The following is a 41,691-nucleotide window of genomic DNA, read 5'->3' on the forward strand; positions in this document are numbered from 1 at the left end:
GGGATCGTAGACGGGGACCGCGTGGATCTGTCCAATCTGCACCGGCAGATCCTGCACCCGACGCACGCCGTGGGTCAGGACAAGACCGCGTCCGCCCAGCAGACGCTCGCCGGCGTGAACCCTGAGGTCACGGTGGTGCCGTACCAGACCGTGCTGACCAGCGCGAACGCGCTCGACATCATCAAGGACTACGATGTCGTCGTGAACGGCAGCGACAACTTTCCCACGCGCTACCTCGTCAACGACGCCTGCGTCCTCTTGAAGAAGCCGCTTGTGGATGCGAGTATCCTCAAGTGGGAGGGGCAGGCGACGACGTTCCTGCCCGGGCGCGGGTGCTACCGCTGCCTGTTCCCGACGCCGCCGCCGCCCGGCGCCGTGCCGAGCTGCGCGGAAGGGGGCATTCTGGGCGCGTTGTGCGGCTTCGCCGGGGCACGACAGGCGCTCGAGGTGCTGAAGATCCTGCTCGGCGTCGGCGAGACGCTCGCCAATAGGCTATTGATTTTCGACGCGCTCGAAGGGGAGACCCGGGTCGTGCGGTGGAGCCGCAATCCCGACTGCCCGGTGTGCGGCGACCATCCGACGATTCATGAGTTGATCGACTACGAGCAGTTCTGCGGCATGCCGGCACACGACCGCGCCGCGGCGGCCGCAGGACCGATCCCGGAGATCTCCCCGGTGGAGGCGCGGGACCTGCTGGCGCGGGGCGGCGTGCAACTGATTGACGTGCGCGAACCGTGGGAGCACGACGAGGCGCACATCGCGGGCGGCCAGCTGATCCCCATGGGGGACGTGCCTGCGCGCGTACGCGAGATCGACCCAAACGTGCCGGCGATCGTCTACTGCCGGTCGGGCGCGCGAAGCGGCAAGATCGTAGCGATGCTGCGGAGCACCGGATACGGCAAGGCGATGAACCTCAAGGGCGGCATCCTAGCCTGGGCGAACGCGCAGTTGCCGACGGAGTAGGGCGCGCGCGGCGCGCCGCGGACTGAGACGGCTGAACGGGGTGGAGCCAGGCTCCGCCCCGTTCGACGTTCCACGGGACCCCGGGCCCCACGCTCCGCGGTGAACCCTCCGCGTAGTGCGCGGGGTGCCCCGGCCACCCGGGGCACCTCGCCACGACGGAAGGAGGGCGCGTCGTCCTACTGCAGCTGGGCGAACTTGTCCGGGAACTGCGCCACGATGGCGGCCGCGAGCGTGTCGCCGATCATCTGCATGTGCGCGGCCGCGGCCCGGAGCGCCTGGCTGGCGGCCATCGGATGGCCGGCGGCCTGCTCGTCGATGACGACCTTCAGGGTGAGGACGTGTTCCTTCACGAGATCGGCCACCGCGTCCGCCGACAGGCTGGGATTCGCGGAGTGCAGGAACGCGCCGAAGTCCTTAGTGTAGCCGATCAGATCCGAGACCGCTTTGTCCTGCTGCATCTTGTTCTTGGCCGCGAGTCCAGCCGTGTAGTCGACGATGAAGCCGATGTGCTTGCGCCACAGGGGCAGGAACGCCTGCTCGGCGCCCGCGCCGTAGACCGAGCCGATCGTCGTGGACAGCGCAATCGAGTTCTGGTCAAGCGCGCCTGCCGCGGCCTTGAAGTCGGCCTGTCGTCCGCCGAGCGCCGCCCCGGTCGCCATCGCCGCGAGATACGCATGTTCTTGCAGCAAGGTATCGAGCGTAACGCGCAGCCCCGCCGCCTTGGCATCCGTCATGCCACTCATGGGCGCAGCCGTGACCGCTGCGCCGCCGAAGCCCATGGTCACCGCCGCGCAGAGGGTTGCGATGCTGAGAACGCGTTGCCACCGTGTGCTCATCTCGGCCTCCCATATCCCGATGTTGGCGGGCGCCGTGGTGCGTTGGCGTCCCGCTTACTTGACGGTGATCTGTCCCTGCATGAAGTGGTGCCGATCGCAGAAGTACACGTACGTGCCCGGTTTGGAAAACGTCACGCTGAACGCCGCGCCCGGCCCTTTCAGCGATGCGTTGAACATCGGTGTCCGATGCTCCGGCGTCCCCGACGTGACGGTGTGCTCGATCTCGTCGGTGTTGGTCCACGTGACCGGCGTCCCCGCGGCGATCTCGATCTGCGCCGGTTGAAACTGAAACGTCTGAATCGTCACCGGCCGCGGTGCCATGTCCGCCATCGCGAATTCCGGTAGCGCCGCCACCAGCACGACGCCCGCTCCGACCAGGCATCGCATCGTCAAACGAGGACGTCCTGTGCCACGTCCTGTGCGGTGTGTGCGTCGCGGAGCATGCCGTAGGCAAGCGAGTAGACCGCGCCGGCGTACCGATCGTAGAGCATCCGGAACGCGTCCACGTCACCCGCGGCGACGCGTGCGAGCAGCTCCGCGTCGCCGGGCTCGGTCGTCACGCGGCCGATCCGCCCCGTCTGCATTTGAAGATGGAACAGGGGTTCAGCCGGCCCACCGATCACTCCCGTGCGCGCAATGGCCATCCATAGTCTCCACTCACCATTCGTGCGCGGAGGTCGGATGGATGCCATGCTCTGGGAGACCGCCTCGTCTCTCGGTCCCTGCGCGTGCGTCGGTCGCGCCCGGTCTCAGCGCCGGGCCTACAGGTCGAGCGCCGGGCCCGGTACGTCTCGGACGGGCGAGACATACGGCGTAGACGCGCTCGCTTCCCGGTGCTCCTCCCTCGCACGCTCGATCAGCGCCGGCGTACTCATCAGATCGCAGGCCGCCGCAGCAAGGATCTGCGCGGCGAACAGCATTCCCCGCCGCCCGATCGGGCTGCCCACGCTCGCCGCCATCTGCCAGGAGTGACCTGGGGTTCCGAGCGGCGCGGTGACCGTGCGCATTTCCGCGGTCGGCACGACGTACGATACATCCCCGACGTCCGTCGAGCCCGCGAGCGTCTCGCCGTAGGGCGGGATAGGCAGGATCTGCTCGATCAGATCCGTACCCGGGTCGCCGGGAGTGCCGAGGTCCACGCCGCGGCGCCGCAGATCGTCGAGCGCCTTGCGCAGCGCGCCGTCGGGGAACGTCGCCTGGAGCTTGCGCGCGAACGCGTGTTCTTCGGCGGTGTAGGTGGGCGCGCCGATCGCGTCCATCGTGCGCTGCAGGAGGCCGTCGAGCGTCTTGTTCGCCAGCGTGTCATAACATCCGGCGACCAGGCGGACGACATGGGTCGTGCCGGTCATCAGGCACGCGCCGCGCGCGATGTCGAGCAGGCGCGCGTACACGTCCTCCACCTGGGACCGGCGCGGCGCGCGGACGAAGTACCAGGCCTCGGCACGGTTCGGCACGACGTTCGGCGCCAGCCCGCCGTCCGTGATCACGTAGTGGATGCGGGTCGTGTAGTGGACGTGCTCGCGCAGAAAGTTCGCCCCGACGTTCATGAGCTCGACCGCGTCGAGCGCGCTGCGGCCGTTCTCCGGCATCCCCGCCGCATGCGACGCCACCCCGTGAAACGTGAATCGGACGGAGTTCACCGCGGTGTGCAGTTCGTTCATGATCTGGTTCTGCTGGCCGGGGTGCCACGTGAGCGCGCAGTCCACGTCCGCAAACCGTCCCTCCTTGACCATGAACGCCTTCCCGACCAGGGTCTCCTCGGCGGGGCATCCGAGGAACCGTACCGTGCCCTTGACCTCCCCCCGGCGGATCGCGTGGCGCACGGCCATCGCGGCCGCGGCGGCCGCCGTCCCGAGAAGATTGTGGCCGCACCCGTGGCCCGGGCCGTTTGGCACGATCGGCTTGTGCTCCGTCGTGCCGCGGCGCTGGCTCAAGCCCGGGAGGGCGTCGAACTCGCCGAGCAGCGCGATGACGGGGGTGCCTTCTCCATACGTCGCGACGAACGCGGTCGGCATGCCGGCCACGCCGCGCTCGACCGCGAACCCGGACGCCTCCAGCGCGTCGGCGAGCGCGGCGCTGCTCTTGGTCTCGTGCAACCCGAGCTCCGGCGTCTCCCAGATTCGATCGCTCAATTCGGCAAACTGCGGGGCCTGTGCGGTGACGAAGTCGAGCACAGACGCTAACGGCATGCATGCACCTCCGAGGGTCGCACGGTCCGCGGGGACGCCGCGCGGTTGGCGGACGGGCCTTGTGGAGCGGCTACTTCCACGTCGCGTAGATCGCCGCCCACTTTTCCGTGGGCACGATGCTCACGCCCTCGAGATGGCTGCTCGTCACGACGTAGAAGTTTTGGGCCCAGAGGAAGATCCACGGCGCGTCCTTCCAGATCGCCTCCTGCGCTTCTTTGTAGATCGCCTGCCGCTCCTTCGGATTCATGGTCGTCTGGCCGTCCAGCAGCAACTGGTCGACCTTGGGATCCTTGTAGAAGGTGGCGATATATCCGTGTGGCGGCCACAGCCCCGAGTAGAACACTCCGAACAGCTGCGCGGCGGCATCCAAGTACGGCCCGGCCTGCCCCAGCATGTACATCTGAATCGGGGTCCGGTCCGCCGGCACTGCGAGCGCGCCGATGTAGCTCGGCCAGTCGGCCGTCTCCACGGTGGCCTTGACCCCGACGTTTGCGAGTTGCGCGGCGATCGCCTGAGCCGCCTGGTAGTCCTGGATGTAGCGGCCCGTGGGCGCCCGGAACGCAATGCTGAAGCCGTTCGGGTAGCCGGCCTCCGTGAGCAGTTGCTTCGCGCGGGCGGGATCAAACGGCCAGCCCCCCGGCTGGATCCGCGTGTATCCGAAGAGATTGGGGGTGGTCGGCGATTCGAGCACGGTCGCCAGCCCGAAGATCACGCTGTGGATCAGTGCCTGCTTGTTGACCGCGTAGTTGAGCGCTTGGCGCACGCGCGCGTCCTTGAGCGGGCCGTACAGGTTGTTCATCCCGATGAAGATGTCCCGGTCGGTCGGCCCTTCCACGACCCGCAGCGACGGGTCCTTGCGCATCGCCGGCACGTCGGGCGCCGGCGGCTCGAACGCCATCTGGGCGTCGCCCGCCCGCAGCATCGTCTCGCGAGTCCCCGCGTTGGGGACGACGCGGAAGATCACCTGGTCGAAGAACGGCTTGCGCCCCCAGTAGTCTGGGTTGCGCGCGAGCGTGATGTGGTCGCCGTGCACCCACTCCTTGAACAGGTACGGGCCGGAACCCGCGTTGACCGGGGCCAGGGCCACCTTGGCGTTCCCCAGGGCCTTGGCCGCGGCCGGCGACACGATCTCAGCGGCCGTGGTCGCCAGCTCCTCCGGCAGCGTGGCGTTGGGCTGTTTGAAGTGCAGCACGATCGTGTAGGGGTCGGGCGTCTCGATCTTGCTCGTATCGAGGGCGCTCCAGTAGTAGCGGGCGGAGTTGCGTACCGACGGGTCGAGCGCCCGCTCGATGTTGAATTTCACGGCTTGAGCGTCGAAGGCGGTGCCGTCCTGGAACTTGACCCCCTGGCGCAGCTTGACGGTGTACGTGCGCCCGTCGGGACTGATCGTCCACGAAGTCGCAAGCTGCCCGACGAGCTTGGTGTATTGCGGTTGGCCCGGGCCGGCCCCCGACCGCTCGTCGTTGTACCAGATCAGCGGGTCGAACATGTAGTCCACGATGTTCGACACGGTGGCGGTGGTCTGGCCGAGCGGGTCCAGCGTGTCGGCGTCGATGCCGAGCGCAATCGTGAGCGTCGTCGGGGTCGTCGCGTACCCGCTCCCCGAGATGCCGAAGAGAACGACCGCGCAGGCGACCACGACGGCCCATGCCGCCCCGCGGCGCGCAAGCGACCCACCCATCTCACGCCTCCTCCCAGGCCGGAACGCTTCGCCCGTGCGTCCTTCGATGCGATGACCGAGACGCGGAACGTCCCCTTGAGGCTTCGCGTCCATTCACAAGGTCGCCTCCATCGCGTCTGTGCTCACGGGCGGCGGTGTTCGGGCGTGCGATGCCAAGCGGCGAGAACGGGGCCGGTGTTCGTCGATGCGTCAGACGCCCATGACCTGGGCGTAGAGGCGCCGCGTCTGCGGACCGTCGAGCTCGCAGAACAGGACGCGCTGCCACGTGCCCAGCACCAGGTGGCCCTGTTCGATCGGGACCTGCACCGTCTGGCCGAGCAGCACGGCGCCGAGGTGACTCCACGCGTTCCCGCGATTGCAGTCGGAGTAGGCGGGATCGTTGTGGCGGTACGCGTTGTCCTCGGGGATGAGCGTGCGGAGCAGGGTCAGGATGTCGTCGTGCAGCGCGTCCTGGTGCTCATTGATCACCAGGCCGGTCGTCGTGTGCAGGCTGTGGATCAGCACCGACCCGTGCGCGATCTCGTTCACGCCGGGGAGCCCGGCGACGCGCTCCGTGAGATCTTGAATCTCCGTGCGCGCGCGCGTGGAAACGGTCAGGGTCGTCGTAACGACTTTCGCCGGTGCGAGCGTCCGTGCCACGCCGCGAACCTCCCCGGGAGGCGCCTTGCTCGAAGCCGTGAACAGATGTTCACGCGGCCCGTGGGGCATTGTAGCATGGGCCCGTCTTGTTTGACAAACCGTTGGGCCACGCGTACAATTTACGTGTCTCGCGTGCGGCCGGGGGAGTCTGGGCGCCGGCCGAGGGATCGAGACACAAGGAGGCTTCACGCCGATGATTACGGTGACCGATCAGGCCGTGTCGAAGCTGAAGGAGCTGCTCGCCGAACAAGAAGAGTCGAACCTCTGTCTCCGGGTGTTCATCACCAAGGGCGGCTGCGACGGCTTCTCCTACGGTATGACGTTTGACTCCGCGCCAGAGGCGGACGACCAGGTGATCGACCGGGGCGGCGTGCGCGTGCTCGTAGACAAGGTCAGCTCCCGCCTGCTCGATGGGGCCGAGATCGACTACGTCACGTCGGTGACGGCCACCGGGTTCGCGATCCGGAACCCCAACGCTGTGTCCACGTGCGGGTGCGGGCATTCGTTCAAGACCCAGAGCGACGCCGGCCAGGCGCAGCCGTGCGGGGACGAGGCGGAGGCGCGCGCGTAGGCGCGTCGGTGCAGGGGGATGGCGATGGAACAGATCATGGGACAGGTCGCAACGGACGGCTCCGAGTTGCAGGCACGGGTGCAGCAGGTGCTGGACACGATCCGGCCGCACGTGCAGGCGGACGGCGGAGACATCGAACTGGTTGACATCGTGGACGGCGTCGTGCAGATCCGGCTCGCCGGGTCGTGTGTCGGCTGCATGTACTCGATGATGACGCTGCAGGCCGGCGTGGAGCGCATGCTGAAGGAGCAGGTGCCTGAGGTCAAGGCGGTCGAAGCGGCACCGTTCTAGCCCGGCCCGATCGGTCCCTGCGAGAGGAACCCTGAGCCTCTCATGGAAGCCCATGAGGGGCTCTTTGTTTGAGCCGCGCGGCGCGTGAGCCGCACGGGCACGGCGTCCGGGGGTCGCCGGGGCGGAGGCAGGCGGTGCGCATCGACTACACTGAGGACCAGCGGCTCGTCCATCGCACGGTGCGGGAGTTTGCGGTCGCGGAGATTCGCCCGCACGCACGCCGGTGGGATGCGGAGGCCACGTTTCCCCAGACGCTGGTGCCGAAGTTAGCCCAGCTGGGCTTGTGGGGGATGACGGTGCCGCCGGAGTACGGCGGGTCCGGCGTGGACACGGTCAGCATGGCGCTTGCGATCGAGGCCCTCGCCTGGGGGGATGGCGGTATCGCGCTCAGCGTCGCCGCGCACAACTCGCTGTGCGTCGGGCACATCGTACGCGCGGGCAGCGACGCGCAGAAGCGGACGTACCTGCCGCGGCTGGCGTCGGGCGAGGCGCTCGGCGCCTGGTGTTTGACCGAACCGGGGTCCGGCAGCGACTCGGGCGCGCTCGCGACCCGGGCGGAGCGGCGCGGCGACCGGTGGGTGCTCTCCGGCACGAAGGTGTTCGTCACGCAGGGGAGCATCGCCGGGGTGTATGTCGTGCTGGCGCGGACCGACCCCGACGCGGGGCATCGCGGGATCTCGGCGTTCGTCGTCGAGGCCGGGACGCCCGGTCTTCGCGTGGGGAAGCACGAGGACAAGCTCGGGATGCGATCCAGCGACACGAGCGAGGTGCTGCTGGACCAGTGCGAGGTCCCGGCGTCGCACCTGTTGGGCGCCCCGGGCGCGGGGTTCCAGGACGCCATGCAGGTCCTCGAGGGAGGTCGCATCGGGATCGGGGCGCTCGCCCTCGGCCTTGGGCGCGCCGCCCTGGACGCATCGGTGGCGTACGCGCGCGAGCGCCGCGCGTTCGGGCGGCCGATCGGCGAGTTCCAAGCGATCCAGTGGATGCTGGCCGATATGGCCGTCGAGTTGGAGGCGGCCGAACTGCTGGTGATGCAGGCGGCGAGCGCGGCGTGGCGCGGGCTGCCGTATCGGCGCGAGAGTTCGATGGCCAAGCTGTTCGCGTCCGAGGCGGCGGCGCGGGCGGCCTCCCGCGCGGTGCAGATTCACGGCGGGTACGGCTTCACGAAGGACTATCCCGTGGAGCGGATCTACCGGGACGTGAAGTTGTGCGAGATCGGCGAGGGGACCTCAGAGGTCCAGCGCCTGATCATCGCGCGCGAGCTGGTTCGATAAGATCGCGGAGGTGCCGAGCGTGCAGACGACGGTCGTTGGGAGTTACCCGAAGATTCCCGATCCCCCTGCGCCGGGCCGGTGGCGGACCAGCGTCGAGAAGCTCCAGCGTGGGGAGATCTCCGCGGCCGATCTGAAGCGCGTCGAGGACGATGTGACGGCGGATGTGTTGCGCGAGCAGGCCGAGGCCGGGATCGACATGCTGACGGACGGACAGATCCGCTGGGAGGACGGGTTCACGTACTTCGCGCGGGGGCTCACCGGGTTCACGATCAACGGCCTGCAGCGCTACTTTGATACCAACGTCTACTACCGTCAACCGGTGGCGACCGGCGAGGTGACGTGGCGCGCGCCCATCTCCGTGGTGGACTACACGTTCGCGGCTTCGAAGAGCGCCCGTCCGGTGAAACCGGTGGTGACCGGCCCGCTCACGCTTGCGGTCATGAGCCGCGACGAGCACTACGGCAGTTTGGAGCGGTTCGTCATGGCCCTGGCCACCGCGCTGAACCAGGAAGTGCGGGCGCTCGCGAACGCGGGGGCGCCGCTGATCCAAGTCGACGAGCCCGGGTTGCTCGTTCGCCGCGACCAGCTGCCGCTGTTCCGCCGGGCGATGGACGCGTTGTGGGACGGCGTCGGCGCGCGGCGCGCGCTGTACACGTACTTCGGCCACGTGGACGGTCTCTACCCGCAAATCCTCGACCTGCCGGTCGACGTGATCGGGCTCGACTTCATCGCCGGCCGCCAGCGAAACTGGGACGTGCTGCGCCGGGCCACGTTCACCAAGGAGCTGGGGTTGGGCGTGCTCGACGCCCGCAACACGCGGATGGAGACGCCCGAGGAGGTGGCCGCGGCGTGCCGTCGGGCGGCGGAGTTCGTGTCCCCGGCTGCGCTGCACGTCGGTCCAAGTGCCGGGTTGGAGTTCCTGCCCCGCCGGGTCGCCCGGAAGAAACTCGACGCGCTCGCCGCCGGCGTGCGGCGCGCCACGGAGGGTGCCGCATGACCGCGGTGATGCTCCCTACGACGACGGTCGGCAGCTTTCCGAAGCCGCCGTATCTTCTGGAGGCGCGCCGCAAGGTCGCGCGCAAGCAGATGGATCCCGCCGAACTGCGCCGGCTCGAGCGCCAGGCGACCGAGGAATGGGTCCGGCTCCAGGAAGAGATCGACCTGGACATCCTGGTCGACGGCGAGATGTACCGCGGCGACATGGTCGCGTTCTTCGCCGACCAGATGGACGGGTTCCAGATCGCCGGCCTGGTGCGGTCCTACGGGAACCGGTACTATCCCAAGCCCGCGGTCGTGGGGCCGGTGGGGCGGCGTGGCCCGCTGACGGTCGACTGGTTCCGGTTCGCGCAAGGGCTCACGAAGCGGCCGGTGAAGGGGATGCTGACGGGCCCCTACACCATCGCCGAGTGGTCGTTCAACGAGTACTACCCCACGCGGCGGGAGCTCGTGCTCGAACTCGCGCGGGCGGTCCATGACGAGGCGGTCGACCTCGAGAAAGCCGGCGCGCGGCACATTCAAATCGACGAACCGGCGATCCACACCCGTCCGGACGAGGACTTCGATCTGGCCGTGGAGGCGATGGATGTCGTGACCCGCGGCCTCAACGCCTACACGGTCACCCACGTCTGCTACGGCGACGTGCCACGGATCTATCCCGCGATGCTGCGGCTGGCCGTGAACCAGATCGACCTGGCGCTCAAGAACGACGACTACGTTCTCCTCGACACGTTCCGGTCGCCGCGGTTCACGAAGGACATCGGCCTCGGCGTCCTGGACGCGCACAGCCACCGGGCGGAGACGCCCGAGGAGGTCGCCGACGGCATCCGGCGGACGCTCGAGGTGATCCCGCTGGAACAGATCTACGTCTCGCCCGACTGCGGCCTCAAGACCCGAACGACCGACGAGACCGTGGCGAAGCTGCGGGCAATGGTGGAAGGGACCCGGCAGGTCCGCAAGGAGCTCGCCTCATAGCCGCGCCCGCGCCGCCTGTTCTCGTCGTCGAAGCGCGCCGGGTGGTCCGCGCCTCGACGGAGCACGTCTTCAACCACCTCGTCCCGCCGGATCAGATGGCCCGGTACGGCGCCCCTCTCTGGATGGTCGCGGACCCGGTGGAGAAGCGGGGGGCGTCCCAGGTCGTCGGGCTGCGCGGCTACTTCATCGGCCTCCCGGCCGAGTCCATCCTGCGCGTCGCGCTGCGGCCGCCGTCCTCGCTCGAGTTCACCCAGATCCTCGGCACGCTGCGGGCGTTCTCCGGCCGCTGCACCTTGCGCGCCGTCGAGGACGGGACCGAGGTGCTGTACCGCCTCGAAGTCGATCCCGGAATCCCCATGGTCAGCGAGGACGCCGCCCGGCAGTTTCTGGTGCAGTTCATCGAGCGTATGTTGGACCGTGTGAAGCTCGCTTCGGAACGCAAGTCGCCCAACCGACGTGCGCTTCGAGGGACCGCCACCTCTACGACGCTACCGGGTCAGGTCGGGCCCGAGGATGAAGAACCCGCGGCTGGCGAGTCGGGCGGAACGATCCAGGAGGCCGTACCGCCCCGCGAGGAAGCGCGGGCGGCCGTGCGTCCCTCCCGCCCACGGCCCGCCGCGCGCCCCCCGCGCGCCCGCGCGGACCGGGCGACGGGCGGCAAAGACCAGCCCGAGCAAGCGCCGGACCGGGCGACCCCGGCGGCAGACGCGCCCGCAGGCGGCCCGCAGCCCGGCCGGAAACGCCGCAGGCGTCGCCGCCGCAGGCGACCCGATGGGGGCGGCGCCGCACCGACGACCCCGTCGAACGGATAGGCCTCCGCCGTTGGGGACGATTCGCGCCGCAGGGCTGGGCGCCCTGGTGTTGCGGTTCCGGCCGGTCGCTTAGGTCACCGGCCGCAAGAACGCCCGCTCCTCAGCAAGGATCAGGCGCTGTTCTTCCGCGAAGCGGAAGTTCGCGGTGCCCGCGGCGTCTGCTCGAAGACGCGCCCGGTACGCTTCGTAGGCCGCCAGACTCTCGAACGAGATCAACCCGTACGCGATGTTGTTGGTGCCTTCGTGCGGCATCCAATACCCGATCAGATCGCCGCCGCACTTCGGGATGATCGTGAGCCAGCGTCGCGCGTACTCCTCGAACGCGCTCTTCTGGAACGGGTCGAGCTGGTACCGGATGAACACGGTGATCGCCATGACGCCCTCCTCGTGATCGGCATACCCTGTCGCGGGATGCCCGTAAGGTGCCTCGCGCGACGGCCCCGCAGCCCGCTCGCGCGGATCGCGCCCGCGGATGCGCCGCATCGACAGCCCCTCGCCGCGCGTTCGCTCGGTGACATCATAGGGCCAGAATCGTTCACGCGGGAGTTGACTGTGTCGGCACCGCGCCCAGGCCGAACAGCCGCGCCACCGCGCGCCGTCCCCGCTCGGTGAGGGTGAGCGAGCGGTCGCGCGCATGCCGGGTGACCCAGTCGTTCGCGACAAAGCAGTCGCGCAGTTGCATGCCGAGGCTGCCGGCCAGGTGGGCCCGACGCTCCGTCCAGTCCATGCATGGCCGCGCGAGCGGGCGGCGCCGCCCGCGCAAGGCGGGCACGTCGATCCCGAGCCCCTCGAAGAACCGTTCGCCCCGGCGCGTCACGGAAAACTCTGCGCCGCCCGCGCGGAGCAGCCTGCGCGCCAGCAGCGCGTCGGTGATGGCGACGCCGAGCCGACCGGCGAGATGGTCGTAGCACACGCGGGCCGCCCGCAGCCGCTGCGTCGCGCTGTGCTGCGTCAGCGCGACGATGCGGGGCGGCGGGGCGATCAGCAGCAGGGCCTCGATCGCCCGCGCCACGTCGCGCGAGGTGAGGCGGTACAATCGTTGGCGGCCCACCGGGGCGACGGCAAGAAGCCTCCCGTCCACGAGTTTTCGCAGATGCGCGCTCGCAGCCTGGGGAGACGCCGCGCCGCGGTAGGCGAGCTCCGAGGCCGGCAGCGCGCCCCCGTCGAGAAGCGCGAACAGCATCGCCGCGCGGGTGCGATCGCCGATCAGGGCCGCGACGTTGGCCACGTTGGGATCGGGGGAATGGCGGGCACGCACGCGAACCGTCATGCGCCTATTCTACACCGGAGACTATTCATGCTGGCGTGAACTGTGCCGGACGGAGCCGTGTCCGCTGGCTCGCACGTGCCAGGGGCCAACCATGCCAGTGTCGCGCCCACCACAGCGCGCCAAGCGGTGCGCTCCGGGAACTATCCTACGGTGTCGTCGTGGCAGATCAGCTCGAGCCGATTTCCTTCCGGGTCGTTGAAGAACAGCGCTCGCGCGTGCAACCAGCCAAATGTTTCGATGTCGATGTCGAGTCCCAGCCGCGTGAGCCGCTCCTGTTCCCGCTCGAAATTCGCGCGGTTAATCTCGAAGGCCAGGTGATCAAACGTGGAGCGCATCGCGTCCAGCGGCCTGTGCCGGTCCACCAGCCCAAGCAGTTGCGGGTGTCCACCGCGCCCGAGCGGCGTGTCCAAGTCCGCGATCTTCAAGAAGACGATGTGGGCGGCCCTGTGAACCACCTCAAGGCCGACGACGTCGCGGTAGAACGCGACCATGGTCTCGAGGTCGTTGACGCGAAGGACAACCTCCGCGATGCGGCCCGTCGGGGTCGCCGTGCGGTCAGGTGCCCGGTGTTGTTGCCCATCTGCCACGCGGTTTCACCGTCCTTCGCGCGAGCCGGTGCGCTCCGTGCGCCTGTTCATCGTCGTGGCGTTCTTGGCCCCCGGTTCCTTCGTACCGATCGTCTTGTGGGGACGATGCCGTGGCTCGCTTGAGTCCCTTCCCCCTCGTTCGTGGCCATCGCCACGTGTGCCGAGTGCGGGCCAGATTTCGCTGCCCCTCGTCGAGCTCGTGGGAGGACGATCTTCTCGCGCATGGACCAGGCAAGGGCCGGTGCTCGACGGCGCGGACGAGGCTGTCGTGGGCTGCCTCGCGCTCAAGATCACGCCGGTGCAGCGTGTTCATCTCGACAAGTATGGCTGCATCCGCGATCATCAGCGCTCCGCCGGTGCCGTTTGCCCGTAGTGTAGCGCTTCCGCCGCGCGGCGGCACCGGCGCAACAGGCAGGGCAGACCCTGTCAAAGGGGACAGGATCCGGCCCTCAGCAACCCGCGAGCGACTGGGTAGCGCCCGCGTACGCCTTCCACCCGCATACCTCTTCCCCATCGATCCCAGGCGACGTCGGTGCCCACGCGTCTCGTCCAGGCCCGGAACACGTTCCGCGCCTCGAGCGTCCACAGGAGAGCGGCCGGCAATTGCCGAGGGTGTCGGTGGCGAGGGTCGACGTACCTCAGTCGAACGCTACGCCGCCCAGCCGAGGCGGGCGAGAATCGCGCGCCCCATGATCCAGTCCTTGTCTTGCTCGGACAGAAACTCCAGCGCTTCCGTAAAGTACCGGACGTGGTCACGGTACGATATGGTGCCGACCGCTTTGGTCAGATCGGTTCCCCAGTAACAGCGCCTCGGACCGTACGCGTCGACCACGCGGCGTATGTGGGACGCCATGTCGCGAAAGGGATATGCCTCGAACGAGTACGCTGGCGCCGACGAGAGTTTGACCGATACGTTCGGGTACCGCGAGAGCGAGACCGTCTGGGCGATCGCGCCGGCGCGCAGGCGGGCCCTGGACGCCTCGTCCGACACTCCTAGGTGCATTTCGCCCGCAAGCCCCATGTGATCGAGAATGAGCGTGAGCTGAGGGTGCTGCTCGGCGATGCGCGCCAGGTCCGCCGGCCCGTGACGGATGAGACACATGACCGGAATCCGGGCCTTCTCGGCGGCTGGCCAGAACCACTCGGCGGTTCCATCATTGACCCAGGAGGCCTGGGAGCCGAGGAACGTCAGGCGAATTCCAAGCATCCCCGGCCGGTCTCTCCATTTCGACAGCAGAGCGGCCGATGCGGGATCGTCCACGCGAATCCGGCCCATCACGGCAAACCGATCGGGAAATGTCGCGGCGGCCTCGAGCGCATAATCGTTCCGATCGCCTTCCCACGAAGGAGGCACAAGGATGGTGCGGTCGACGCCGGCTTCGTTCATCAGCGACACCAGCGGATCGTAGCCGAACGGTTCGGGGAGGTGAGCGCGCGCCGCCCCGCCGGCGGGCCACGGCCGGTCGGGTGTCTCGGCCTTCCAGATGTGGACCTGCGAATCGATGATCAACCGGCGCGGGCCGGACGACGCAGCCATGCGAGGTGCTTTCTCGACGAGCCCCGCGTTGCCTGCTCGGCGCGACCGCGTCAGCTCAGTCGCGGTGCACTGATGCGGCGCCCGCGACGTCGCGCACGACGTCCATCACGGCGTCGACATGCGACTCCCACGAGAAGCGCTGCGCGATGAGGCGCCCGCCGTCGGCCATGCGCTGGCGCCGGTCCGCGTCATCGCGCAGCCGCGTCACCTCCGCGGCAAGCGCCACGGGATCCTCGGGCGGGTAGAATGCGGCGGCGTCGCCGCACATCTCGTGGTTGAGTGGGCGGTCCGCGGCGATCACCGGAACGCCGCTCGCCATCGCCTCGACGAGCGGGAACGCGAACGACTCGCACAGGGAGGGATGGACGAACAGGTCGGCCGCGGCGTAGACGTGGTGCACCGCGGCGTGCGGGACGCGCCCGAGGAGCCGCACCCGGTCTGCGAGCGCGTGGCGCTTGATGAACGCTTCGTATCGCGGGAAGCCGTTCGGCCAGTCCTCGGGGGCGATCGTGAGCCACGTCGTCGAGGGGACCTGCGCGTCCCGAAGCAGCCGGGTCGCCTCGAGCAGGATCTCGACTCCCTTGTACGACGCCGCGTGCGACACGTACAAGAGCCGTGTGCCCTCCGATCGCGCGAGGACGGCGGCGAGCTCGGCAGGCAGCGGCGTGGCGGTGCGGAACGCCTCGAGGCCGAACCCGTGCGGCACGACGCGGAACCGCTCCGCCGGCAGGCCCGGATAGACGGCGCGGATCATGTCTCGCATCGCGGCCGACGGCGTGACCACGCGGCGGGCACCGCGCATCACCGCGTGGGCCAGCGCGCGGGTCGCGGTGACCATGACCGTCTGGCGGAGCGTGAGACTCCGTAGGTAGTAGTCGCAGAAGTACACCGGGTTACGCTGGAAGACGATGTGCGGGACGCCGCTGCGAATGGGGCCGAAGTTGAGGAGGGAGACGAGGACGTCGGGCCGTTCCCGCGCCTGGACCCGCCTGATCCCCCATTGGTCCCACATCGCGTGGGCGAGCCTGCCCCGCAGTTCTCCGGTGCGGATCAGCCGTACGTTGCCGGGCAGCTCCGGCGCCGGCCACCGGGCGTTCACGCACGCCACGAACGCATCCGACGGATAGCGGACGCCGGCGGTCCGGAGGAAGTTGGGGAGGTGGGTGGCAGAGCCACCCATGCGGGCCGACACGGCGTTGATGAGGATGCGCACGATGAAGCGATTGGCGGTGGGCGAGCCGGGTTCCTCGCCGACCCGCACCGGAAACGCCTCGCCCTGCGTCCGCGCTGCGCTGGAGACTCGGGGGGACGCCTGTCGATGCCTCCGACGGGCTGATCGCGGGCCAGGCGCGGCGCCGTCGCGCGACGCGGGTCGCGGCGAACGTGTTGGGGTTCGCCCGAGTCAACCGGCCTGATCTGGGAGGATTGGGCGACCCCGGACGCTCGCCACAGGCCCACGAGACGATGCCTCCCGGGCGCCTTGACGCTCCCCAGCCTCGATGTTACGCTGAGTGGGTACTGAGAATGACTCTCACCGGCCCTTCGTCCAACCCGGCGACCCGTCGCAGGAACGGGACTCCGAGCCGGAACCCGCGCCCTGGGAGCATATCGAGGAGGCAAGAATGTCTGCCCGCGAGCTCGCTGTGACCCGAGAGCAGGTGCTTGAAGCGTTGCGCGGCGTGATGGACCCGGAGCTTCACCGCAGCATCGTGGAGCTCAACATGGTCAAGGAGATCGCGATCCGAGGCGGCGACGTCCGGGTCGACGCGCTCCTGACCATCAGCGGGTGCCCGCTCCGGGAGACAATCATCGACTCCATTAAGGCGAAGGTCGCGGAGCTCCCCGGGGTCGAGCACGTGGATGTCCAGCTCGGCGTGATGAGCCAGGAGCAGCGCCAGGCGCTCATCGGCCAGCTCCGCCCCGGCCCGCAGCGGCAGTCCCCGCTGCTCGCGCCAACGTCGAAAACGCGCGTGCTGGCGGTTGCGAGCGGCAAGGGCGGGGTCGGCAAGTCCACCGTGACCGCGAACATCGCCGTGGCGATGGCCCGGCGCGGGCGCACGGTCGGCATCGTGGACGCCGATGTGTACGGGTTCAGCATCCCAAAGATGATGGGCGTGTCGGGGCGCCCCACGATCATCGACCAGATGATCATCCCGATGGAGCGATGGGGTGTGCGGCTCATGTCGATCGGGTTCATGGTCGACGAGGGCGAGGCGGTGGTGTGGCGGGGGCCGATGCTCCACAAGGCGCTGACGACGTTCCTCACCGAGGTCCATTGGGGCGAGGTCGACGAACTCCTAATCGATCTCCCGCCCGGGACCGGGGATGTCTCGCTCACGATCGCCCAGACCCTGCCCCGGTCGGAGATGCTGATCGTCACGACGCCACAGTCTACCGCAACCGGTGTCGCCTACCGCTCCGGCAAGATGGCGGAGAAGGTCAACATGCCGGTCATCGGTGTCGTCGAGAACATGTCGTACTTTCTGCCGGCCCCGGGCGCCGATCCCGTGTACATCTTCGGGCAGGGCGGCGGTGAGCAGCTCGCGCGGATGGTCGACGCCCCGCTGCTCGGACGGATCCCGCTCGACCCGGCGATCCGCGAGGGGAGCGACCGCGGGACTCCCGTCGCGGTGGGCGCTCCGGACAGTGCGTCCGCGCGCGTGTTCTACGAGATCGCGGACGCCCTGCTCAAGCGATGAGGCGGAGGCGACGCGCGTAGCATGGACCCGGTCACGCTGAACGCAGAGATCGAAAAACACGTCCGGCCACAGACGTTTCCGGTCGGGATCCGGATGGTGCGCGCCGGCGAGGCGTTGCCCGACAACGTCCGGATCCCCAGCCGGGACATGGGCATCCGGGTGGCCATCTGCCAGACGTTCTCGATCGCGCGTCGCTACGGGTGGGCGGTCGCGGTCGGGCGCGACGATCTCAGCTGCCCGCTTGCGAAAACGGCGTTCGGGTTCGAGCCGGTGCTTCCGTACTACGCGGAGGGCAATTTGGCGTGCGGGATGTACGTCGGGACGCCCGAGGCCGCGGCCCTCACCGAGGCGGAAGTTCCGAAGTTCGTGTTCGGGGAGTACGAGCGCATCCTCATCGCGCCGCTCGGGCGCGCGAAGTTCGAGCCCCACGTCGTGCTAGTCTACGGGAACTCAGCCCAGGTGATGCGTCTCGTGGCCGCGGCCCTCTACCGCCGGGGCGGGCGGTTGCACAGCAGCTTTTCCGCGCGGCTCGACTGCGCCGATGCCGTGATCGAGACGATGCACGCGGGCCAGCCCCAGGTCATTCTGCCGTGCTACGGAGACCGGATCTACGGGCAGACCGAGGACCACGAAATGGCGTTCACGATCCCGTGGGCGATGGTCGGGGACTTGGTGGAGGGGCTCGCGGGAACGCATCGGGGCGGCGTCCGCTATCCGATTCCCGCGTGGCTCCGATACACCGGCGAGTTTCCGGAGAAGTACCGCAAACTCGACGCGTTGTGGGAAGAGCAGCACGGGGAGCCCGCGGAGGGTCCGCGCGAGGACCCCGCCGGAACCGGTCGCGATCGCCGCGGCGGCTAGCGGCGCACGGCGGCCACCGGCCCCAGGGAGCGTTCCGACGGAGGGGAAGCGGGCACCCGGCAGTCCTGCTGCGACATTTGACCGGCGAGCGGGGCGGAGCCTTCCGACGCGTCCCACGAGGACGCCGAGGGCGGAACGTGACGCCCAACCTTCAACGGGGGTGAGAACGCAGTGGCCAAGCGGCTCAACGATGTGACGATTCGATTTGCGGGCGAGGCCGGGCAGGGCGTGGAATCGGGCGGCCACGGATTCGCGACCGCACTCAGCCACGGAGGGCTGTGGCTGCACGCGTTTCCCGAGTACATGTCCCGCATCCGCGGCGGCCTGAACTTCTTTCAGATCCGCGTGTCGGATCGTCCGCTGTGGACGCACACGGAAGGCACGCACCTCCTGCTCGCGTTCAGCGCCGAGGCCGTGACCGAGTACGGTCCGCACATTCTCCCGGGTGGGGCGCTGGTCTTCGACGAAGGCTTGAAATTCGACGCTGGCGCGGTGAGCGCACGGGGCACCCAGAGCTACTCCATGCCGCTTCACAAGATCGCGCAGGAGATCGGCGGGAACAAGATCATGACGAACACGGCCGGGCTCGGCGCGGTCGCGGGAATTATCGAGTACCCGTTCGAGTTCATCGCCGGCGAGATTCGGGAGAACTTCGCCCGGAAAGGCGACGCGGTCGTGCAGAGCAACCTCAAGGTCGCCGAGGAGGGCTATCGCGTCGGCCGCGAGCGGTACGCAGGATCGTTCGACTGGAAGGTTTCCCCGCTCGACAGCCGCCCGGCGCGCGTGCTGGTCCACGGTAACCAAGCGTTCGCCATGGGCGCAATCGCGGCCGGCTGCCGATTCATGTCCGGGTACCCGATGACGCCGGCGAGCTCGATCCTCGAGTTCATGGCCGCCCACCAAAACGCGTACGACATCGTCGTGAAGCAGACCGAGGACGAGATCGCGGCGGTGTGTTTCGCGATCGGTGCGGGCAACGTCGGTGCGCGGGCGCTCACCGCGACGAGCGGCGGCGGGTTTTCGCTGATGGTCGAAGCCCTCGGCCTCGCGGGGATGGCGGAGGTGCCGGTCGTGATCGTCGAGGCGCAGCGGCCCGGACCGTCCACCGGAATGCCGACGAAGACCGAGCAGGCGGACCTGCTGTTCGCGCTGTTCGCGAGTCAGGGAGAATTTCCGCGGATCGTGCTGACGCCCGGGACGCAGGAGGAGTGTTTCCACACCGCGGTGCGGGCGTTCAACCTCGCGGAGAAGTGGCAGTGTCCGGTGATCGTCATGACCGAGTTCTACCTGACGACCGCCCTGCGGCCGCTGCTGTCGTCCGACCTACCGATCGAGCACGTCACGATCGATCGCGGGGAGATGTTGACGGCGGGGGAGCTTGACGGGCTCGCGGGGCCGTATCTGCGCTACAAGGACACGCCGAGCGGCGTCTCGCCGCGCGCGCTGCCGGGACACCCGAAGGCGGTGCACCAGGCGTGCAGCGACGAGCACGATGAGTACGGGCACTTTGAGGACGAGGACGCGGCCAACCGCCTGCGCATGGCCGGGAAACGCATGCGGAAGTTTCGGCACATCGTGGAGGATCTCGGCGGGCCCACGATCTACGGGCCCGAGGGCGCGGACCTGACGCTGATGGGGTGGGGCAGTTCGTACGGGGCGATGCGCGAGGCGGTCGACCGGCTCAATGCCGCCGGCACCCGGGCGAACCTGCTGCACTTCGTGGATGTGTGGCCGTTCCCTGAGGCGAAGGCGACGCCGCTGATCGAGGCGGCGCGAGTGCTGGTCGCCGTCGAGGGCAACCAGACCGGACAGTTCGCCCATCTCGTGCGGGCGATGACCGGACGCCGGGCCGACCATTTCGTGTTGCGGTGGGACGGCCGGCCTCTCAGCGCCGATTACATCCTCGCGAACCTCAAGGAGGCCAAGGTTCATGCTTGATCTGAAGTTGTATCAGAGCCCGATCAAGCCGACGTGGTGCCCCGGGTGCGGGGACTACGGCATTCTGAACGCCGTGAAGAGCGCGCTCGCCCAGTTGGAGATCCATCCGCACGAGGTGCTGTTCGTCTCCGGCATCGGGTGCGGAAGCAAGCTTCCCGACTACATGAACGCGAACGGGTTCACGACGATCCACGGGCGATCGCTTCCGATCGCGATGGGAGCGAAGCTCGCCAACCCCGATCTCAACGTGGTCTGCGTCACGGGCGACGGCGACGGGTACGGCATCGGCGGCAACCACTTCCTCAGCATCATGCGGCGCAACCCCGACCTCGTCCACATCGTCGAAGACAACATGGTGTATGGACTGACGAAAGGCCAGTATTCGCCGACCAGCCCGCGAGGGTTTGTCACCAGCACGACGCCGGACGGCAGCATCGAGGTCTCGTTCAACCCGATCGCCACCGCGATTAACGGCGGGGCCACGTTCGTCGCCCGAGGGTTCTCCGGCGACCCCAAACATCTGGCGACGCTGATTGCCGCCGCGATCCAGCACCGCGGGTATGCGCTCGTCGATGTGCTGCAGGCGTGCGTGATCTACAACAAGATCAACACGTACGACTTCTACCGGCAGCGCGTCTACAAACTCGAAGAGGCCGGGCACGACCCGGCGGACCGGGACGGCGCCTGGCGGCGGGCGCACGAGTGGGGGGAGCGGATCCCGATCGGGATTGTCTATCAGGCGTCGGGGCAGCCGACGTACGAGGAGCAGGTCAAGGCGCTCAAGGCTGGGCCGGTGGCGAAGCGCCGGCTGGCGCCGCTCACGTCGGCGCAGGCGGACGCGCTGCGCCGGGAGTTCATCTAGGAGGGCCGGGTACGTGGCGGTCACCACGGGGAGAATCAGGCGGCGGCCCGGGACGGGGCGCGGCGCCGACACGGTCGCCGACCGCGTGCGGGCGCTCGAGCGACAGGGCTACCGTGCCACCCCGCAGCGCCGGGCGATTCTCTCAGCCGTGCTGGGGGCCGGGCGCGTGAACGTCTCCGCCGAGGAGATCTGCGGACGGGCGCGAACCCTCTGCCCCACGGTGAACCTCGCGACGACGTACCGCACGCTGGATCTGCTCGGGCGACTGGGGATCGTTCGCCGGCTCACGTACGGAGACGTGCGGGGTGTGTTCTGCGCGAACCTCGAGCCGCACTACCACGGGACGTGCCTGCGGTGCGGGGCCGTCGTGGATCTTCCGCGGGGGCGGGTCGCGGAGTTGCTCCGGCGCGAGCAACGCGGGCTCACCGACGGGAGCTTTTCCATCGTCGACCACCGGGTCGAGTTCTACGGGTACTGTGACGCGTGCCGGGCGTCCGCCCCGGCCGCGGTGATCCCGTGAGTGGCTGGCGCGGTCGGCTGCGCGCGGCGTCAGCCGGCCTGTTGGGCGCCGCCCTGGTGACGGGGTGGAGCCTCGGGTCGTGGGCGGCCACACCGGGCGCCGCACCGCTGCCACTCGCCTTTCCCCTCCATCTCACGTCTGATCAGGTCACCGTGGATAACACCGGGACCACACTCATCGCGTCCGGCCACGTGCAGGTCGACTATGGCGCCGACCATGCCACGGCGAACACGCTGCGGCTCACCAAGGCGGCCCGGACCGCGGAGTTGTCCGGCCATGTCACCGTGACCGGGCCGCAGGGGCAGGCGACGGCGGAGACGGTGACGCTCACGCTGACCCCCACCAACGAGGTGACGCGGGCTGTCATGACTGGGAGCGCCTCGGTGGAGACGCCCCAGTACGCGCTGTCGGCCGACACGATCGACGCCGATCGATCGACACAGCGCCTGGTGGGCGAGGGCCACGTGACGGCGTTCAACGCGCCCGACTTGATCATCAACGGGGACCGGGTCGTGTACGATCAGCGCACGGAGCACGGGCTGGTGACGGGACATCCGACCGTGGCGAACAAAGCCGGCCGGATGCAGGGCAGCGCGATCGACTTGTTCCGCGCGGAGGACCGGGCCGTGATTCACGGGCCGGTCCAGGCGGACGTGTACGGGGCGGCGATCACCAGCGCCGACGCGACCGTGAACTTCAAGACGTCCGTGGCCACGCTCACCGGACACGTCGTGATGGTGCGGCGCCAGGGGACGCTGTGGGCGGATCGGGTGACGATCTTCTACGAGACACGGCGGATGATCGCCGAAGGGACCACGCGTGCGCACTTCACAGAGCTCGGCGACACCGAGAATCCCTGACCGGGGAGGCCGCGCGGCGCCCGCCGCGCGTGTTCCCGGAGGGCACGTCCAGGAGGTGGAGAGTATGGTGGTCCAGCGGGTCAGACGCCCGACGCTCGACGAAATGGATCTGCCGATCGGTAAGAAGACGCGCCTGCACCGGATCCTCTACGGACACGGGCCCGGTCATGGGGTTGCGCTGATCCTGCCGATCGACCAAGGCCTCGAGCACGGCCCCGTGGACTTCTTCTCCAACCCCGACAGCGCCGATCCGGAGTTCCAGTTGAAGCTGTGCGTCGAAGGCGGGTACTCGGCGGTGGCGTTCCACTACGGGCTCGCCGCCAAGCACCTGCGCCCGTACGCCGGCCGCGTGCCGCTGATCCTGAAGATCAACGGCAAGACGAACATCCCGTCCGACGCGCAACCGTTCAGCGGTCTCACCGGCTTCGTCGAGGACGCCGTCCGCCTGGGGGCCGACGCGGTCGGGTACACGCTCTACGTCGGGTCGCCGCGCCAGGACGAGGACATGCGGCAGCTTGCCGAGGTGCGGCGCACGTGCGACGCCGCGGGAATGCCGCTGATCGTGTGGTCGTACCCGCGCGGCGAGGCCATCGACAAGAAGGGCGGCCGCGACGGCCTGTACGCCATCGACTACGCGGCCCGACTGGCGTGCGAGATGGGCGCGGACATCGTCAAGCTCAACGTGCCGGAGTTCGACGACAAGGCGGCCGCGTCGCCGAAGCCCTACAACACGTTGCACCTGGGCTACCGGGAGGCGGTCGAGAAGGTTGTTCGGAGCGCCGGGCGCACGCTCGTGTTGTTCAGCGGCGGCAGCAAGATGGGCGACGAGGACCTGCTGGGCAAGGCCCGCCACTGCATGGAGGCGGGCGCGGTCGGGCTGATCTTCGGGCGGAACATGTGGCAGCGGTCGATGCCCGACGCCCTGCGGATCACCGCGGAGATCAAGCGGATCATGCTGGAAACGGCCTAGGACCGTTTGGAGCGATCCCGGGTGGGCGCGGTCGGGCGCTGGCTTGCCGCGGTCGCGGCGGGCGTGATCGTCTTCGAGGGGCTGGACCTGCTCGGGTCCAGCCCCGCCGTCACGTCGTGGCTCCCCATCGCGGCGTCGCTCCCGACCCTGTCCCCGTTCGCCTGCGGCGCGGCGGCCGCGTGGACCGGCCGCCTGCACGCCGTGCCGGCGCTCCTCGCCGCCGCGGTCGCGGTGTGGACGCGGATCGGCGTGGACCGCGCGATCGGCATCGTGCAGGGCGCGCACCTGTCGGAGGAGTACGGGCTGGTCCTCATCCTCGCGTTTGGGATCCCGTGGATGTTGAGCGCGCTCGCCGGGGGAGTGATCGCGGTGGCCGTGCGGGGCGCCGCGCGGCGCTGGACCCGCGGGGCCGTCCGCCCGGCGCTGCGGTCGTAGATGCATCTTTCCGACGGGGTCTCTCGAACGACCCGCGGCGCCCGACCGTTCACGCGCGCGTCAGAGCCGCGCGGGTCGGGGTAACGGTCCACGCGCGATGCCGGGCAGCCAGTTCGCGCTTCCGATCGGGTTCGACCTCGCCGGGGTGCTCCTGTTCGCGGTGACCGGGGCGTGGAGCGCGATGGCGCGGGGGTACGACATCATGGGTGTGTTCGTGCTGGCGTTCGTAACCGGCACGGGCGGCGGCTTGATCCGTGACGGCCTGTTCCTGACACGGGTGCCGCGTGTCCTCACCGACTGGCGCTACGTCGCGGTGGTGCTCGTGGGCGGCCTCATCGGCGTGGCCGGAGGGTCGTACGCGAAACGATTCGCGACCGCGTTCGCGATGGTGGACGCGCTCGGCCTCGGCGCGTACGCTGTCGTCGGCGCGCAGGCCTCGCTCGCCGCGGGCCTTCCGGCGCTCGCGGCCCTGATCGTCGGGTTGACGAACGCGGTCGGGGGCGGGCTGCTTCGGGATGTACTGGTGCGCGAGGAACCGCTGTTGTTCAAGCCGAGCCAGCTGTACGGTGTGACGGCGTTGGCCGGCTGCGTCGTCTTCCTGTTGCTCGAACAGCAACTGCGCGTGCCGGCGTCGGACGCCGCGCTCGTGGCGATCGGCGTGACCTTCGCGCTGCGCATGCTCTCCAGGCGCTTCAACTGGCAGACCGCGCCGCTCGGCCGCCGGTAGCGGGGGCATCGCCGCGTCCGATCGGATCGACCCCAGGCCTAAGCAGGCCCCGCGATATCGGTCGTTGGCGCTACGCGCCGGTGCGCGCCAGGCGGCGTGCGACGTCCTCGGTGGCCTCGTCGGCCGGGAAGAAGCACTCCACACGCAGTTCCTGCAGGGTGATGTCCTGCGGCGTCCCCAGGGTGGCGATCGTCGTAAAGAACCGCACCCTGAGGTCGCCCTTGCAAAGCAAAAGCGACAGGAACGGCGCCGACTGCGCGTGCGCGTCGGGGGTGCGCCACCGCGCGGGGCCGCCGGGGTACGCCAGGACTTCGTCGAGCAGACGGTGGGTGCCCTCGTCGGGGATGCCGCCCACGGCTTCCCGGTGGATCTGCTGGATCAGCGGGCCGGCAAGGGCCTCCCAATTCTCGATGTACGGGCGCAGGCCGCGCGGGTGGAAGGTCAGTCGCACCGCGTTCGGCGGCCCTGGCACCTGCGCCACCGCCTCGGGATCGAGGAAGAGCCTGAACAACCGGTCGGCCGCGCGGTTCTGCATGAGCAGGTTCCAGTGTCGGTCCACGACCATTGCGGGGTACGGCTCCTGCTGGGCCAGCATGAAATCGAGCGCCCGCCGCACCTGGTCCATCTCCGGCGCGGCCAGGGCGGTCTCTCGGTACACTCCCGCGAACCCCGCGGCGGTCAGCAGCAGGTTTTGCTCCCGCAACGGTACGTCGAGCACGCCGGCCAGGAGCAGTACCATCTGGCGGCTCGGCTGGGTGCGTCCGGTTTCGAGAAAGCTCAGGTGGCGCGCCGAGATCTCGGCCTCGGTGGCGAGCGCGAGTTGGCTCATGCGTCGGGCGAGCCTCCAGCGCCGCAGCAACTCACCGAAGGGGCGCGGTCCCGTGGCGACGCTCGGGCCCGCCGTCGGTCTCCCGGTCGTGCTCTTCGCACTCATGTCGCGCACCTCCATGAGAGAGTGTACGCGATGGGGGGGGATGCCGGCGATTACTTCGCTGGTAATTGAACGTGGCGCGTGACCGGACCGAACACGCGCGGGCGGTGCCGGACCACGACCACCGGGGCGGTTCGCGCTAGGGTTCCTCGCCCCGGGTGATGTAGTTGTAGAGCGTCCGATCGCGATAGGCCATGTTGAACTGGAGCGCCGCGTCTCGAGTCCGCGCCGTCCGGTAGTACGCTGAGCCGAGCATGTAATGCAGCACGCTGTTGCTCGGATCCAGCCGGACCGCTTCCTCCCACTGGGCGATCGTGTTCTTCGCGTCGTTGTGCGTCGAGTAGATGTAGCCGAGGTACCCGTGATTCATCGCGTTCGACGGATCCTGGCGCGTGATTTCGAGAAACTGCTCGAACGGCGTGTTGTGGTTGCCGCCCACCCACGAGGCGAACGCGAGCTCGTACCGGGCCAGAAGGTCGTGCGGGTTCTGGTGGATGGCCGCGGTGGCGTCCGTGATGATCTTCCGCTCCAGCTCGGGGCGGCGGGACTCGCCGCCGATCATCTGGTCGACCTGCTTGAGGATGTGCCACCCGTCGATCAGCATGCCCTCGTGCGCATACACCATCGACAGCCGGAATGCGAGTTCGGGATCTGGGTGCGAGGCCAGTTGCGCCTTGAGCCCCGGCACGAGTCCCTTCCAGCTCTGTCCGCCCTGCTGCGCGCCGGCCGGAACCAGGGGGGGGCTCAACAAGACCGTGGCGATCAAGACGATCATGGGCATAGCAACGCGGCGTATCGAGCGGCTCGGCTTTGTCATCTCAGCGACACTCCGTGGAGTTGAAACTCTGACAGTGTAGCATACGCGTTGGGTGTGGCGCCAGTTCGATGTGTCGCCCCGCCTATTCACACCGCGCCGATCTGTCGCATCAGGCTCAGCGCGTCGCCAAGTACCCACACGTGCCGGATCTTCCCGTTCGCGATCTCGAAGAACGCGGCGCCGGAGTACGTGACTTTCCGCCCCGTCGCGGCGTGTTCGAGGAGCGGCCCCAGGTGTGTGCCCGTGTAGGTCAGCCGTGCGACCACCTTGTCATCCTCGGCCACGAGGTCGTCGATCCGATTGTGGAAATCGGGGAATGCGTCGCGGATCAGGCGCATATACTCGACCACCCCGGCGTGACCGCGCGCGCGCACGCCGATGGAGCCCCGGAAATCGACGTCGGACGCGAGCGCCTCAGGCACGGCGGACTCATCCCACGTATTCCACATGACGTCGTAGAACCGCAGCCCCAGCGTCCTGTTGCCCCCGACGCTCAGGTCCGTTCCGCGCCGATCCACTCCGCGCCGCCGTCCCAGACTTCCTTCTTCCAGATGGGCACGGTGAGTTTGAGCGTGTCGATGCAGTATCGCGCCGCCTCGAACGCCGCCGCCCGGTGCGGCGCCGAGACCGCGACCGCCACGCTGGTTTCGCCGACGCCCAGGCGACCCGTGCGATGCGCGATCGCGATGCGGGTGACCGGCCACCGCTCCCCGGCCGCCGCGGCGATCCGTTCGAGCTCGCGGCGCGCGACCACGTCGTATGCTTCGTACGTCAGGTGCTGCACGCGACGCCCCCGGGTGTTGTCGCGGACAACGCCCAGGAACAAGACGATCCCGCCGGCGGTGGCGTCGGCGACCTCGGCGAGCACGCGGTCCGCTGAGATCGGACCGTCGGTGAGGATCACGAGCGGTGCGCGATCCGACCGGGCCTGCGTCACTCCTGCGCGTTCGTCCGCATCGGGCGTGTCCGGGTCGGTCCGGCGCCCGTCCCCGCCGCTCACCGGCGGAATCAGCGCGACTTCGTCCGACTCCCGGAACGGACGGGGGTCGCGGACGTACTCATCGTTGACGGCGTAGCCGCTCGGGGCGGGAAGCGACGCCAGCGCCGGGTACCGTGCGACGAGCGACGCCCACAGCCCCGGGCCGTCGGCGTCCGGATCGATCGGGAGCTCCACGACCGGCTGTCCGACCGCCTCCCGGTATGACGCGAACAAGCGGACCCTGACCTTCACGCCCCGATTGTACCACACACGCGCGCGCCCCCCGCGCCGGGTGCGCGGTCGCGCGGGCGCTCCATTTTGCCGCATGTCTGCACCGAATGTCGGGGCGCCGGCGAAACGGGTGTGGCGCCGCCCAGGGTGTCGGTGGCACGCGGTCGAATCACTGGCACGGCGCAATGACGAACGCGGACCGGGCGAGTTGGCAGGAAGCGTGACGGACGACACGGCCCCGGCGGCCGATCGGGAGTCCCCCGATGTTTCCGGCGAGCGGTGGACCGGCCGACCCGGCGCACGATCCTCGTCGGGGGCTCCGCAGATCCGATCGCTCGCCGAAGCGGCGGCGGTCTGCGTCATCGTCGCGGGCGCCCTCGCGATACGCCTCTGGGGGGTCGGGCGCGGGCTTCCCTACGTGCACGAGTGGGACGAGCCGCTCGTCCTCACCTGGGTCATCGGCATGCTCCAGCGCGGCGACATCAATCCGTCCACGTTCGCGTATCCCAGCGTGTACTACTACTTGCTCCTGCCCGTGGTGCACCTGTGGTACCTCTGGCTCCATCTGCGCGGACGGATCACGTCCCCGTGGGACATCCAGCTGTTTCACCCCCAGGGGGCGTACGCGCACTATTGGTGGTACATCAGCTACCCGTCGTTCTACCTGTGGGGCCGTGTCCTCACGGCGTGCCTGGGCGCGGGCACGGTGGTCGTCGTCTACCGCATCGGTGCGGTCTTGTTCGAGCCGGCCGTCGGGCTCCTCGCCGCCGCGATCCTCGCGGTCGCGCCGGGCACGATCTACTATGCGGATACGGTGCGCGTGGACGTGCCCATGATCTTTTTCCTGATGTTGGCGATTCTGGCCGGCATCGACGTGTGGCGCCGGGGCGTCCGGCGGGACTACTCGCGGGCCGGGTTGCTCGCCGGCCTCGCGGTGTCCACCAAGCCGAGCGCCTTTCTGGTCGCGCTGCCGCTCTTGATCGCGCACCTCCTGAACCCGACCCGGGACGCCGTGATCGACCGCCGCGCGGTGCGCCTGGCGTTGTTCACCGTGCTGGGATTCGCGATCGGCACGCCGTATGCGCTCGCGCAGGTGGGGTACTTCTTGGACCGCATGAGCCAGAACGCTGCCGCGTACGGTGGATTTCCGACCGCGGCGATGATGCGCATCGGCATGCCCCTGTACCTGGGCTATCTGGTGTCCCCGCAGCAGGGCCAGGAGTGGTACGTGATCCCCCACGTCGCCTTCGGGATCGTCCCCGCCCTGGCCGCGCTCGTCGGCGCGATCGTGGGGTTCTTCTGGAAGCCGAAAGTGCAGGTCTACCTGCTGAGCTTCCCCGTCGTCTACTTCCTCTACACGGCCGGTCAGCGGTTCCTGCCGCTGCGCTACATCCTGCCCGTGCTGCCCTTCATGGCGCTGTTCGCGGCGGTCGCCGCTGTCTGGGTCTGGCGGTGGCTGCGGTTGCGGTGGACTGTGGCGCCGGCGGTGTGTCTCCCCGCGCTCGCGGCCGCGGGCGTGGTGCTGCTGCTCCTCGGGCCGGTGTGGGACTCCGTCGCGCTCGCGCGGGCGTTGGCGGGCGATCGGGACACGCGGGCGGTTGCCGTCGATTGGCTCAGGCACCATGTGACGGCGGGTTCGAGGGTGGCGGTCGAGGCGGAACTCCGGTGGTTCATCCCCGATCTGAACCGGCTGCCGTGCACCGTGCTCTACGCGACGCGCGGAGCCGACGCCGCTTGGTATCGCGAGCACGGGATCGACTTCGCCGTCGTCGACACACACAGCTGGCTGCGCGCAGAGGACGTCGTCTTCCGCGTGTCGTCCCCCTCGTACCTGCCGGCGTTCACCGAGGTCGCCACGTGGCCTCCCGACACGTTTCCGCTGGTCGATCCGCCCGTGCTGGTGGTTCGGGACCCCCGCTGACGCCGACGCCCGATCACCGCCCGCCGCGGTAGAATAGTGAGGTCCCGACGCCGCGGCTGATCCCGCGTCCACCTCGCGCGGGACACGGCCCGCGCCGTGCGTGGGGCCGGGCAGACCGCGCGGGGGCGGACGGCTAGGAGGAACGGGTCGTGAGGATCCAACGGATTCATCGCGCCTGGAGGATGGCGCTGGCGGCCCTGCTGGCGGTCGCCGTCGCGCTGCTGGCTGCGCCGGCGCGCCCCGTGACCGCGCAGTTGTTCGGCATCAGCGAGCAGCAGGAGATTCAGATCGGTCGCGAGGTCGAGCGCCAGATGGCGCAGCAATACGGCTTCGTGAGCGACCCGCAGCAGACCCAATACGTGACGACGCTCGGTCTCAAGCTCGCCCACGTGTCCGAGCGCCCGAATCTGCCGTGGACGTACCATATCATCAGGGGCAGCGTCGTCAACTCGTTCGCTGCGCCAGGCGGGTTCATCTTCGTGACGCAGGGGATGATGCGCTTCGTCAAGTCCGAAGACGAGCTGGCGTTTGTGCTCGGGCACGAGACGACCCACGTGGCGCACCGGCATGCGGTGGACCTCGCGCAGCGCGACATGGAGCTGCAGCTCGGGGCGGTCATCGTGACGCAGATCCTCTTCGGTGGCAGCCTGGGCGCCTACGAACTGACGCAGCTCGGTCGTGCCCTGGTGGACGCGAAGTACTCGCGCGAGAAGGAGGCCGAGGCGGACCACTACGGCGTGATCTACATGCGCAAGGTAGGGTACAATCCCATGGCCGCGCTCTCGTTCTTCCAGCGACTCGCGGCCAGCGAGAAGGCCCAGCCGAGTGCGTTCCAGCACGCGTTCGAGGATCACCCGGACACCCCGGCCCGGATCGCCGCGATCCAGACCGAGCTGCACCAAATGGGGTACGACGTTCCGCTTCCGGGGCCGCCGCCCCCGACGTCGTCCGCCCCCGGGAGATCCACTCCGTCCGCGCCCCAGACGCCCGGTCCGGACACGTCCAGATCCACGCCGTCTGCGCCCGCGCCGCGGCCGCGCGACGCCGGCCCCTGAGCGACGTGCGGGAACAGGTAGGGGGGACCGGTCCGCGAATGTACCCCGGGTGGCGCTGACACGACTACTGATCGATCCGTATGCGGTTCCCGGCGAGTTCCGCAAGACGCAGCTGCACTGCCACACCACCAACTCCGACGGGTATCTCGCGCCGCGCGCGCTTCTGGAACGCTACCGCGCCCGAGGATACGCCGTCGTGGTCTTTACCGATCACGAGCGCGTGACCACGTGCGACGATCTGAACGACGGCGTGTTTGCGGCCCTGCCCGGGGTCGAGACGACCGTGCCGCGACCGTTCAAACCCTTGGGGCCCCACATGGGGCGCCTGGGCGCCCCCGGCCTGCTGCGCGCAGGCGGCGCCCAGGCGTGCATCGACGCGACGGCGGCGGCCGGCGGCGTGGTGTCGCTGCACCACCCCTCCTGGACCGGCAACGGGTTCACCGGTCGGTGGTCCGTCGCCGAAATGGTGCGCCTCTCTGGATACCACCTGATCGAAATCAGCAACCATCACAGCCGGAGCGCGGAGGACGTCCGGCGGTGGACGGCGGTGCTCAGGCACCGGGACGCCACGGCCCCCGTGGGCGCCGTCGCCGCCGACGATCTCCACCGGGAGCGGGATTTGGACACCGGATGGGTGATGCTCAAGACCCCGACCGTCTCAGCCGGCGCGGTGCTCCAGGCGCTGCGGGGCCTCGCCTTCTACGCCTCGACGGGCCCCCAGGCGGAGTTCGGCGCGCGAGACGGCGCCGTCACCTGCGCCACGGACGCCGGACGGATCCGGTTCCTCGACGCCGAGGATGCCGTGCGGCTCGACGCGGCGGGCCCCGAAGCATCGTACGCGCCCCGAGGCGACGAGGGGTTCGTGCGGGTCGAGTGCGTCGGCCACTCGGGCGCCACCGCGTGGTCGCAGCCGTTCTGGCTCACGCAGGACCGCGAGGCCTGACCTCGCCAATGCGATGACAGAGCCGACCGCCGACCAGCGCGCTGCGACCAGCCGAGATCCCAACCGCGCCCGCGATCACCTCGCGAATGAACGCACGTTTCTCGCGTGGGTGCGTACCGGCGTCGCCGTCATCGTCCTCGGGTTTGCGATTGGCCGCTTTGCGATTGCCATCCGTGAATTCGCGAGCCTGCAGGGGCTCGCGCGGCGAACGCCGGAATTCTCCGTCTGGTTCGGGACGATCGCCATGGTCGCGGGCGTGCTGCTGACGCTGGCCGGTCTGCGTCGGTATCGTCGGACGCGTGCCCAGCTGGAATCAGGAACGTTCGAGCCCGCCGGGTTTGCCACCGACCTCGTCGGCATTCTCACGGCGCTGTTCGGGCTGCTGCTCGCCGGATATTTGGTCTACATGAAACTCCGACAGTAGGCAGCGCCGCCGCTTCCTTCACGACGACGCCGTCATCGAGAGGGACCGGGCAGTCGAGCAGCGAACGCGACAGACGCGGTGGATCCGGCCGGCGCCGGACTATGCGGCAGCCCGGTAGATCGATGCTCCAGCAGGGAGGAACGTGATGCACATCACCCGGAGAGGCTGGCTCGTTGCGGTGCTGGCCATCGTCTTGGCCGGCGTCACGGTGGCCCAAGGCCAATCCCGAGTCACGATCACGTACTGGCAGTACTACTTCGAAAGCAAGGTCAAGACCATGGATACCCTGATCGCCCAGTTCGAGGCGAAGAACCCGGGCATCCACGTGGTCCAGGAGACGTTCCCCTACGATTCCTACAACCAGAAAGTCGCGAGCGCCGTCCCGGCCGGCCAGGGGCCGGACGTCGTGAACTTGTACTACGGCTGGCTCCCGCTCTACGTGGGCAGCGGGTATCTGCAGGTCCTCCCGAGCAGCGCGTTCGCGCCCGCCGAGATCGAGCGGGAGTTCGTGCCGATGATCAAGGCCGCGAAGTTCGACGGGCGGTACTGGGCCCTGCCCACCGCGGTCAGGACGCTCGCGCTGTTCTACGACAAGGACATGTTTCGTCAGGCCGGTATCGGCCGGGCGCCGATCACCTGGGACGAGTTCGCCTCCGACGCGCAGAAGTTGACGCAGCGCGACGCGAGCGGCCGCATCACAGTCGAAGGCTTCGGGATCGCGCCGAACGGGCAGGACCACCAGTTGCTCCGTGAGATCCTGTTCCGTCAGTGGGGCGCGGCGCCGTACAGCGCCGACAATCGGCACGTGACGTACAACACGGCCCAGGGGGCCGCGGCGCTCGCCTGGTACACCGACCTCGTGACCAAGCAGAAGGTGGCGGTCATCGATTTCTTCCCGGGCGGCAACGGCTACCGCGACGCGTTCGACGCCGGCAAGGCCGGGATGATCGTGGACGGCTCGTTCGCGATCGGCGCCATCCGGTCGGCCGCGAAATTCGACTGGGGCGTCGCGGTGCTGCCCAAGCGCACCGCGGGGGGGACCCCGGGGAACTTCGGGTCGTTCTGGGTCAACGGGCTGACGCGAAAGGCGAGCGGTCCGCGGCTCGCGGCGTCGGTGGCGTTTCTGAAATACTTGACGTCCACCGACGTGCAACGGCTCTGGCTCACGCAGGTCGGGGAAATCCCGGCGAGCCAGGCACTCGCCGCCGACCCGAAGCTCGCGCAGGATCCGGTGTACGGCCCGTTCATCGCCAGCCTCGCGTACGCGCACGCGACGTTCTTCGTCGATGAAACCGCGCAGCGCACGGTCCTGCTCGACGCGATCAACGAGGTGGTGCTGAACCACAAGGACCCCAAGGCCGCCCTCGACGACGCTGCGGCCAAGGAGCAGAAGGTCCTCGACGACTTCTGGGCCAAGCAGCCGCACAAATAGGGAGGCGGTCGAGGGGCGGGGCGCCGGCGCCCGGACCCGGCCGATCGCGATCATGGCCGTCCAGGTGGGTCGGGTGCGTCGGGGCGGTCTCAGTCTGAGTGCCCGCCGGACGCTGTCGGCGTACACGTTTCTTGCGGTGCCGCTCGCGTTCTTCCTGACGATCCGCATCGCGCCCGCCGCGGGCGCCCTCGTGATCAGCCTGCACCGCTGGAACGTCGTGGGGGCGGACCAGCCGTTCGTCGGCCTCGCGAACTTTCGCGAGATCTGGGCGGACGCGTCGTTCTGGAAGGCGGCGGGCAATACCGTGATGTACGCCGTGGTCGGCATCCCCGCGCAGCTGGCGCTGGGGTTCGCGGTCGCGCTGCTGCTGCGGCGGATCACGCGCCTCCGCGGGCTCTTCCGCACGATCTACTTCATCCCGTTCGTGACCCCGATCGTCGCGGCGGCGTGGGTGTGGCAGTGGATGTACTCGCCCAACTTCGGCCCGCTGGCGATGCTGGCGAGCGCCATCAGATTGCCGGCGCCGGCGTTCCTGCGCGCGCCGAGCCAGGCGCTGTACGCGATCGCGGCGCTCGTGGTGTGGGAGTATCTCGGGTTCCAGGTCGTGATCTTCTTGGCGGGGCTCGACGCGATCCCCCGAGTCTACTACGAGGCTGCCGCGGTGGACGGCGCCCAGGGGTGGCGGATGTTCCGGTACATCACCGTGCCGCTGCTCAACCCCACGCTCGTCTTCTCGGTCGTGTACGGGACGATCGTGTACCTGCAGCTGTTCACGCAGGTGCTGAACATGACGTTCGGGGACCCCGGCGGCCCGCTCGGCAGCACCGACACGATCGTCCTGTATGTGTACATCCTCGGGTTTCAACGGTTCCACATGGGCCAGGCCGCCGCGGCGACGGTTCTGCTGTTCGGCGTCCTGCTGCTCATCACGCTCGCACAGCTCACCGTCCTGTCTCGAAAGGTGGAGTACTGATGGCGCGGGCGCTCGATGCCCGGGCGGCCGCGCCCGCCGCGGCGCACCGCGCATGGCTCTTCCGGCGGGGGTGGGGAAGTGCCGCGGCGTACGCGGCGCTGGCCGCAGGCAGCGTCCTCGTCGTGTACCCGTTTCTCTGGATGCTCGCGACCGCCCTCAAGACGCCGCGAGAGATCTTCGAGCTGCACTTCTGGCCCGTCGCTCCGACGCTCGACAACATCCGCGCGGTCCTGGTCGCGACGCAGTTCCCGCGCTGGTTCGCGAACAGCCTCGGCGTGGCCGCCGCGACGACCGTCAGCGTGGCGTTCTTCGACTCGTTGGTGGGGTACACGTTCGCGAAGCTGCGCTTCCCCGGCCGAAACGTCATCTTCGTCGTCATCCTGAGCACCCTGATGATTCCGACCGAGATGCTCGTGATCCCGTGGTACACGATGAGTGCGCGGTTGGGGTGGATCGACACCTACTGGGGCATCCTGTTCCCGGGGATCATGAGCGCGTTCGGCGTGTTCCTGATGCGGCAGTTCATGGCCGGGGTGCCGGACGAGCTGCTCGAAGCCGCGCGGATCGACGGCCTCTCCGAATTTGGCCTGTTTACGCGGGTCGCCTTGCCGCTCGTGCGTCCCGCGCTCGCGGCCCTGTGCATCTTCACGTTCCTCGGCAACTGGAACGCGTTCCTGTGGCCGTTGATCGTGATCCAAACACCCGCGATGCGGACGCTGCCCGTGGGGATCGCCCTGTTCAGCGGCGAGGCGGGCTCGTCGTGGCACCTCATCATGGCCGCGTCGGCGCTCGCCGTGCTTCCCGTGCTCGCCGTGTTCGCTCTGCTCCAGCGGCAGATCATCGAGGGCGTCGTGCTCACGGGGTTGCGGAGTTGAGAAACGAGGTGATCGGCAGATGACCGCGCAGGTTCCGGTCCTCGATTTCCACGCGCACTTCCCGATCCGCGGCGGCGGCGACCGCGTGCGCGACCAGTACGTCGCTCGACACGGCGAGGCGAAGTGGGCCGCGGTCACCGGGTGGTTGCGCGCCGACCAGGCGGGGTGGCGCCGGGCGTGGGGGTTTCCCGACCCCGAGCCGCCGGGGCCGGACGACGAGATGGCGGACCGGTGGGCGGCCGAGGCGGCCCGCCACCGCCTCGTGCGGATCGTGTTCGTCACGGGCGGCGACAACGACCGGCTCGCGCGCGTCGTCGCGCGGCACCCCGACACGTTCGTCGGCTTCGCCCACCACGACCCGTTTCGTCCGGACGCGGCGGCCGAGCTCGACCGCGCCGTCCGCACGCTGGGGCTGCGCGGGTACAAGCTCATCGCCCCGCTGCTCGACGGCCGGATCGACGACGAGCGGCTCTATCCGGTGTGGGACACGGCCGAGCGGCTCGGCATCCCCGTGTTGATCCACTTCGGTCCGCTCCGCTACCAGGGGATCGTGTCCCACCCGAACATGAGCCCGCTCGTGCTTCAAGATGTCGCCCGCGCGTTTCCCGGCGTGCCGTTCGTCATCCCGCACTTCGGCTGCGGGTACCCGCGCGAGCTCCTGCACCTCGCCTGGGTGTGCGGCAACGTACACGTGGACACCTCGGGCTCGAACGAGTGGATGCGGTGGATGCCGTACCCGCTGACGCTCGCGAGCTTGTTCCGGACGTTTCTCGACACCGTGGGCTCGTCGCGCATCGTCTTCGGCACCGACTCGTCGTGGTTTCCGCGAGGGTTCGCGGCGCGCTACCTCGCAGACCAGCTGCGCGCGTGCTACGAGATCGGATGCCCGGATGACGCCGTGCGCGCGATCTTCGCCGGGAACGCCGCCCGCCTGCTCAGGCTCAGGTCGCCGGAGGCCGGGGCGCGCGGTGCGGGTGAGGGAGGGGACTGACCGGCCCGGGCGCGCGGCGATCGCGCCTGCGTCACTACTCGAGGCGCACGCGCCACACGTGCGTGACCTCGTCCTGTCCGCGCACCGCGGTGCCGCTTGCCGCGAGGATATCGCCGTCGTTCTCCCCGGACGGGAGCACGATGTTCGCATACCCGAACAGCCGGAGATGCCACGGATCCCGGCGCCACCGGACGACCGCGTCCCAGTGGACGCCGTCGGCGCTTCCGTAGAGCACCGCGTCGCGGCCCCGGTTCACGGAGCTCGGTTCCACGCCGGTGGAGAAGAACAGCGCGGCGCCCACCCGGCACCCGTGGAAGCTGGAGGCTGCGATCGGCGCCAGGCGCGTGGTCCCGCCCGTCCGGTCGAGGCGGTAGATGGAGTTCTGCTCCCATTCGGTGTCCGACGCGTAGTACACCGCGTCCGCGCACGGCAGGAGCGCGACCGCTCTGGCTTGCTGGCCGCCGGCGAGCACCACCTCGACGGACGACCAGTCGGGCGTCACCCGCAGGATCCGGCACTCGTCGCCGTCGTCGCCCGTCAGCACCCACAGGCACCGAGCGTGCACGTCGTACGTGATGCTGTGGACGTGTCGGATGGCGCCCGCGGGAAACGTGTAGACGACCTGCCAGTGCTCACCGTCGCGGGAGCCGAACACCCGGACCGCGTCGCGGTCGGGGTTCGGGAAGTACTCTCCCCAATACACCCACCCGTCCGGCGTGTCCGCGATCCCGAGCGGACGTCGGCCGCGCGGGACGGCCAGCACGGTGCGGAAGCGCGGGGCGTCGGCCGGCTTGAACGCGATCACTCTGGGGAACGACGCCACCAACCCGCCGTCGCGGAGCCGCGCGAGGGCGTGGCAGCCGCCCCGGACGAGCCGATCGCCGAGCCTGGCGCGCGAGGCCCAGCGGTACAGCGGCCCCGGGACGAAGCCGCCCGCGGGCTCCCATCCGGACATGCCCGCGACCGACCGGACCACCTCGTAGCCGCGGGCGGCGTACAAGGCGCCCGCGTGCCACCCCAGGACACGAAGCCCGGGGAAGCGCGCGAGGGGTTCGAGGCGGATCGCCGGCACGGCGCTACTTGCGGATCACGTGATCGCCGAGCACGAGCGCGTCCATCCGCGTCCGCAGGAAGCACTCGATGGCCTCATCGGGGGTGCACACGATCGGCTCGTTCTCGTTGAACGAGGTGTTGAGGACGACCGGCACGTCCGTGATCTGCTCGAACTCCTTGATCAGCCGCCAGTAGCGCGGGTTCGCGTCCCGATCGACCGTCTGCAGGCGTCCGGTGCCGTCCACGTGCGTGACGGCGGGAATCACGGCACGCTTGTCCGGAAGGACGTGGTAGACCTTCACCATGAACGGGTCCGGGTACACTTGGTCGAAATAGTCGCCCACGGCCTCGAGCGTCACCGAGGGGGCGAACGGGCGAAACGACTCCCGGTGCTTGATGCGGGCGTTGAGGATGTCCTTCATGTCGGCGCGGCGGGGGTCGGCGATGATGCTGCGGTTGCCCAACGCGCGCGGCCCCCACTCCATGCGGCTCTGGAACCAGCCCACGACGTTGCCGTCGGCGACGAGGCGGGCCGCGCGGCGCGCCACTTCGACCTCGTCGACGCGCTCGGACGCGAGCCCGTGGCGATCGAGCGCCCGGCCGATGTCGTCGGCGTCGTACGCCGGGCCGGTGTACGCGGCGGTCATCACATACCCGCGGGGCTGTCGCAAGAGCTGATGGTGGATGTAGTAGCACACGCCGAGCGCCGTGCCAGCGTCGTTCGCCGCCGGTTGGATATAGATGTCCGTAAACGGCGTGTTGGGCAGGACTTTGCCGTTGAACGCGCTGTTCAGCGCGACGCCGCCGGCGAGGCACAGCGCGGTCTCCCCGGTCTCCCGCTGGAGGCGCCGCACGAGCGCGAACTCCGCTTCCTCCAGCATCGCCTGGAGCGAGGCCGCGACGTCCTGGTGTTTCTCCGTGAGCGGTTCCCCGGGCTGGCGCGGGGGTCCGAACACCTCCACGAACTTCTCCGAGTACATCGTGCCGATCTCGGGCGAGCCCTCGTCGAACGTCATGGACGCGCCCGCGGCGTGATGCACGAAGTAGTCGAGGTCCAGGTCGAAGGTGCCGTCGTGCTGGACCCGGACGATCTTCCGGAACGCGTCCAGGTGGACCGGACGGCCGTACGGCGCGAGGCCCATGACCTTGCCTTCGTCCCCGTACTTCGGGAAGCCGAGCCACTGGGACGCCGCGGTGTACACGAACCCGAGCGAGTGCGGGAAGTTAATCTCGCCGTGGACCTCGATCTGGCCGTCGCGCCCGACGCCCCACATCGTGCTGACGAAGTCGCCCATCCCGTCCACCGACAGCACGGCCGCCCGCGGAAACGGCGAGACGAAGAACGCGCTCGCCATGTGCGCGCGGTGGTGCTCGACGTTGTGGAACTCGGCGCGCAGCCGCTTCGGGTCGAGCCCGAAGGCCTCGCACAGCGCCGCGTCGGGGCGGCGCACCTGGGCGGCGTTGGCGAGCCGCGCGCGGATCATCGCGGCGCTGGGCCGGCGCCGGAGCGCGAACACGACCTTCTTCAGGAGGTTGGCGCTCGGGTCCCGCGAGATGCCGACGTGGTCGAGTTCGTACGGCGTGATCCCGGCGACCTCCAGACAGTACGCGATCGCGAGCTTCGGGAATCCCGCCCAATACTTGATGCGGCGAAAGCGCTCCTCTTCTGCCGCCGCGAGGAGCTCGCCGTCGCGGATCAGGCAGGCCGACGCCCCGCCGTGGTATGCGTTGATGCCCAGGATGTACACGATGCGTCCTCAGCCCGACCGGCGCGCACGCGTCCGACCCGAGGTGCGCCGGCGGCGACCGGGGCGCGTCCCCGCGTCCCGCAGCGCGCCCCGGAGGTGCACGGTCAGGATGTGGCCGATCGCGAGGTGCACATCTTCCACCAGCTCGTACTCGTCGCTCGGCACCACCACGACCAGGTCCGCGAGCGTGCGGACCGCGCCCCCGGGGCGGCCGACGAGGGCGATGACCACGGCGCCCGTGGCGCGCGCGGCGCGCGCCGCGGCAACGATGTTGGGGGAGTTCCCGCTCACGGAGAACAACAGCACGGCATCGCCAGGCCGGGCGAGGGTGCGGATCTGCTCGGCGAACACGTACTCGTACCCGTGATCGTTCGCCCACGCGGTCAGCGCCGCCGGTTCGCACAGCGCGACGGTGCGGACCCGTTTCGCGCCGAGCCGCGGCGGCCGGCCGAGCGTCGACTTGCCGAGATCAAGCGCGACATGGGTCGCCGTCGCGGCGCTGCCGCCGTTGCCGGCGAGGAAGATCGCCCCCCCGGCGCGTGCGATCCGATGGAGGCGGTCCGCGACGGCCGCGATCTCCCCCGCGGGGACCGCGCCCAGGCACGCCCGGAGCCGCGTCGTGTAGGCGCGCGCGCCACGGCGCGCGGCGTCATTCCTCGACATAGATGATCCGGCTCCCTTGTGGTTCGAACTCGAGCGAGATCGGGCGCAGGTCAGGGAGCGCGCGCGTGATCGCGGCGTGGTCGTCGGGCGACGCGAACAGCAACAGGAATCCCCCGCCGCCGGCCCCCAGCAGCTTGCCTCCGATCGCGCCAGCGGCGCGCGCGCGTGCGTACCATGCGTCGATCTCGGGCGACGTGATCCCCGGGGCGAGCCCGCGCTTGAGCGTCCATCCGACGTTCAGAATCTCGCCCACGGCGTCGAGGCGCTGCTCGAGGAGGGCGGTGCGCAACTCCAAGGCGAGATCGCGGATCTTGACCGTATCGGCGCGGGCCGACGCGTCCTCGCGGAGGCCGCGTCCCTGTTCTTCGAGGATCGCGTCGGCGTTGCGCGTCAGCCCCGTATAGAGCAGCAGGAGGTGCGCGTGCAGCCGCGCGCGGAACTCCGCATCGGTGACTACGGGCTCGACCTGGACGCCGTCTGAGTCGAACCGGATGAACTGCAGCCCGCCATACGCCGCGATGTACTGATCTTGCTTTCCAATCGGCTTCGCGCATCGTTCCAGTTCGATCTCGCACGCCTCCTCCGCGAGCCGCTTCGCCCCGGCGTGCCGGCCAGTGTACGCGTGCAGCGCGTGGAGCAGTCCGACCGTGTACGTGCTGCTCGAGCCGAGGCCGGTCCCTCGCGAGGGGATATCGGAGATCGACGTGATCTCGATCCCGCCGGTGACGCCGACGAGCCGCAGCGCTTCACGGATCAGTTCGTGCCGGAGGTCGTCGACCCGGTCCACCATCTCGGTGATCGAGTAGCTCGCGCGGATCCGGTCGTCGAATTTCTTGTTGACCGTGATGTAGATATACTTGTTGATCGCCGTGGTGACGACCGCCCCGGGTTCGCGACGATAGAACGCGGGGAGGTCGGAGCCGCCGCCGGCAAAGCTGATCCGCAGGGGAGTTCGCGAAATGATCACGCACGTAAGCTTTCGGGTCGGGCGAGCCAACTCCTCGCACCCGGACGCGGCAGGCGAGTGGGCGCGTCCAAGCTAGCGCCGATTCCTGGGGGCGCGACCTGTCCCGCGGGGGCGCAGATGGTGGACGTGCAGGCCAAGTTTTTCGCCGCACGGGCCATCTCAGCGTCGGCCGTGGCGAGTTCCAGGTCTCGGGTCGCGGCTACCGCGAGATGTGGCGCATCGAGCGTTCGGGCCAGAACGTCGAAGGTGCTCAGCCACGCGCGGGCCGTGAGATACGTCTGGCGCTCGCGCGGTAACCCGTTCGAACCGCCCGTCTTCCAAGTGCCCCAAGAACAACGCCCGGACCCGTCGGGCGTCCGCCTCCGACAGTTCCCCACCTCTGACCGTCCGCCCAAGGGCGGAGAAGAGCTCGACTTCCACAAGGTCGCTGACCGCAAGCGCGCCCCCCCCCGTTGGACGAGCGCTTGAACGACCCCGCTGAGCGGCGCGGGCCAGTAGTACGGACCGACGACGCTGGTATCGAGGTAGATCAGAATCGTTCCTTCCGTCGACTGGCAACGATCGTCCGACTGATCGGCCCGCCCTCCACGCGAAGCGACGCGCGGAACGCGGTCAGGTCGGGCAGGCGCCGTCGCACGCGGGCAGGCGGGACCATACGCGCCACTTCTTTGCCACGTCTGAGAATGGCAACTTCCTCCCCGGCGGCGACACGATCCAGCAACGCGCGCAGCTGAGCTCGCGCATCGCGCGCATTCATGGCTTTCATCGGTGCGGCCCTCCCAGTATGTGTACATATGTAATGTACATGACTCCCCGTCGGGGTCAAGGGGATCATGATCGTTCGATCCGCAACGCGGGTGCGGCACGGCGATTCGCGGTCCACGCCACGCCCGATAAACCGTCGAACAGGAACGATCCGTTCCGCCCGTACTGTGCTTTCTTCGTGTCCCGGCGTTTGGCTTCCGGTCGAGGCCGCCGATTTCGCCGTCGAGGTGGGCGAATCCGTGGCTGCTGAGAGAAACGCCCGGAGCTGCGCGCCATGCGCACAACGGGCCCTTCGCGCCGTGCGGTCTCTTGCCGCTCCCGCGACGCGTGGCGTATAATTTCAGGCGTGATGGCGCCTCGCGCTCCCTCCGCCGCGCCGGACCCGTTCTGCGCCGACACCGGCGGAGCCGCCCCCGTTGCCTCCGCGGAG

45 protein-coding genes are annotated in these 41,691 nt (G+C 69.2%); 25 read left to right on the top strand and 20 right to left on the bottom strand.

Annotated elements, in window-relative coordinates; all coding sequences use genetic code 11:
- A partial coding sequence (locus VKZ50_13655) for a ThiF family adenylyltransferase (GenBank protein HLJ60765.1) occupies positions 1 to 963 on the top strand: 963 nt, incomplete at its 5' end.
- Between the two features lie 176 nt (positions 964 to 1,139).
- On the opposite strand, the gene VKZ50_13660 is transcribed toward VKZ50_13655, so the two are convergent.
- The 6 genes from VKZ50_13660 to VKZ50_13685 all read right to left on the bottom strand — a co-directional run bounded on the left by VKZ50_13660 (position 1,140) and on the right by VKZ50_13685 (position 6,308).
- On the bottom strand, positions 1,140 to 1,799 hold the full coding sequence (locus VKZ50_13660) for a hypothetical protein (GenBank protein ID HLJ60766.1): 660 nt from the start codon (positions 1,797 to 1,799) through the stop codon (positions 1,140 to 1,142).
- 54 nt (positions 1,800 to 1,853) lie between these two features.
- Positions 1,854 to 2,186 carry a plastocyanin/azurin family copper-binding protein gene (locus tag VKZ50_13665; protein ID HLJ60767.1) on the bottom strand — a complete coding sequence of 111 codons (333 nt, stop codon included), beginning with the start codon at positions 2,184 to 2,186 and terminating at the stop codon, positions 1,854 to 1,856.
- Between the two features lie 2 nt (positions 2,187 to 2,188).
- Entirely contained in the window at positions 2,189 to 2,443 is a 255-nt protein-coding gene (locus VKZ50_13670) for a sigma factor (GenBank protein HLJ60768.1), read from the bottom strand.
- A gap of 117 nt (positions 2,444 to 2,560) precedes the next feature.
- Positions 2,561 to 3,988 (bottom strand): amidohydrolase, encoded by a 1,428-nt coding sequence (locus VKZ50_13675; GenBank protein HLJ60769.1) that lies wholly within the window; start codon positions 3,986 to 3,988, stop codon positions 2,561 to 2,563.
- Between the two features lie 70 nt (positions 3,989 to 4,058).
- Positions 4,059 to 5,669 carry an ABC transporter substrate-binding protein gene (locus VKZ50_13680; GenBank protein ID HLJ60770.1) on the bottom strand — a complete coding sequence of 537 codons (1,611 nt, stop codon included), beginning with the start codon at positions 5,667 to 5,669 and terminating at the stop codon, positions 4,059 to 4,061.
- Positions 5,670 to 5,858: 189 nt separating this feature from the next.
- Positions 5,859 to 6,308 (bottom strand): secondary thiamine-phosphate synthase enzyme YjbQ, encoded by a 450-nt coding sequence (locus tag VKZ50_13685; protein HLJ60771.1) that lies wholly within the window; start codon positions 6,306 to 6,308, stop codon positions 5,859 to 5,861.
- Between the two features lie 193 nt (positions 6,309 to 6,501).
- On the opposite strand from VKZ50_13685, the gene erpA reads away from it, so the two are divergent.
- The 6 genes from erpA to VKZ50_13715 all read left to right on the top strand — a co-directional run bounded on the left by erpA (position 6,502) and on the right by VKZ50_13715 (position 11,227).
- Positions 6,502 to 6,879, top strand: a complete 378-nt coding sequence (gene erpA / locus VKZ50_13690) for an iron-sulfur cluster insertion protein ErpA (GenBank protein ID HLJ60772.1) — start codon at positions 6,502 to 6,504, stop codon at positions 6,877 to 6,879.
- 66 nt (positions 6,880 to 6,945) lie between these two features.
- Positions 6,946 to 7,170: a NifU family protein gene (locus tag VKZ50_13695; protein ID HLJ60773.1), complete on the top strand. Its 225-nt coding sequence runs from the start codon at positions 6,946 to 6,948 to the stop codon at positions 7,168 to 7,170.
- Positions 7,171 to 7,304: 134 nt separating this feature from the next.
- Positions 7,305 to 8,444: an acyl-CoA dehydrogenase family protein gene (locus VKZ50_13700; protein HLJ60774.1), complete on the top strand. Its 1,140-nt coding sequence runs from the start codon at positions 7,305 to 7,307 to the stop codon at positions 8,442 to 8,444.
- 19 nt (positions 8,445 to 8,463) lie between these two features.
- Positions 8,464 to 9,441 (top strand): methylcobamide--CoM methyltransferase, encoded by a 978-nt coding sequence (locus VKZ50_13705; protein ID HLJ60775.1) that lies wholly within the window; start codon positions 8,464 to 8,466, stop codon positions 9,439 to 9,441.
- Positions 9,438 to 10,415: a methionine synthase gene (locus tag VKZ50_13710; protein ID HLJ60776.1), complete on the top strand. Its 978-nt coding sequence runs from the start codon at positions 9,438 to 9,440 to the stop codon at positions 10,413 to 10,415. Before VKZ50_13705 ends, VKZ50_13710 begins: the two co-directional genes overlap by 4 nt.
- A gap of 41 nt (positions 10,416 to 10,456) precedes the next feature.
- The gene (locus VKZ50_13715; protein HLJ60777.1) at positions 10,457 to 11,227 is read left to right on the top strand and encodes a hypothetical protein; all 771 of its coding nucleotides are present in this window, start codon (positions 10,457 to 10,459) and stop codon (positions 11,225 to 11,227) included.
- A gap of 69 nt (positions 11,228 to 11,296) precedes the next feature.
- Here the strand turns inward: VKZ50_13715 and VKZ50_13720 are convergent, their stop codons facing one another.
- The 3 genes from VKZ50_13720 to VKZ50_13730 form a co-directional block, all read right to left on the bottom strand.
- Positions 11,297 to 11,602, bottom strand: coding sequence for an NIPSNAP family protein (locus VKZ50_13720; protein ID HLJ60778.1), 306 nt, complete (start codon positions 11,600 to 11,602; stop codon positions 11,297 to 11,299).
- Positions 11,603 to 11,762: 160 nt separating this feature from the next.
- Positions 11,763 to 12,497 carry a helix-turn-helix transcriptional regulator gene (locus tag VKZ50_13725; protein ID HLJ60779.1) on the bottom strand — a complete coding sequence of 245 codons (735 nt, stop codon included), beginning with the start codon at positions 12,495 to 12,497 and terminating at the stop codon, positions 11,763 to 11,765.
- 140 nt (positions 12,498 to 12,637) lie between these two features.
- On the bottom strand, positions 12,638 to 13,084 hold the full coding sequence (locus tag VKZ50_13730) for a VOC family protein (protein ID HLJ60780.1): 447 nt from the start codon (positions 13,082 to 13,084) through the stop codon (positions 12,638 to 12,640).
- Between the two features lie 241 nt (positions 13,085 to 13,325).
- On the opposite strand from VKZ50_13730, the gene VKZ50_13735 reads away from it, so the two are divergent.
- Positions 13,326 to 13,457: a hypothetical protein gene (locus VKZ50_13735; GenBank protein ID HLJ60781.1), complete on the top strand. Its 132-nt coding sequence runs from the start codon at positions 13,326 to 13,328 to the stop codon at positions 13,455 to 13,457.
- A 276-nt stretch (positions 13,458 to 13,733) separates the two neighbouring features.
- Here the strand turns inward: VKZ50_13735 and VKZ50_13740 are convergent, their stop codons facing one another.
- Positions 13,734 to 14,621 carry an amidohydrolase family protein gene (locus VKZ50_13740; GenBank protein ID HLJ60782.1) on the bottom strand — a complete coding sequence of 296 codons (888 nt, stop codon included), beginning with the start codon at positions 14,619 to 14,621 and terminating at the stop codon, positions 13,734 to 13,736.
- A gap of 55 nt (positions 14,622 to 14,676) precedes the next feature.
- Positions 14,677 to 15,882 carry a glycosyltransferase family 1 protein gene (locus VKZ50_13745; protein HLJ60783.1) on the bottom strand — a complete coding sequence of 402 codons (1,206 nt, stop codon included), beginning with the start codon at positions 15,880 to 15,882 and terminating at the stop codon, positions 14,677 to 14,679.
- 361 nt (positions 15,883 to 16,243) lie between these two features.
- Between VKZ50_13745 and VKZ50_13750 the strand changes: the two genes are divergently transcribed.
- From VKZ50_13750 to VKZ50_13790, 9 genes are all read left to right on the top strand, one after another.
- A complete protein-coding gene (locus VKZ50_13750) occupies positions 16,244 to 17,320 on the top strand; it encodes an Mrp/NBP35 family ATP-binding protein (GenBank protein ID HLJ60784.1) in 1,077 nt (358 codons plus the stop codon).
- 21 nt (positions 17,321 to 17,341) lie between these two features.
- Positions 17,342 to 18,181 (top strand): DUF169 domain-containing protein, encoded by an 840-nt coding sequence (locus VKZ50_13755; protein HLJ60785.1) that lies wholly within the window; start codon positions 17,342 to 17,344, stop codon positions 18,179 to 18,181.
- Between the two features lie 171 nt (positions 18,182 to 18,352).
- A complete protein-coding gene (locus VKZ50_13760) occupies positions 18,353 to 20,119 on the top strand; it encodes a 2-oxoacid:acceptor oxidoreductase subunit alpha (protein ID HLJ60786.1) in 1,767 nt (588 codons plus the stop codon).
- A complete protein-coding gene (locus tag VKZ50_13765) occupies positions 20,112 to 20,981 on the top strand; it encodes a 2-oxoacid:ferredoxin oxidoreductase subunit beta (protein ID HLJ60787.1) in 870 nt (289 codons plus the stop codon). Before VKZ50_13760 ends, VKZ50_13765 begins: the two co-directional genes overlap by 8 nt.
- Positions 20,982 to 20,994: 13 nt before the next feature.
- Positions 20,995 to 21,501: a Fur family transcriptional regulator gene (locus tag VKZ50_13770; GenBank protein HLJ60788.1), complete on the top strand. Its 507-nt coding sequence runs from the start codon at positions 20,995 to 20,997 to the stop codon at positions 21,499 to 21,501.
- The gene (locus VKZ50_13775) at positions 21,498 to 22,361 is read left to right on the top strand and encodes an LptA/OstA family protein (GenBank protein HLJ60789.1); all 864 of its coding nucleotides are present in this window, start codon (positions 21,498 to 21,500) and stop codon (positions 22,359 to 22,361) included. Before VKZ50_13770 ends, VKZ50_13775 begins: the two co-directional genes overlap by 4 nt.
- A 64-nt stretch (positions 22,362 to 22,425) precedes the next feature.
- A complete protein-coding gene (locus tag VKZ50_13780) occupies positions 22,426 to 23,331 on the top strand; it encodes a fructose-bisphosphate aldolase (GenBank protein ID HLJ60790.1) in 906 nt (301 codons plus the stop codon).
- Between the two features lie 21 nt (positions 23,332 to 23,352).
- On the top strand, positions 23,353 to 23,766 hold the full coding sequence (locus VKZ50_13785; GenBank protein ID HLJ60791.1) for a hypothetical protein: 414 nt from the start codon (positions 23,353 to 23,355) through the stop codon (positions 23,764 to 23,766).
- 97 nt (positions 23,767 to 23,863) lie between these two features.
- Entirely contained in the window at positions 23,864 to 24,493 is a 630-nt protein-coding gene (locus VKZ50_13790) for a TRIC cation channel family protein (protein HLJ60792.1), read from the top strand.
- A 70-nt stretch (positions 24,494 to 24,563) separates the two neighbouring features.
- On the opposite strand, the gene VKZ50_13795 is transcribed toward VKZ50_13790, so the two are convergent.
- From VKZ50_13795 to VKZ50_13810, 4 genes are all read right to left on the bottom strand, one after another.
- Positions 24,564 to 25,427: a helix-turn-helix domain-containing protein gene (locus tag VKZ50_13795; GenBank protein HLJ60793.1), complete on the bottom strand. Its 864-nt coding sequence runs from the start codon at positions 25,425 to 25,427 to the stop codon at positions 24,564 to 24,566.
- 136 nt (positions 25,428 to 25,563) lie between these two features.
- On the bottom strand, positions 25,564 to 26,241 hold the full coding sequence (locus tag VKZ50_13800; protein HLJ60794.1) for a hypothetical protein: 678 nt from the start codon (positions 26,239 to 26,241) through the stop codon (positions 25,564 to 25,566).
- Between the two features lie 86 nt (positions 26,242 to 26,327).
- Positions 26,328 to 26,759, bottom strand: a complete 432-nt coding sequence (locus VKZ50_13805; GenBank protein ID HLJ60795.1) for an ester cyclase — start codon at positions 26,757 to 26,759, stop codon at positions 26,328 to 26,330.
- Positions 26,735 to 27,490, bottom strand: a complete 756-nt coding sequence (locus tag VKZ50_13810; GenBank protein ID HLJ60796.1) for a molybdenum cofactor biosynthesis protein MoaE — start codon at positions 27,488 to 27,490, stop codon at positions 26,735 to 26,737. The genes VKZ50_13805 and VKZ50_13810 overlap by 25 nt, the downstream gene beginning before the upstream one ends.
- Before the next feature lie 181 nt (positions 27,491 to 27,671).
- Here VKZ50_13810 and VKZ50_13815 point away from each other — a divergent pair, with 181 nt between their 5' ends.
- From VKZ50_13815 to VKZ50_13850, 8 genes are all read left to right on the top strand, one after another.
- The gene (locus tag VKZ50_13815; protein HLJ60797.1) at positions 27,672 to 29,372 is read left to right on the top strand and encodes a glycosyltransferase family 39 protein; all 1,701 of its coding nucleotides are present in this window, start codon (positions 27,672 to 27,674) and stop codon (positions 29,370 to 29,372) included.
- 149 nt (positions 29,373 to 29,521) lie between these two features.
- Positions 29,522 to 30,427: a M48 family metalloprotease gene (locus VKZ50_13820; GenBank protein ID HLJ60798.1), complete on the top strand. Its 906-nt coding sequence runs from the start codon at positions 29,522 to 29,524 to the stop codon at positions 30,425 to 30,427.
- Between the two features lie 49 nt (positions 30,428 to 30,476).
- Positions 30,477 to 31,370: a hypothetical protein gene (locus VKZ50_13825; GenBank protein ID HLJ60799.1), complete on the top strand. Its 894-nt coding sequence runs from the start codon at positions 30,477 to 30,479 to the stop codon at positions 31,368 to 31,370.
- A 13-nt stretch (positions 31,371 to 31,383) separates the two neighbouring features.
- Positions 31,384 to 31,794, top strand: coding sequence for a DUF202 domain-containing protein (locus tag VKZ50_13830; protein HLJ60800.1), 411 nt, complete (start codon positions 31,384 to 31,386; stop codon positions 31,792 to 31,794).
- 145 nt (positions 31,795 to 31,939) lie between these two features.
- Positions 31,940 to 33,226, top strand: coding sequence for an extracellular solute-binding protein (locus VKZ50_13835; GenBank protein ID HLJ60801.1), 1,287 nt, complete (start codon positions 31,940 to 31,942; stop codon positions 33,224 to 33,226).
- A gap of 52 nt (positions 33,227 to 33,278) precedes the next feature.
- The gene (locus VKZ50_13840) at positions 33,279 to 34,199 is read left to right on the top strand and encodes a sugar ABC transporter permease (protein HLJ60802.1); all 921 of its coding nucleotides are present in this window, start codon (positions 33,279 to 33,281) and stop codon (positions 34,197 to 34,199) included.
- On the top strand, positions 34,199 to 35,074 hold the full coding sequence (locus tag VKZ50_13845) for a carbohydrate ABC transporter permease (protein ID HLJ60803.1): 876 nt from the start codon (positions 34,199 to 34,201) through the stop codon (positions 35,072 to 35,074). Before VKZ50_13840 ends, VKZ50_13845 begins: the two co-directional genes overlap by 1 nt.
- A gap of 19 nt (positions 35,075 to 35,093) precedes the next feature.
- Complete coding sequence (locus VKZ50_13850) at positions 35,094 to 36,065, top strand: amidohydrolase family protein (protein ID HLJ60804.1); 972 nt, start codon at positions 35,094 to 35,096, stop codon at positions 36,063 to 36,065.
- A 34-nt stretch (positions 36,066 to 36,099) separates the two neighbouring features.
- On the opposite strand, the gene VKZ50_13855 is transcribed toward VKZ50_13850, so the two are convergent.
- The 5 genes from VKZ50_13855 to VKZ50_13875 form a co-directional block, all read right to left on the bottom strand.
- Positions 36,100 to 37,137, bottom strand: a complete 1,038-nt coding sequence (locus VKZ50_13855) for a hypothetical protein (GenBank protein ID HLJ60805.1) — start codon at positions 37,135 to 37,137, stop codon at positions 36,100 to 36,102.
- 4 nt (positions 37,138 to 37,141) lie between these two features.
- Positions 37,142 to 38,866, bottom strand: a complete 1,725-nt coding sequence (locus VKZ50_13860) for a carbamoyltransferase C-terminal domain-containing protein (GenBank protein HLJ60806.1) — start codon at positions 38,864 to 38,866, stop codon at positions 37,142 to 37,144.
- Positions 38,867 to 38,875: 9 nt separating this feature from the next.
- Positions 38,876 to 39,529 carry an SIS domain-containing protein gene (locus VKZ50_13865; protein HLJ60807.1) on the bottom strand — a complete coding sequence of 218 codons (654 nt, stop codon included), beginning with the start codon at positions 39,527 to 39,529 and terminating at the stop codon, positions 38,876 to 38,878.
- On the bottom strand, positions 39,516 to 40,496 hold the full coding sequence (locus tag VKZ50_13870; protein ID HLJ60808.1) for a GHMP kinase: 981 nt from the start codon (positions 40,494 to 40,496) through the stop codon (positions 39,516 to 39,518). Before VKZ50_13870 ends, VKZ50_13865 begins: the two co-directional genes overlap by 14 nt.
- 529 nt (positions 40,497 to 41,025) lie before the next feature.
- The gene (locus tag VKZ50_13875; GenBank protein ID HLJ60809.1) at positions 41,026 to 41,262 is read right to left on the bottom strand and encodes a type II toxin-antitoxin system prevent-host-death family antitoxin; all 237 of its coding nucleotides are present in this window, start codon (positions 41,260 to 41,262) and stop codon (positions 41,026 to 41,028) included.
- Positions 41,263 to 41,691: the final 429 nt, after the last annotated feature.

The organism is bacterium, from assembly GCA_035295165.1.
In the GTDB taxonomy this organism is placed as follows: Bacteria; Sysuimicrobiota; Sysuimicrobiia; order Sysuimicrobiales; family Segetimicrobiaceae; genus JAJPIA01.

Excerpts from the sequence above, each read along its gene's own strand:
- VKZ50_13875 (HLJ60809.1), bottom strand. The coding sequence starts at position 41,262 with ATGAAAGCCATGAATGCGCGCGATGCGCGAGCTCAGCTGCGCGCGTTG.
- VKZ50_13725 (HLJ60779.1), bottom strand. The coding sequence starts at position 12,497 with ATGACGGTTCGCGTGCGTGCCCGCCATTCCCCCGATCCCAACGTGGCC.
- VKZ50_13665 (HLJ60767.1), bottom strand. The coding sequence starts at position 2,186 with ATGCGATGCCTGGTCGGAGCGGGCGTCGTGCTGGTGGCGGCGCTACCG.
- VKZ50_13835 (HLJ60801.1), top strand. The coding sequence starts at position 31,940 with ATGCACATCACCCGGAGAGGCTGGCTCGTTGCGGTGCTGGCCATCGTC.
- VKZ50_13780 (HLJ60790.1), top strand. The coding sequence starts at position 22,426 with ATGGTGGTCCAGCGGGTCAGACGCCCGACGCTCGACGAAATGGATCTG.
- VKZ50_13675 (HLJ60769.1), bottom strand. The coding sequence starts at position 3,988 with ATGCCGTTAGCGTCTGTGCTCGACTTCGTCACCGCACAGGCCCCGCAG.
- erpA (HLJ60772.1), top strand. The coding sequence starts at position 6,502 with ATGATTACGGTGACCGATCAGGCCGTGTCGAAGCTGAAGGAGCTGCTC.
- VKZ50_13840 (HLJ60802.1), top strand. The coding sequence starts at position 33,279 with ATGGCCGTCCAGGTGGGTCGGGTGCGTCGGGGCGGTCTCAGTCTGAGT.
- VKZ50_13670 (HLJ60768.1), bottom strand. The coding sequence starts at position 2,443 with ATGGCCATTGCGCGCACGGGAGTGATCGGTGGGCCGGCTGAACCCCTG.
- VKZ50_13680 (HLJ60770.1), bottom strand. The coding sequence starts at position 5,669 with ATGGGTGGGTCGCTTGCGCGCCGCGGGGCGGCATGGGCCGTCGTGGTC.
- VKZ50_13750 (HLJ60784.1), top strand. The coding sequence starts at position 16,244 with ATGTCTGCCCGCGAGCTCGCTGTGACCCGAGAGCAGGTGCTTGAAGCG.
- VKZ50_13850 (HLJ60804.1), top strand. The coding sequence starts at position 35,094 with ATGACCGCGCAGGTTCCGGTCCTCGATTTCCACGCGCACTTCCCGATC.
- VKZ50_13800 (HLJ60794.1), bottom strand. The coding sequence starts at position 26,241 with ATGACAAAGCCGAGCCGCTCGATACGCCGCGTTGCTATGCCCATGATC.
- VKZ50_13830 (HLJ60800.1), top strand. The coding sequence starts at position 31,384 with ATGACAGAGCCGACCGCCGACCAGCGCGCTGCGACCAGCCGAGATCCC.
- VKZ50_13765 (HLJ60787.1), top strand. The coding sequence starts at position 20,112 with ATGCTTGATCTGAAGTTGTATCAGAGCCCGATCAAGCCGACGTGGTGC.
- VKZ50_13845 (HLJ60803.1), top strand. The coding sequence starts at position 34,199 with ATGGCGCGGGCGCTCGATGCCCGGGCGGCCGCGCCCGCCGCGGCGCAC.
- VKZ50_13660 (HLJ60766.1), bottom strand. The coding sequence starts at position 1,799 with ATGAGCACACGGTGGCAACGCGTTCTCAGCATCGCAACCCTCTGCGCG.
- VKZ50_13720 (HLJ60778.1), bottom strand. The coding sequence starts at position 11,602 with ATGGCGATCACCGTGTTCATCCGGTACCAGCTCGACCCGTTCCAGAAG.
- VKZ50_13790 (HLJ60792.1), top strand. The coding sequence starts at position 23,864 with ATGCCGGGCAGCCAGTTCGCGCTTCCGATCGGGTTCGACCTCGCCGGG.
- VKZ50_13865 (HLJ60807.1), bottom strand. The coding sequence starts at position 39,529 with ATGTCGAGGAATGACGCCGCGCGCCGTGGCGCGCGCGCCTACACGACG.
- VKZ50_13795 (HLJ60793.1), bottom strand. The coding sequence starts at position 25,427 with ATGAGTGCGAAGAGCACGACCGGGAGACCGACGGCGGGCCCGAGCGTC.
- VKZ50_13740 (HLJ60782.1), bottom strand. The coding sequence starts at position 14,621 with ATGGCTGCGTCGTCCGGCCCGCGCCGGTTGATCATCGATTCGCAGGTC.
- VKZ50_13710 (HLJ60776.1), top strand. The coding sequence starts at position 9,438 with ATGACCGCGGTGATGCTCCCTACGACGACGGTCGGCAGCTTTCCGAAG.
- VKZ50_13755 (HLJ60785.1), top strand. The coding sequence starts at position 17,342 with ATGGACCCGGTCACGCTGAACGCAGAGATCGAAAAACACGTCCGGCCA.